This is a genomic window from Salinactinospora qingdaonensis, from assembly GCF_039539445.1.
GTDB lineage: Bacteria > Actinomycetota > Actinomycetes > Streptosporangiales > Streptosporangiaceae > Salinactinospora > Salinactinospora qingdaonensis.
The window spans coordinates 173,015-228,503 of sequence record NZ_BAABDD010000004.1; the positions used below are offsets into that span (position 1 = coordinate 173,015).

A 55,489-nucleotide genomic window follows, 5' to 3' on the forward strand; every position below is an offset into this window, starting at 1 on the left:
GCAATCCCGGGGAGGTTCCCAAGCACAAAACCCCACAAACCGCGCAAAACACACCACCCTGCGGGTCGGTCGGCACCCCAGAAAACGCATCATCCCACGTCAAAAAGCGTGTCCACGGCTTCTCGGAAGCCGTCCCCGTTGAAGCCACCCCACTGTCGGAGTCGCGCCGCCCAGCGATCCTGGTGTCCACGGCTTCTCGGAAGCCGTCCCCGTTGAAGCCGGGAATGAGGGTGTATGACACCCTCCAGTCCCAGTGTGTCCACGGCTTCTCGGAAGCCGTCCCCGTTGAAGCGTCTTTGCGGCGGGGGTAGACGTCCCAGAAGCGGACGTGTCCACGGCTTCTCGGAAGACGTCCCCGTTGAAGCATCGCCGCTGCCTGCGACTCGCTCGGCGTGGACATGGTGTCCACGGCTTCTCGGAAGCCGTCCCCGTTGAAGCAGTGTCTATCAAGGCCGTGCTAAAGCCCATCCAGGACTGTGTCCACGGCTTCTCGGAAGCCGTCCCCGTTGAAGCACTTATCGGAGGTGAGCACGTGGACTTGGACCGGGTGTCCACGGCTTCTCGGAAGCCGTCCCCGTTGAAGCGAGAAGGAGGTGATCAGAGAGGACCATACGACACGTGTCCACGGCTTCTCGGAAGCCGTCCCCGTTGAAGCGCGTGGCACAACGATGCCGCAGCATCTCCCGCCCTCATGTGTCCACGGCTTCTCGGAAGCCGTCCCCGTTGAAGCCTGGCGGATGTCGCCGGCGGCCAGCCCGGTGCCCTCGTGTCCACGGCTTCTCGGAAGCCGTCCCCGTTGAAGCGCCACGACGCGCCCCATGTCCTCGATCAGCGCGCCCGTGTCCACGGCTTCTCGGAAGCCGTCCCCGTTGAAGCTCCGCCCCCCGGATCGCTAGGGTCCCGCCAGATCCCGTGTCCACGGCTTCTCGGAAGCCGTCCCCGTTGAAGCGATCTCGGCGACGAAGTCCTCGAAGGTCTGGCGCCCGTGTCCACGGCTTCTCGGAAGCCGTCCCCGTTGAAGGGACGTGCTGGTCAGCAACAACACGCCCAACCCCACCGTGTCCACGGCTTCTCGGAAGCCGTCCCCGTTGAAGGGACGATTTCGGGGCGGTGCGTACCCGCCGCGACAGGTGTCCACGGCTTCTCGGAAGCCGTCCCCGTTGAAGCGCGCCGTACACGTACAGGACCCGGACCGCGTCGGCGAGTGTCCACGGCTTCTCGGAAGCCGTCCCCGTTGAAAGGGCAGGAGCTGTTCCACGGTGGACTTTCAAACTTTCAAGGCTCCGGATTGGTTTGGTGTGAGGTTGTGGCAAAAGTAGGCCGGAGCCGCATTTTGCGGCTCCGGTTGATTGCTTTTTGGTTGGATTTGATTACCTAGAGTAGTTGATGTTGTCAGGTGTGTCCGCTGTGATGGTTAGGGCTCAGCCTCGGTGTTCCTCGCGGGGTGGCGATGCCGCCGTGGTTGGCGATCGGGTGTCGCCGGCTTGTTCTAGCTGATGGCGTAGAGGTCGGTGGCGGGCTGTTTTTGGCGGGAGAGGATGGCGTCGAAGGCGGCGACAGCGGTGTTGTCGGCGTCGGGCAGGGTGTGCAGGTACTTCTCGGTGGTGGTGATGGAGCCGTGGCCGAGGCGTTCTTTGACGACTTGCAGGTCGGCGCCGCCGGCGAGGATCCACGAGGCGTGGGCGTGGCGCAGGCTCCGGGGTGTGATGCCCGTGGGCAGGCCGGCGCGTTTCCGGGCGGGGTGCCAGATCTGTTTGCGGAACCAGTCGGCGGGGATGTGGCCGTCGGTCTCGACCTGGCGGCGTCGGCGTCGCGGGGCGTCCTTGCCTAGGCGGCGGCGCTCGGCGCGGTAATGGGCGTAGGCGGCCCTGCAGTAGTCGCATCGGCATTTGCCGTTGCAGTAGGCGGTGAGGGTGCCGTGCCTGTAGCGGCGGCCACGCTCGTTGGGGGCGGTCAGCCCGAGATCCTCATGGTCGGGGACCCCTCTCACCGGCGGGGCCTCCTGCGTGGGCATCTCGAAGAGCAGATCCTCCGAGCCGATCCCCCGCGACTGTATGAAGGCTTCAATCCGGGTGACCAAGGGCCGGCCGAGCTTGATGCGACGGTACTCCCCGTCTTTGGGGTATTCCTTGACGAGGAACCTTCCCCCGTCGGGGTGGAACTCCGGTTTCACTTTCACCACGGCGCGGCTGACCGTCAGGATGCAGGTTTTAGTGTCGAGGTCCTTGGGGCGCAGTTCGGTGAGTTCTCCCCAGCGAAGGCCGGACTGGATCTCGGTGTCGACGAGGAGTTTGAAGAGGTCGCCCTCGAATTCTTTGAGGAAATCCAGGTACTGCTCGGGGGTGATGATGGTGAGGGGTTTGGAGCCCACGCGGGGGAGTTTCACTCCTTTGCAGGGGTGGATGAAGATGATCTGGTTGTAGAGCGCGGTGGAGAAGATGGCGCTGAGGACGGTCACCATGCGTTGGATCGTGGATGCGGCGAGTTTTTTCTCTTGGCATTGGCGCACCCACTCTTGAACGTGTCCGGGCAGGATTTCGTTCATTCGCATCCCGCCGAACTCGGGGATGAGATATTTGTGGATCATATAGGTGGTGTTCTGCCGGGTGATGGCTTCGAAAATGTGGTTGGGCAGCCACGTCTTGAGTACGTAGTCGCCGAAACGCTGTCGGCCCCGTTTTGGGCTCGTGATGCGGCCTTCGGCGACTTTGGCTTCGGCGCGCTGCCACGCCTTGTCGGCGTCCTTTTCCGAGGTGAAGGTTCCGGCGGAGCGTTCTCTGCCTTTGATGTCGACGTAGTAGGCCGTGAAGCGTGGCGTGCCGTCGTTGCCCGTGCGTCTGCGCGAGTACCCCATGGGTCAGGCCCGACTCCCTTGACCGTGGTTTGACCGTGACAGCACCCGGAACACGCCGTCATCACACGGCAGGGCGCGGACACCGGTCTCCCTTCCGACCTGGAGTAAGCACGGTCTTCGGGCAAGTGTGACGGCCCGGCTGGACGCGGGAAGTTCCGCTGATAAGGATGAGGCCCCAGGTTCAAATCCTGGTACGCCCACACGTTTTCCCAGCACAGAGCCTGGTTCTCATCCTCGAGGGTCGAGCTCTTGATCGTTTGACCGTGAGGCATCGGCTTGCTCTCGGGCTTAGGTGGACGACGCGCGGGCGCTGACCATCCAGCAGGCCGCGGTGAAATGGACCTGCGTGTCGTGTACGTAGGGCTCGAACGCGGCCCGGACCGTTTCGATGATCCGCGCGCGGGTCCCCTCATCCGTCTCGTCCAGGACCAGGCCGAGCGGGCCGAGCCGGGTGAAGTAGCGCACCAGTTCCCTCTCAGGCAAGGTGCACGCCACGTCGACCGGCCGGATCTCGATCTCGCCCCAACCGCTCTCCCCCAGGATGCGTTCGACCCTGACCGGGTCCGCGAAGGCAAACTGCCCTGGCTCGTCCGGATCGCGGGTGGGGAGATTCGACAGCAACGGCGCCGCGGCGCGTTCGGCCGTCGTCATGAACGGGTTCTCCGCCGCACCGCGCCAAGCGACGAACCTGAGTTCGGCGCCGTCCCGTGCAGCGCGGCGTAGGTTCGCGAAAGCTCGGACGGGGTCGCCGAAGAACATGACGCCGAAGCGCGAGATGATCGTGTCGAAGGTAGCGGGCTCGAACACGTGCTCTTGCGCGTTGGCGTGGATGAAGCGGGCCTGCGCTCCCTCCCGTTCGGCACGCGCGTGGGCGGCGGCGATCATCGGCTCGGAGATGTCGATGCCGACGCAGCGTCCTTCCCCGCCGAGCCGCCGCGCGGCGGCCACCGTTGTGCCGCCCGTACCACAGCCCACATCGAGCACTCGGATTCCGTTTCCGGAAGAGACCGTTTCGACCAGCAGGTCTTCGAAGGGTTTGAACATGTCGTCCAGCACTGCCTGGGCCTCCACCCAGGCGTGTCCGGCGGGGCCGTTCCACCGCGCCCTTTGTTCGTCGTCGGTCTTGCGCGTGATGTCCATGGTCGGCCATCTCCTGTGTTTGCCTTCACTGGGTACAGATGAGACTGTCCTACCTCAAGTCGACTTGAGGTCAAGCTGATGGCAGAGTTGGACATTGGCGAGGTGGCGCGACGCTCTGGCGTTCCCGTCTCGACGCTGCGGTTCTATGAGGAAAAGGGGCTGATCGCCTCGACCGGGCGGCGGGGCCTGCGCCGTCAGTTCGATCCCGGCGTGCTGGAACGGCTGGCGCTGATCGCCCTGGGGCGCACTGCCGGTTTCTCGCTCGACGAGATCGCGCGCATGTTCGCGCCGGACGGACAGCCGCGTATCGACCGGCAGATGCTCGTGGCCAAGGCGGAAGAGTTGGACGCGACGATCCGCAAACTCAGCGTCCTCCGCGAGTCCCTCCGGCACGCTGCCTCTTGTCCCGCACCGAGTCACATGGAGTGCCCCACCTTCCGCCGTATCCTGCGTGCCGCCGAATCCGGTGCCATTGGAGCGTCAAGGAAGACGGGGCCACAGCCGCCGTGAAGACCCGCGCCGAAGTACTCCTCGCCTTCGGCGCGCGCCAGTCTTCCCCGGCAGCGGGCAGGTCGCCCCCGTGGCGGCCCGATAGGCCGCGACCCGGTCGCAACGGTTTCACCGGCCATCGTGGCCACAGCGGCAACTGGGCAATACCCGCCGCTTCAGGCGCCGGCAGGCTCACCCAGTTCGATGAATCCGGCTGTCGGTCATGCCGGCCGTGTCGGCCCTTGGCCGTGCAGCAGGTAGCGCACGGCGATGTCGGCGAGGTGTGCGGTAAAGGTCGCGTCGTCGGTCTCGGCGACGGCGAAGCCGGGACCGTAGGCGACGCGCAGCACGAGGGTCGAAAAGAGGGTGTCGTAGCAGGCGCGGACGGCGGTGTGTGGGTCGGGGTGGGCGATCTCGTCGCGGGCGCGGAGCAGGACGGTGGTGAAGGCGTCGCCGAGGCGGTGCGCGTGCATCGAGCCGCGCCGTTTGACCTCGGGGTGGCTGCCGGAGACGAGGATGACGGCACCGAGGAAACCGGCGTTGCGCAGGAAAACCCGGGCGAGTTCGGCGACCGCCTCGCAGATGAGTTGCTCGCAGGTCAGTTCGGCCCACCGGGGGGAGTCGGCGAGACCGACCTCGTCGGCCATGACGCGGGCCATGCCGTGCTCGTAGACGGCTAGGAACAGGGCGTCTTTGGTGTCGACGCGGGCATAGACGGTCGGCGGCGCGACGTTGGCGCGTTCGCAGACCGCGGCGATGGTGAACGCCTCGTAGCCACCCTCCTCAATGATCGCCACACCGGCGTCGAGAATCCGCGTCCATACCCGGCGGCTGCGCGCCTGCCGCGGCGGGCGGATGTGCAGGTCGGCGTCAGCCGGGGCGTTCTGAGGTGTCATGGCTGTCATTGTCGCGTACCAGCGGTCTCCCGTGAGGTCGCAGGGTTGACAAGTGTGTGACGCAGGCTACATGATCACTTGAAACATTAGTGGACACTAAATTTTTTGGGGAGTTGCCATGGTGATCGTGATCGGCAAGGGCCGCCCGCTGCCCGACAGGCGGGCGGAGTTCCTGCAAGCCGCCCGCGCCATGGCCGATGCGACACGCGCCGACGACGGCTGCGTCTCCTACGGCTTTTTCGGCTCGATCGACGACGACACGGTCATCAGCCTGGAGATCTGGGCCGACCACACCACCCTGAAGGCCCATCTGGAGCATCCGCACACCCGCGACTTCCTGGAGCGCACCGCCCGCATGACCGACGGGACGCCCGAAACGGCCGTTTACGACGCGCGTCGGGCGGACTGACCCTCGTCGGGCGCACCGACGTTGGGCTGGACCGGTCCCTCACCCGATGCGGTCAGCCCGCCGCCTTGTTCACACCACACACCCCAGGAGGACCCCATGGCACCCATCAGACGCGGTCGAGTCGCCGTCATCGGCGCCGGACCGGCCGGGATGGCCACCGCCCTGTCCGTCCACCAGGCCGGCCACGACGTTGTCCTGTTGGAGCGCTACCCGCAGGCCCGCGCGGCCGGCAACATCCTCAACCTGTGGCCGCCGCCCATCAAGGCGCTGGGGCTGATGGGTGTCGACATCGACGACATCGGCTCGCCCTGCTACACCGAGTTCCGCAACCTGGCCGGCCACCGTCGGGTGGCCGTCAACCTGCCTGACGACATCGTCCGCGAGTACGGCGGCGGCTTCGTGGGGCTGTTGCGCCCCGCCCTGTACGAGCGGCTCCTGGACGCCCTTCCACCCGGCGTCCTTCAGGTCAACCGCCGTGTCGACAGCTTCGACCAGGACGAAACAGGGGTGCGCCTGCACCTGGCCGACGGCGACGTCCACGAATGTGACGTCCTGATCGGTGCCGACGGTATCGACTCCATGGTGCGCCGCACCCTGTGGGGCGCTACCCCCAAACGCGAGCACAACCTGCACATCTTCGGCGGGTTCGTCCTCGATTCCGACATCGAAACGGCCCAGCAAGGCCGGTGCATCCTCACCCACAGCCGCACCACCCAGGGGGCTTGGACCTCCATCCGCCACAAGGGCCGCGACGGCTTCCAGTGGTGGGTTCTGACCGCCCACGACGCCAGCCAGGAATTCACCGCCGATCTGCACGCCACCGCCACCGCCCTGGGCAGCGAGTTTCCCTCCCCTTTGCCCGAACTGATCGCCGCCACCGATCCCGCCGACGTCCAACGCTGGCAGTTGCGCGACCGCAAACCCCTGAAGCAGTGGTCCAAGGGCCGCGTCACGATGGCCGGGGACGCTGTCCACCCCACGTCCCCCTACGCCGCCTACGGCGCCGGAATGGCCACCGAAGACGGCTACTTCATCGGCCGCCACCTGGCCGGGGTGGACCTTCGCGACCACGCCGCCGTCCGCCGCGCGCTCCACGCCTACGAGACCCCGCGGAAACCCCACACCGCACGCCAGTCCCAGCAGGCCTTCATCCTCGGCAAGGTTTTCCACCACGCACCGCGGCCCCTCCAAGTCGTCCGCGACCTGATCCTCGACCACACGCCTCTGCTGCAAAAAGTCGTCGGCGAGGCTTCGCCGGGAGAAATCCTCAAGCAACTCACCGAGATCGACGCCGCCGAACAGGCCTTCGCGGCCGCCGGCGGAAGAAAGACAGCCGAGTAAGAACCCGCGCGGCAGAACCCCGTGCGATGGTTCGGCCAGGCCAACCGCTGGTCGCTGGACTCTTGTCGGGCGGTCGTGGCTGTGCCTCGGCGCTGTCGGGGGTGCCGGCGCCTTCCTCGGTGTCGGTTCAGGCGGCGGCGAGTTCGCGGATGGGTTTGGCGAGTTCCTCGGTGAAGAAGTCGAAGAACCCGTCCACGTCGGGGCCGGCGTCGACGAGAGCCAGATGGTCGCAGCCGGTGTCGACGAACTGTCGAACCACCGCGAGGTGGCGGTCGACATCCGGGCCGGCGCCGAAGTTCTCGGCCATGTTCTCTTCGGTGACCAGCGACGTGGCCGCCTCGAAGTTGACCGGGTTGGGAAGTTCGCTCTGCACCTTCCAGCCGGTGAGGGCGAACCGGAACCTCTCCCGTGCTGAGGCCAGCGCAGCTTTCTCAGTGGTGGCCCAGGCCAGCGGAACTTCGGCGTACTGGGGGCCGGCGCCGCCGGCGTGGGTGTAGCTCTTCGTGAGTTCGGGGTTGGGTTCGGTGACGAACAGGCCATCCCCCAGTTCCGCGGCGATGCGGGCGGCGTTGGGGCCGCCGGCGGCGACGAGGATCGCGGGCGGCTCCTCCGGCAGGTCGAATACCCGCGCGTCCTCCAGAGCCAGGTGGCGTCCTCGGTAGGACTGGTAGCCGCCTTGCCATAGCAGCCGGATGATCTCCACCGCTTCGCGCAGCATCTCGTGGCGCAGGCCGATGTCTGGCCAGCCGGCGGCGACGACATGCTCGTTGAGGCGTTCCCCCGAGCCGACGCCGAGGTTGAACCGTCCCTGTGACAGCAAAGCGGTGGTCGCGGCAGCCTGGGCGACGATCGCGGGATGGTAGCGGATCATCGGGCACGTGACACCGGTGGTGAGTTCGATGCGGCTGGTGCGGGCGGCGATGGCGGCCAGGATCGACCACACGAAACCAGAGTGTCCCTGACCGTGGAACCAGGGATGGTAGTGGTCGCTGATCTCCACGAAGTCGAACCCCGCCCCCTCGGCGCGCACTGCTTGGCGCACCAGTTCGGTCGGCGAGAACCCCTCGGCGAATAGCTTGAATCCAATCCTCATACGCCCCCTACTGCCCGCACGCAGCCCGATGACGCGCCGGGTGGGGGTTTCGCCGGCCCCTGTCCGGTGGTCGCTCTTGGTGGCGAGGGCCGCGAAAGCGGAAGATCTGGCCGCCGTGGGGTCTCGGCGGTGCCGGTGGCCAGCGGGGTTTTCGCCCACTACCGGGGGGTAGTCGCGCCCGCGAGCGAGCAAAGAGGGGGTGGGTGTGGCTGTCCGGAGTCGGTGGCGAATCGTGCGTGCCGGGGCGCGAGGGCTGGTGGCAGCCATGGCGATGACCGGGGTGCGTACGGTGACCGCGAATGTGGGGTTGCTGGAGCGCAGCCCACCGGAGGCGATCGTGCACCACCGCGGCCCGGAACGGGTACAGCGGTTGGCCGAGCGGCACCGCACGGCACTGACCGAGCTGGTGCACTGGTGCTACGGCACTGTGGGGGGCGTCGTGTTCGGGACGCTCCCGCCACGGCTACGGGCGCACCCGTGGACCGGTCCCGCCTACGGGCTGGCCGTGTGGTTGACCTTCGAGGCAGGGGTGGCTCCGCTGTTGGGGGTGCGCTCCGCCAGCCAGCCTCGGGTGGCGGCCCGCTTTGTTGTGGCCGCCGACCACGTGCTCTACGGGCTTGTCGTCGCCGGGCGGCTGGCGCCCGACCCGAGCCGGTTGGGCGAGAGCGCCGACGGCGGCCAGGACACCCGCCGCTGACATAGCCGCTCCAGGGGCTCCTCCCAATCGCGGGACGAGCGGGGGCGTGGCCGGTAGTGGCCTCCCCGGGGCATGCGCGCCGCCGTTTCAGTACGCAGGCACCGGTTAGCGGCGCCGTTTCTTGCCTGGCGCGTGCGAGGAGGGGGCTGGCCTGTGGGGGTACGTACGTGGATCGAGTCGTGGCCGGTGTACCGGCAGTGGCGCGACGGGGACCCGAGCGGGCGCGGGGCGGCGGCCAAGTCGCGCCGTAGCGAGGAGTTACGCCCGCGCACCGCGACCGCCGACCGGACCGTCACCTCGGTGTGCCCCTACTGTGCTGTGGGCTGCTCGCAGCGGGTCTATGTCCGTGACGACGAGGTGGTCCAGATCGAGGGCAACCCCGACTCTCCTGTCAACCGGGGGCGGCTGTGCCCCAAGGGCGCGGCCAGCCTCCAGCTCACCACCGGGTCGGCGCGCCGCCACACCGTCCTCTACCGTTCGCCGTATGGGCGCGAGTGGCAGGAGCTCGACCTCGACACCGCGATGGACATGGTGGCCGACCGGGTCGTGGCCACCCGCCGCCAAACGTGGGAGTGGGAGCACGACGGCAGGTACGTCGCCCGCACCATGGGGATCGCCAGCCTGGGCGGGGCGACCCTGGACAACGAGGAGAACTACCTCATCAAGAAGCTGTTGACCGCGCTGGGTGTGGTCCAGGTCGAGAACCAGGCCCGGGTGTGCCATAGCGCCACGGTCGCCGGTCTGGGCACCTCCTTCGGCCGGGGCGGCGCCACGACGTTCATGCAGGATCAGCAGCACTCCGACTGCATCGTCATCGAGGGCTCCAACTACGCCGAGTGCCATCCGGTGGGGTTCCAGTGGGTCATGGCGGCCAAGGCCCGCGGCGCGGTCGTGATCCACGTCGACCCGCGGTTCACTCGCACCAGCGCCCTGTCGGATCTGCACGTGCCTATCCGCGCCGGTAGCGACATCGCTTTCCTCGGTGGGCTCATCAACCACGTTCTCACCGAGGAGAAGTACTTCCGCGACTACGTCTTGGCCTACACCAACGCCGCCACGATCGTCTCCGAGGAGTTCGCCGACACCGAGGACCTCGACGGGCTGTTTTCCGGTTTCGACGAGGAGGGCCGCAGCTATGACGTGACGAGTTGGCAGTACGAGGGGATGCGGGTGCCCGCTGCTTCCGGCAAGCGCGAGCAGCAGTTCGAGGACCGCCGGCGCAGGGTCGCCAAGTCGGCGTGTGCCGAGCAGCATGGCTCGGGCGGCGCCGTGGTGCGAGGCGAGCCCCGCACCGACGAGACGCTGCGCCATCCGCGGTGCGTGTTCCAGCTCCTCAAGCGCCACTTCGCGCGCTACACGCCTGAGGCCGTCGCCGACGTCTGCGGGATTTCCCAGGAGCAGTTCCGTGAGGTCTGCGACCATCTCACCCGTAACTCTGGCCCCGAACGCACCAGCGCGTTCGCCTATGCGGTGGGCTGGACTCAGCACACCGTGGGGGCGCAGTACATCCGCGCCGCCTCGATCTTGCAACTGCTGCTGGGCAATATCGGCCGCCCCGGGGGCGGTATCCAGGCGTTGCGCGGCCACGCCAGCATCCAGGGCTCCAGCGATATCCCCACCCTGTTCAACCTGCTTCCGGGCTACATCCCGATGCCGCACGCCCACGCCCACGAGGGGCTGGCCGACTTCGTGGCCGGTGACGCCGCCGACAAGGGCTACTGGGCGAACATGCGCTCCTACGTGGTTAGCCTGCTCAAAGCGTGGTGGGGGGAGGCGGCGACCGCCGACAACGAGTTCGGGTTCGGCTACCTGCCGCGCCTGACCGGCTCGCACGGCACCTACGACACGGTGATCGAGCAGATCGAGGGCCGCTGCAAGGGCTACTTCCTCATGGGAGAGAACCCCGCGGTGGGGTCGGCCAACGCCAAGGCGCAACGGCTGGGGATGGCCAACCTCGACTGGCTGGTGGTGCGCGACTTCTCCCTGATCGAAAGCGCCACGTGGTGGAAGGACGGCCCCGAGATCGAGTCAGGGGAACTGCGCACCGAGGACATCGCCACGGAGGTGTTCTTCTTCCCCGCCGCGTCGCACACCGAGAAGTCCGGGTGCTTCACCAACACCAACCGGGTGTTGCAGTGGCACGACGCCGCCGTAGCCCCCCGGGGCGACGCCCGCAGCGATCTGTGGTTCATGTACCACCTGGGGCGGCGCATCCGGGAGAAGCTGGCCGGCTCCACCGACCCGATGGACCGCCCTATCCTCGACCTCACCTGGGACTACCCGCTGGAGCACGGCGACGAGCCCAGCGCGGCGGCGGTGCTGGCCGAGATCAACGGCTACGACGGCGACGGCGAGCACCTCTCCTCCTACACCCAACTGCGCGACGACGGCTCGACCTCGTGCGGCTGTTGGATCTACTGCGGCGTCTACGCCGACGGTGTGAACCAGGCGGCGCGGCGCACACCGGGCGGCGAGCAGGACTGGGTGGCCGCCGAGTGGGGGTGGGCGTGGCCGTTGAACCGGCGCGTCCTCTACAACCGGGCCTCCGCCGATCCGGAGGGGCGGCCGTGGAGCGACCGTAAGGCCCTGGTGTGGTGGGATGCCGAGCAAGGCAGGTGGACGGGCCACGATATCCCCGACGTCGAGGCGGACAAGGCTCCCGACTACCGCCCGCCCACGGACGCGGTGGGGGTGGACGCGCTGTCCGGCACGGACGCCTTCATCATGCAGGCCGACGGCAAAGGGTGGCTGTACGCTCCGTCGGGGCTGGTCGACGGCCCGATGCCCACCCACTACGAGCCGCAGGAGTCGCCTTTTGCCAACGCGCTCTACGGCCAGGACCGCAACCCGACCCGGCTCGTCTACCCAGGAGAGTTCAACCGCTACCACCCCGCACCCGACGGCGCGGCCGGCGAAGTCTACCCGTATGTGGTGACGACCTACCGGCTCACCGAGCACTTCACCGCCGGAGGGATGAGCCGCTGGACGCCCTATCTGGCGGAGTTGCAGCCGGAGTTCTTCTGCGAGGTCTCGCCCGAATTGGCGCGGGAGCGGGGGCTACGTCACCAGGGGTGGGCGACGATCATCACGGCCCGCAACGCTGTCGAGGCGCGGGTGATGGTCACCGACCGCATGGTGCCGCTGCGTGTGCAGGGCCGGGTCGTCCACCAGATCGGGCTGCCCTACCACTGGGGACCCAACGGGCACGTGACCGGTGACGCGGCCAACGAGCTGGCCTCGATCTCCCTTGACCCCAATGTGCATATCCAGGAAGTCAAGGCCCTCACCGCCGACATTCGGCCGGGCCGCCGGCCGCGCGGCCCCGCCCGGCCCGCGCTGGTGCACGAGTACCGGCGGCTGGCGGGCATCACCGAGGCAACCGGCACGGAGGTGTGAGCAGTGACCATCGAACGCTCCGGCACCCCGGAGACCGACGAGAGCGATCCGGCCGGTGACACCGGCTACGGTGCCCATCCGCCGCGCATGGGGTTCTTCACCGACACCAGCGTGTGCATCGGATGCAAGGCATGCGAGGTGGCGTGCAAGGAATGGAACGCCATCCCCGAGGATGGCGTGGACCTGTTGGGCATGTCCTATGACAACAGCGGCGGGTTGGGTGCCAACACATGGCGCCACGTGTCCTTCGTGGAGCAGCGCATGCCGCTGGGGGAGCAGGAGACCGGTGTCGCGCGCCCGCCCTCGCCCGACGGGCCGGCCGGCACACCGGCGCCGACCGTCGATTTGGGCATGCCCGGGTTCGAACGTCCGGGCGACCTGACCGGCGAGGCCGAGCGCGGCGAGTTCCGCTGGCTGATGTCCTCGGACGTGTGCAAGCACTGCACGCACGCCGCGTGTCTGGACGTGTGCCCCACCGGGGCGCTGTTTCGCACCGAGTACGGCACGGTCGTGGTGCAGGAGGACATCTGCAACGGGTGCGGCTACTGCGTTCCCGCCTGTCCCTACGGCGTGATCGACAAGCGCGAGGACGACGGCCGGGTCTGGAAGTGCACGCTGTGCTATGACCGCATCGGCGACGGGGTGGAGCCGGCGTGCGCCAAGGCGTGTCCGACCGATTCCATCCAGTACGGCGAGCTTGACGAGCTCCGCGAGCGCGCCGACCGGCGCCTGTCGCAGTTGCACGATGCGGGGGTGGGGACGGCTCGGCTCTACGGCGCCGACCCCGGCGACGGGGTGGGCGGCAACGGCGCGTTCTTCCTGCTGCTGGACGAGCCGGAGGTCTACGGGCTGCCTCCGGACCCGGTCGTGACGACACGGGAGCTGCCCGACATGTGGAAGCACGCCGGCGTCGCCGCGTTCACGCTACTCGCCGGCCTGGCGGCGACGTTTGTGGGGAGGCGGCGTTGAGCACCTCGGAGGTGACCAAGGAGGGTGTGCGCGGGCAGCGGCCCGACCGGGAGGCGGTGACCGGCTCGGCGGCTACGCACCGCCGCGGTCGTGGGCGCGGTGGGGACAGGCCCGTCGTGCCTCGGGCCGAGTTCCGCTCCTACTATGGCCGGCCGATCCTCAACCAGATCCCGTGGTCGGCTCGCGACATCGGCGGCTACCTGTTCCTGGGCGGATTGGCCGGCGCTTCCTCGGTGCTGGCTGGGGGCGCCGAGCTGACCGGGCGTCCGGCGTTGGCGCGGGCTATGAAGGTCACCGCGCTCGGCGCGGTGTCGGGGTCGGTCGCCGCGCTGATCCACGATCTCGGGCGGCCCGAGCGGTTCCTCAACATGCTGCGCGTGGTGAAGCCGACATCGCCGATGAGTGTGGGCTCGTGGCTGCTGGCCACCTATGGCCCGATGGCCGGTGCGGCGGCGGCCTGCGACGTCACCGGCCGGCTGCGGCCGGTGGGCCGAGCGGCCACGGTCGGCGCTGGGGTGGTCGGTCCGGCGGTGGCGGCCTACACGGCGCCGCTGGTGTGCGATACGGCGGTTCCGGCCTGGCACGACGGGTATCGGGAGATGCCGTTCGTCTTCGTGGGGTCGGGGGCTGCCGCGGCGGCGGGGATGGGGATGATCGCGGCGCCGGTGCGGCAGGCGGCGCCGGCGCGGCGCGCGGCGGTGCTCGGTGCGGGGTTGGAGGTGGCGGCGGCCGAGCGGATGCGGGCGCGGATGGGGATGCTCGCCGAGCCCTATGAGCGGGGGCGTGGTGGCCGGCTGCTTCGGGCGGCGACGGCGCTGAGTCTCGGCGGGGCCGCGGCGGGCGCGCTGGTGGGGCAGCGCAGTAGGGCGGTGGCCGCAGTGGCAGGGGTGGCGCTGCTGGCCGGGTCGGCGTGTACCCGATTCGCGATCTTCCAGGCGGGGGTGGACTCCGCGCGCGACCCCACGTACACGGTGGTTCCCCAGCGGCAACGCCTTGAGGTGGGCGCGGCCGAGCAATGAGGGGCCGCGCAGTGCTCCTAGCCACTGCGCGCGGCGGCGTAGCGGTGCCGGTGGGACCGCGTGGGGGCCGCGGCAGCGGCTCCCCTGTGGTGGCGGACCGTGAGTGGAGCGGTCCTTTATGTGTCGGGTTCGGGGGTAGCGGTGTCAACGCGCCAGTGCAGGCGCATTTGGAGCCGAGAGAACCGCCAGCCCTGCGGGGTGCGTACGGCCTCGAACCGGTACTGCTCTCCGAGAGCGAATTCGGGGGCGGCGGTCGTGGCGTGCCGGGTGAAGACGGCGACCAGTTGGGCGGTGACCGTGGCGTGGTCGCCGGCGAGGTCGATGAGGTGGTTGGTGGTCAGGTGCTGCGTGCGGTCGAACTCGGCGTGGTTGCGGCGGGCTCGCTCGGTCAGTTGGTCGACGCCGTGGAGCTGGCCGGAGGGGAAGTCGCCGATGACGTCTTCGGTGAAGATGGTGCGCGATTCGTCGAACCGTTTCTCGTCGAGCCACCGGCCTTGCCGGGTGAGGAGGTCGATGAGGTCCGCGCGGTCGGCGAGGCGCTGCACGCGCTCGTGGGAGGTCTCGTGGGAGGTGGTGCTGGTCAAGGCTGCTCCAGGGGGCGGTGGTCACCGGGGGCGCACTGCGCCGATTTTGTTGGCGTTGCCAACGTTGGTACTGCCAACAATATGAGATCGTGGGTGTCACCAACAACCTTCTAGACTGGCTGTTATGGCTTCCGCCTTTGAGGACACTCCGGCCCGGCTGCGCGCCCTCCCCAGCCGGCTGCTCACCCAGGTCGCCACCCACGCCCAGCGGCTCGTCACCCAGGGCCTCGCCGGCGCTGACGCCCGCCGGTACCACTACGCGCTGCTGGCCACGTTGGAGGAGTTCGGGCCGGCCAGCCAGGCGGTGCTAGGGCGCCGATGCGGCATGGACCGCAGCGACGTCGTGGCCACGGTCAACGAGCTCGCCCAGCGGGAGATGGTCCGGCGGACCCCCGACCCCGAGGACCGGCGCCGCAACGTCGTCACCATTACCGAGGCGGGTATCCAGGCTCTCCACCAGCTCGACGAGCTGTTGGAGAGCCTTCAAGACGAACTGCTCGCTCCGCTGTCCACCGAGGAGCGCGACCAGCTCGTCCTGCTCCTCGCCCGGCTGTTGGAGCACCATAGCCGTGCCCCCTGACGAGGGCTGCCGCAGCGGCGTGGCTTGGCGGTGAGGAGGCGGTAACCGCTGGGCGGCCGGTTGGGGCCACGCCTTCAGCGGTCAGTCCGGAGTCCCTCAGCCGAGGCCGTCCGTGCCGACCAGTACGCACACCCTCGCCGTGGGGTGGGGGCGGTTACCGGTACGCAACCGTTGCTCCCGCGCGCAGAGGCGCCTGAAATCGGCTGCTCCGCACGCCGGTGACACGAACCTGGCGTGGTGGTTCGTTTACCCACGGCGAGTGAGCCATGTAACATACCCCATCTGGGAGCGCTCCCATATCGCGTCTACTCTCCCCGCATGGATGCGAACCATCCCCCACAAAGATACGGAGCACCACAGTGAGACCCCTTCCCCGCCCTCGAAAAAGCCAGGCCAGTGCCATGACAGCGGCGCTGGCCACCGGACTGCTGCTGGCCGCGGCCCCCACTGCCGCCGCCGGGCCGCTCCAGCAGCCCGGCGCGCTTGACCGCTCGGGCTGCTCGGCCGACTACGAGGCCACCGCCGTATGGGCGAGCGGCTTCAGCGCCCAGATCACCATCTCCTGCGCCGGTGGAGGCTCGCTGGAGGACTGGACCGTCGAGTGGGACTTCCCCGGCGACCAGCAGCTCACCCACAACTGGAACAGCGAGTGTTCCCAGTCCGGCCCCCATGTGACCTGCACTCCGCTGGGGGACTTCAACGGCACGATCCCGCCCGGCGGCTCGGTCTCCTTCGGCTTCACCGCCACTGGTTCCGCGCCTGACGACCTCGTCCTGTACTGACGGCCGGCACCAGTCGTCTGTACCGCCATCCGATTCGTCCCCGCCCAGGCGTTCGCCCATCCCCGTGAAGGAGACCCGTCCTTGCGTTTCGTCAGCTCCTCCCGCCGCCCCCGGCGGGCGGTGACGACCATGCTCGCTGCCGCCGCCGCGATCCTGGCCGTGCCCACCCCCGCCATGGCCGCCCACCCCGATATCCAGCAGCCGTTCCGCGCCGGCCATGCCGACAGTTGTCTGCGCAGTGTCACCGAGGGCACGCTGACCTGGCGCGCCACCCACCCGCCCGAGCAGCCCGTCGTGGAGGTCGACGGCACGCTCGCTCTCACCAACCCCGGCGCCTGCCAATTCTTCGTCGCCCCAACGGCCGTGGCCTCGTTCACCGCCTACCGTCAAGAGCGCGTCATCGACACCGAGAGCCGCGCCACGACCGGCGCGGACTCGTTCTCGTTCACCCTCACCCCCGATGCCTGGTCCGACTGGTCGGCATCGATCGACCGCGTGGTCGTCCAGGTGTGCCACGGTTCGGTCGTCTCCGCTCCGAGCGACTTCGGCCCGGCGTCCAACTCTGCCGCCAACTGTGGTGAACCGGTGACCTACACCCGCTAGCCTTCGGGCCACCCCGCGCCGACCGGCTTCGCCGCTGATGGCCCCGGCGCCTCGTCCGGGGCCATCAGCGCCAGGGGCGCGAGGCTATACCGGCGTGGCACGCAGGTGGAGGTGGTCGTGCTCTGGGATGTCCGTGGGGAGGTCGGTGAGGGGCGGAGGTTCCCGGCGGTGGGTGAAGACGTCACGCAGCCAGAGGGTTTGCTCGGTCTCCCACGTCCACAGGGTGCTCGTCCACCCCTGCCGGGTGAGATGAACGTGGTAAGCGCTCAGTAAGCCGGCGAATGTCAGGTGCACGCCGTCCCAGTCGCGGGCCATGGCCGACCAGTCGGGCACAGCGTTCAAGGCCACGCCTTCCGGCAGGTCGTGGGGAGGCGTGCTTTCGGGAGTGGGAAGCGCACGCACAGGGCGTGCCACTCTTCGGTGCCGGTGATCTCGTAGACACGGGCCGTGGGGGCTACCGTCAGGCGTTGTCGCGGCAGTGGGACGTCGGGGGCCCAATCGCCGGTCTGGTTCGCCAGCGCCGCGTACTGCCCGTTGTCTTCGGGGTGGTCGCCGAACACGCTGGAGGTAACGAGCCAGTTCAGCGGGCGTTGCGCGTAGCGCTCCCACCCCGTGTGGGCGCGGTGGGGAGCCGTCCTGGTTGCTGTCGTTCCACAGTTGGTCGGCTCGTGGTACCGGCGCACCACCAATCGCTCTCCTCGGTGTCGAACACGGCAGCGGCGAGCATGCTGACCGCCGGCGCGCGGGCCTCGGCGACAATCTCCCGCCGAGCCTGGGGCAGATAGCCGGTCCACGGGTAGAGCGCGTCGGCCGCCTTGGCGGCGAGGTCGAGCGCGACGCGGGGGCGGCACAGGTGGTCCGCGGAGATATCGCTGCGTGCGGCCGGCAGGAAGAAGGCGCACGCCGGCGGTGCGTCGAGGAACTGCTGTGCGGTCGCCACGGTGACCTCCGAAGCAGCGGATGTCCCGATCGCCGGTGGTACGCGGCCGGGGGTGTGGCGGGGCGTCGAGAAGTGGGTTCCCTTGGCCGCACCGGCATGTTCGGCCCTGGGCGGCCGGAGCCTGCCAAGAGCCGTGCGCGCTGGTAGGCGCGGCGAAGACAGGAGGGGAGCCGGTCGCGTGCGTGGTCGATATAGCTGGCTACGTAGCGTATCGAGGAGACTCTCCGTGTTCAGATGTTATCTCCCTTTTCTCTGTTTTGATGCTGCTGTTGCCCGTGGTGTCTCGCCGACTCCCGCCCGATGGCCTCCTGCTTCCACGCCCCAGGCAGCAGCGAGCTCCTCCCCTGGTCAGGCGTTTCGATGTCGGCGCTATCGGGCGAGTCGTGCGAGTGGGGTGTGTCGGTTCCGGAGGTTCATAGGGAGAAACCCCGGCTCAGCGGTGGTAACAATCGAAGCCGCGCATGGAGTGCCGGATCGCGAATAGCCGCCCACGTTACTTTCAGTCATTATCACTGCGAGTTACTATGTTGAACTCATAGTGATTTCGGATGCGTATCGATGGGATTCGTGACCCGAAGGAGCACGTGTGGTGGGGGTTCGATCGCTCTCGCGAGAACGGCTGACGGCCTGCGGGGCCGGCAGCCGACCGTCCGTGTGCGGAGGCGCTCGGGCCGCCGTCCGCGCCAGCGCCAACGGGAGGCCCGGCGGCGTGAGCTGTTCCTGCCGACACGAGCCCGGCCGGTATGTGGTCGCCCTACTCGGGGGCAGCCGCAGCGGCCGATACCGCACCGGGCAGCACCGCCGCGTGTTCTGGTTACCGCGCCCCGTGCCAGCGGCACGGGCCGACTGCTCCCGACTGCCCTTGTCCCGCCGGCCCGCCACCGGTCAGGCGCCACGTGTGCGTCCCACGACGATCCCCGGTCCTTACCTGCCCGCGGGCACGCCTGCCCCGCGCCGGCTGTGGGCCGGCACGGTGACCGCTCCTCGCCCGCGGCGCCCCGGAGGTGGGCACGCGGGCACGATCGGGCTGGCCTACCGCGCGGACTCCACGGGGCACGGCTTCTCGACCCCGCTATGGCTCAAGGAGGCTCCGGCACCCACCCAGTAGCTCGCACAGCTTCTGCCGGCGTGCCGCTACGGACGCGCCGCCATGGACGGAAAAACGGGGGTTCGTGTTGCTGAAGACGGATTTCGACACGACGGACGAGCGAGCCGTCGACGACGAGATCGAGGTCATGCCCCAGGTACGGCCGCTGCGCCCGCGCCGCCGCCCCTGGCTGCTGGTGGTGGGGGTGGTCGTGACGGCTGCCTCGGCAGCGTTGGCCGCGACGCTGTACCTGGCCGTCGACGAGCGCACCGAGGCGCTGGCCCTGGCCCGAGACGTCGGCTACGGCCGGGAGTTGCGCGGCGATGACCTGGTCACCGTACGGGTAGCCCTCGACGCGCAGGTCGCCTCGGTCGCGGCCGAGGACCTGTCGAAGGTCGTCGGCCAGCGTGCCGCCACCGGACTGACCAAGGGGCAGTTGCTGACGCCGGAGAGTATCCGCGCTGACCGGCCGCCCAACGAGGACACCCAACTGGTGGCGGTGCCGTTGCCCCCCAGCGCCGTTCCCGCCCAGGGGTTGCAGTCGGGAGACGAGGTGGATCTCGTCTCGACCCCCGGCAAGGGCGCGAAGCCGCCCGAAGATGCGCCGCCCACGGTCTCGGGGACGGTGACCCGGGTCGGCGAACCCGACGAGTCCGGGACTCGGGTCGTCGATGTCGAGGTGGACCAATCCGACGGCGCGGCGCTGGCGGCACGAGCGGCCACCGGCAACATCGCCGTGGTCGTCAACCCCGCCGGAGGAAAGGACTGACAGTGCTGGTCTGCATGGTGACGGCCAAGGGCGCGCCCGGCGCGACCACCGCCGCGCTGGCGATGGCGATGACCTGGCCCCACCCGGTGCTGATGGTCGAGGGCGACCCGGCAGGAGGCGACCTGCGCTCCGGGTTCTTGCAGGGCGCCGACGCGGGACGGCGCAACCTGTTGCAGTTGGCCAAGACAGCCCGGTACGGCCTCACGGCGGTCGACATCGCCCGGCAGTGCCTGTCGCTCGACGCCACCGAGGCCACCCGTCTCGTGCTGCCCGGCCTGCCCGAACCGTTCTTGGGCGCGAGCCTGGACACGCTGTGGTCACCGCTGTTGGAGGCCGCCTCACGGTTTTGGGTCCGCGATCCGATCTGGACCAAGCGGGTGGATCTGCTCGTCGACTGCGGGCGGCTGGACCACCCGCACCTGCCCTGGCGACTAATCGAGGTCGCTGACCTGGTTGTCCTGGTGTTTCGCGCGACGCTGCCCTCGATCACGGCGGCGCGGTCGCGCGCCGAGCACCTGCGCTCCCGTCTGGAGGAGGCCACGGGCCACTCCGATGCGCTGGTCGGCTTGATGATCGAGGGGTCCTACCGCCCCTGGGAGGTGCGCGAGACCGGGATGGACGTGGTGGCCACGCTGCCCCACGACCCGATAGCGGCCCGTGTGCTCACCGAGCGTGCCTCCGCGCCCCGCGGGTTCCCACGCGGCCGGTTCATGCGTGCCGCCCGCACTGCGGCCGTGGCCCTGCGGGGCCGTGGCCCCGAGCCCGCCACCCACTCCGGCGACGATGCCGCGGGGGAGGCGGTGACCATTGATGCCCACCGTAGAGGGGAGGCACCGGCCCATGTCGGTCGTTGAGTTGCGCACCCGGCTTCACACTCCGGCCAGTACCAAAGATGAGGCGGTTGACTGGGAGGACGTGCGCCGACTGCGCGCGCTGGTGGTGGAGCGCCTGACGGGCGAGGTGGGCGAGCGCCACGTCGACGAGGAGTACCGGCGCCAACTCGGCCGCGCCCTCGTTGCCCAGGCGGTGCAGGAGTGGAGCCACCACCGCGTCGACTCCGGTGCGCCTGTGCCCACGCTCGTCCAGGAGCAACGGTTACGTTCGGCGCTGTGGGACTCGCTGTTCGGGCTGGGCCGGCTCCAGCCTCTGTTAGGCGAGGACGTCGAGAACATCGAGATCAACGGCCACGACGAGGTGTGGCTGCGTACCTCCCGTGGTGAACTGCGGCGCGCGGCCCCGGTGGCCGACAGCGACGAGGAACTCATCGCGGAACTGCGGTTCCTGGCCTGCCAAGCCGGCCGGTCCCTGTCCGCAGCCAGCCCCAGTCTGCATCTGGAGTTGGCCGACGGCAGCCGGCTGGTGGCGATGATCGAGACCACCCGGCGCCCCCACGTGGTCATCCGCCGCCACCAACTGCACCGGATGAGCTTGGAAGATCTGGCCGACCGCGGCATGGTTTCGGAGGGGCTGCGCCAGGTGCTGGCCGCCGCGGTGCGGGCCGGAAAGAACATCCTCGTCACCGGGCCGCAGAACAGCGGCAAGACTACGCTGCTGCGGGCGCTGGCCGGCGAGATCCCCTCCCACCAGCGTTTCGCCTCTGTCGAGCGGGAGTACGAACTCCATCTGGACCGCATCGGCCAGCATCCGCACATGGTGGCCATGCAGGCGCGCGAGGGCGGGGCCGAATTGGGGTCCGACGGCCGGCCCGCCGGGGAGATCGGCCTGGACCAGATTATCCGCGACAGCCTGTGGCTGAACCTGAGCCGCATCATCGTCGGCGAGGTGCGCGGCCCCGAGGTGCTGCCGATGCTCGATGCTATGACCACCGGTGAGGGTGGCTCCATGGCCACGCTGCACGCCCACTCCGCGCGCGGGGCCGTCGAGCGCCTGGTCGCGCTGTGCGGGCGCTACGGTCTCGCCGCTGAGGTCGCCTACCGGATGATCGCTGAGGCCGTCGATCTAGTCGTGCACATCCAACTCGTCGACGACAGTTGGCGCGAGGGCGGCGGCGAGCGCCACCGCTTCGTACGCGAAGTCATCGCCGTCGCCCCTGGTGAGAACGGGAAGCCGGCCATCACCGACATGTATGCGCCCGCCGCTGACGGCCGCGCCGCGGCCACCGGGACCCCCACGCCGTTGGAGGACGCCCTGGCGCGGGCCGGCCTGCACCCGCGGTGGCTGCGCCCCGGAGACGAGCAGTGGCACGCGACCACCCGTACCGTTCCGGGGGTCTCGTCGTGAGCCCGCCGTTGCCCGTCACGCTCCTCGCCGCCGTGCCCGCCGCGCTCGCCGGCATCGGCATCGCCGGCGGCGCCGCGATGGTCGTCGTCGGCTGCCGGCCGGCTCCCGCGCCGCAACCTCGCGTGCGCCAGCGGGGCCGCCGCCGGCCAGGGTTGGTGCAGGCCGGCCTGGCGGCAGCGGCCGGGATACTGGCCTGGCTGGCCATCGGTTGGCTCGGCGTGGCCATCGTGGTGCCTCTCGTCGTGGCCGCGCTGGCGCTGCTGTTCGACGGATCGGCCACGGCCCGCGAGCGCGTCGCCCATCTGGAAGCCACCGAAGAATGGGTGCGGTTCCTGGCCGATCGGCTGCTGGCCGGTATGACCCTGGAACAGGCACTGACCGCCTCAGCCGACAACGCGCCCGCCGCTCTCGCGCCGCAGGTACGGCAGTTGGCCGCGCGGCTGTTGCAGGGGCACCGGCCCCCCGCTGCGCTGCGCTCCTTCGCCGGTGAGGCGGCCGGGTTCGCCGGCGATCAGGTGTCCGCCCACCTGTTGTTGGCCTACCGTAACCGCGCTCCCGGGGCCGCCCACGCGCTTGGCCAACTGGCCGACTGGCTGGCCGAAGACGTGGCCAACCTGCGCGCGATCGACGCCGAGCGGGCACGGCTGCGACTCACCGCTCGTGCCCTGACTCTCGTCGCCGCCGTGGCCTTCGCGCTGCTTGCCGCCGCTGACGGCTACGTCGCGCCCTACAGTGGCCCCGCCGGTCAGGTCGCGCTGGCCACCACCCTGGCCGCGGTGGCCATGGCCCTGCTGTGGCTGCGCCACGTCACCACGGCCCCGCCCGAGCCTCGGCTCCTTGGCCCATCCGCCCCGTCTGCCAGTGCGAGGTCGCCGCGATGAACCTGCCGTTACTGATCGCCGCCGGAGTCGGGGGAGGCGTCGGCCTCACCTGTGTCATCGCAGCGCTCGCGCCGGCTCGCCCCGATCTGCGCGCCCTGCTCGCGCCCGCGCCGGCGGACCCGCCGCGTCCGCGCACGCCGCTGGGACGCGCCGCCCAAGCGCTGCGGGTCGACCCTGACCGGGCGGCGGCCTTGGCCCGGCTCCCCCGCCACGACCTCGAACTGATCGGTCGCACCCCAGCCACCCATGGCCTGCACAAGCTCGCGTGGACCGTCGCCGCCGCATTGGTGCCCGGAGCCGTGTTCGCGCTGCTCACCCCCGTGGGAATCGCTCCGTCGCCCGCCGTGACGGCGGCGACGGTGGGCGCTGCCGTCGTCGTCGGCTTCGCCCTGCCCGACATCGACGCCCGAGTGAGAATCCGCCGGGCCCGCACCCAGCTCCGGCACGCTCTGCGCGCCTACCTGGTCCTGGTGGCCTTGGAGTGCCGCGCCGGGGTCACCGCCCAGCAGGCCCTTGTTCAGGCGGCCCGCGTCAGCCAAACCTGGATGTTCGCCCGGCTGCACGCGGCGGTGGAGCGTGCCCAGTTGCAACGCCGCCCCGCATGGGAGGGACTGCGCGAGCTCGCCCCCCGGGTCGGCATCCCCGAACTGGCCGACTGTGCCGAGCTCATGGCCGGCGCCGCCGATGGGGTCACCGTGGCCGACACGCTGTTGACCCGGGCCCGAGGGCTCCGCGACCAGCCGCTTGCCCAACGGCGCGGCCGTGTTGGCGTGGCCGGCGGTGCTATGGCCATCCCCGTAGCCGCCTTGGGGGCGTGCCTCGTGGCGCTGTTGAGCTGTCCTCTCGTAGTCCGGCTGCTTGCCGGTTGAACCCCCCCGACGAAGGAGGTGTCACCATGCCTGGCCCGGTGCTGTTCGCTCCGCCGGCCGCGCGCCGCGCGGTGCTTGCGGTACCTGCTGGGGGTGGCAGGCCATGTTTTCCACAGGCTTGTGGAAAAACTGTGTCGACACGTGCCGCGAGACCGGCACGAGAACGGGAGTAGTCCGGATATGACGCTTCGGTTGCATGGTCGTTCCCACGGTGGCCGCGATCCGCGCCCCCGCGCCGGCGCGGCCCTGACTGCCCTAGTCGCACTCCTGCTCGCCACCCCGGTGGTGTTGGGATGGTGCACCGTCGCACTCCTGCCGCCGGGCGGGCCCATCTGGAGCCCCGCGCTCGCCGCCCTGGCTCACCCCGGCGATGGCACCGTGTTCCTCGCCGCGGCGCTGGCTGCGAGTTGGCTGGCCTGGGGGGCACTCACCGGCTGCATCGCCGTCGAAGTTCTCGCCCAACTGCGCCAGCGCCCCACCCCGCGCCTCCGTGGGCTGGGCTGGGGCCAGCACGCCGCGGCCACGCTCGTCTCCACCGCTATGGCGCCTCACAGCGTCGACCTCATCCTGCTGCCACCCATGCCCGTCCCCGAGTTCGCTCTCGCGTCCGCGGTCTCGGGAACCGACGCGGCCGACCAAAACGTGCGGCCCGCTGCCGGGGCGGAGGAGCCACTCCCCCGTCGGCGCACCTACACCACACAGCGTCACGACACCTACTTCAGCATCGCCCGCGACCAATTGGGCGACCGCGACCGCTACCGCGAGCTCATCGACTGCAACACCGGCCGCCGGATGCCCGACGGCACCGTCCTCACCGGCGACGAGTTCCTAGAGCCCGGCTGGGAGTTGCTCCTGCCCGACCCGTTCAGCGAGTACAGCGAGTACGCTGCGCACCTTGCGGCGCCTGTTGCCGAGCCCGCGCCCCAGGCCGCTGCGCCTCAGCTCGTCGGCGCTGCCGCAGCCGGCCGCGACCGGGCCCCGGGCGTCGCCACCGACCTCACCGCCCACGACCGCCAGCCGGCTGTTCCCCAGCCTCGACGGGGGCAAGCCCCCACGGTTATGACAGCGGCCCCGCCCCGCCCTGGCGGCGGCTCGCCTGAGCCGGCCTCGACACCGGAGCCCACCGGCGTCGCCGCTGCCGCCACCGTTGATGATCTCGGCGCCGGCCCCGCAGCGGAGCAGCCCGGCGCGGGAGCCGCTGGACCCGCCGTTTCCGCTGAGCCGGCCGCGCCCGACGCGGCCGGAGACGATGACAGTGAGTCCCGTTTCGACCTGCTTGATCGTGCGCTTCGCTCCATGGCCGCCCAGGCGGCCGACACGGGCGCGGAAACGCCACGACTGCTGGGGGCGCGCCTCACCGAGCGCGGATGTGAACTGCTGCTGGCCGCGGCGACCGAGGAGGGGATCGCCCCGTTCCGGTCGACCGGCCACTACGCGTGGCTGCTCGACCGCGATAACGCGGCGCTGCTGGCCGCACCCGAGGCGGCCACGATCCCCGCGCCGTACCCGGCCCTGGTGACAGTGGGATGCGACACCACCGGCGCCCACGTGCTCGTCGACCTCACCGAGGCCGGCGCGCTCAACCTCACCGGAACCTCAGGGCACGCCCGCGACGTGCTCACCGCCATGGCGCTGGAACTGACCACCTCGGAGTGGGGCGACCGGCTCACCGTCACCACCGTCGGCTTCGGCGCGGAGGTGCCCACACTGGAACCCACCGGCCGGTTACGCCACAGCGCCACCCTGCGCGACTGCCTCGACCAGCTCAGTGTCGCCGCCCGCGCGTCGCAGCGGCACCACCGGCACGCCGCCACCGGCGCGCAAGAGCAGGCGCCACACCTCATCCTCTCCGCTCACCCCTTCGGCGAGGGCGACATGCTGCGACTGCGGGAAGCCATGCTCGCCGCCCCAGACGTGCCGCTGGCCATCGTGGCCCGCGCCGAGGAGCACCAGCACCGCTTCCCCACTGACTGGACACTCGACACCACCCCCGGCGCGAAGGTTCACCTGCCTGCGCTGGGGCGCACCGTTACACTTGGGCGACTCACCGCCGACCGGCACGCGCACGTCGCCGCCGTCCTGGCCGGCCTCACCCAGCCTTCCAGTGCTCCCGCGCGCGAGCGGGAAGACGAGCCGTGGGAACGGGGAGCGGAAGCGACGCCGCGAGGCGGCTCCCGCACAGATGAGGCGCTCACCGAACTCCTGGCGGTGCCCGCCCAGGCGGGGCGCGAGTGGCCGGAAAGCGGCCACCGCGCCACGGCGACCAGTGCCACCGCCCCAGCGCCGCGCCCCGGTGCCGTGTCGTCCGAACCGGCACCGTCCACCGCGGCGGCGCCAGGCGACCCCGCCGCTGGGCCACGCATCCGCGTTCTCGGGCCGGTCGATATCACCGGCGTTGACACCCGGGAACTTGAGGCCGGCAAACGCCGCGGCCTCGTCGAGTTGGCGTGCCTGCTCAAGCTTGCCCCGGGGCAGACTCCCGACGACCTCTCCCGCGCTATGGGAGGAGCCAACGGCCCCTGGTCGGCCTCCACCCGCTCGGCCAGTCTCAGCCGGTTGCGCTCCTGGTTGGGGCGGGACGCCGAGGGCAACGCCTACTTCCCTAAACGCGGCAGTGACGGCACGTATGCGCTGGCCGGGACCGTGGGATGTGACTGGTACGACTTCCAGGCGTTGGCTCGCTTCGGGATGGATGACGACACTCCGGAGGGCACCGCCGCCCTCCGGCAGGCGCTCGATCTGGTCCGCGGTGAGCCTTTCACCAGTGCCTCCCCGGATCGTTACGCCTGGGCCGGGCCGCTCAGACCCACGATCCTTGGCGCCATCGCCGAGGTAGCCCACACTTTGGCCGCACGCCAGATGGCCGCGGGCGAGATGGCCGCCGCCCGCGATGTACTCACCACGATCCTGCGCATCGACCCGGCCAACGAGCTTCTCTACCGCGACCTGTTCCGCGTCGAGCACCGGGCCGGTGCCCCGGAGGCCGTCAACCGCGCAGCGCAGCGCCTCGTCAGCGCCCTTGACCAGGCTGGCCGGGAGATGAGCGCCGAAACCCGCGCCTTGCTCAACCAACTCGACGAGTGATCCGCCGTCCTTGACGCCGGCGGGGGCTGGTGCCGCCCATGCAGGTCGGCTCGTCCCCCGCACTCTTCTCGTCGTTTCCGGTGGGCGAGGTCACCCGGGGCGCGGCCGGTTCGGTGGGTTTCTGTGACAGCACGTCTGGGCACTCTCTGTCTTGGTAATACTACAGAGAGTGATTGGAGTGTCATGGTCCGTCGGATCACCGCCGCGCTCGCCGCTACCGGTATCGCCGCGACCCTCTCGGTGGCGATGGCGACTCCCGCTGCCGCCGAAAGGTTCATCTCCGCGGAGGACTGCTACATCAGTGGCGGGTGGGTCGTGCTGGACCTGAGCAGCCCCTCGCTCACCTCTTGCAGCGGAGGCGAGTACGACGGTTTCTGGGTCGTCTACAAGATCTGACGCCCCCGTCTTCGCATGTGCCCCCGGCAACCAGTTGCCGGGGGCACAATGCGGCTGCGTCACGGGGCGGCCCTGCCGGCCGCCCGCGCCGGCGCGCTCGGGGTCCGGTCCCTTCTCCCGGCCGTGGTCGGTGGGCCGGGAGCGATCACGGGAACACTGGTCGGGAGAGGGCTGCCTCGCCTAGAAGTCGAAGACCCTGCCGGAGATGACGGCGGCGTCACAGTCGTTGCTGTAGGTGCGCTCGAAGTCGGTGGACTGGTTGAACCAGTGGCCCTGCGCAGTCACGGTCACCGGGGCCCACACGTCGTAGCACGGCACCCCCTGCTGCTGGGGCAGGTTCTCGAAGTCGCCCCAAACGTTGGTGAGAGTGGAGCAGGCCTCGTCGGCGCTGGGGTGGGTGCCGTCGGTGGGGTAGCACTCCAACGTGACCTGCGACAGGACCGGACCGCTGGTGCCCTCGCCCTCGTACATGGTGAAGGTGTGGACCGCGAAGGGGCCCCATGCCGGCTCGGCGGCGGCCGGTGCGGCGGCTCCCACAACCGCCGTGAGGGTGAGCGCGCCGAGTGTGGCCATCGTCGTCGTTGTTCGCATGCCGAGTCCTTTCGCGCAGTGGGGGATGTGCGAACTGTGCTCCCGTTGAGTGCCCCTCCCGCCGGGTGTGATGGCCTCGCAGCGCCACGGTCACGGGGAGCAGGCTGGGCACCATGAGAAGCGCGCTTATTGTAAGCCCCATGGCTGTCGTCGTGAACTGAAGACGGACGGCCAGGTGCGGACACCCCGCGGATCAACCGGGAGCCAGCGGTGCGCCGCACCGATCCCTTGGCCGTTGCCGGGGGCAAGGAACCTCAGCCGGAGCGGTCCGCACCACCGTGCCACCGGGAGGGAACCGCCCTCGCCGGCGTCGTGGGCGGATCTCGGTCACCGGCTAAGGCGCGCGAGGTTCTCCGTTTTTCGGATGGCTGGGCTGGGGCTGTAGAGGGTGTTCGTCGTTGGCTCATGCCTCGATCGCTGTGCGATCTCGACCGCCCGAGGGGTGACAGCGGAGGCGCTCACTGCCGGCTCTCGCCGCCTTTCCGAAAAACAGAACCTAGTCCAGCAGGCCCGCCACGCTGGCGAGATACTCCTTGACCTGCGTGCGGTTGAAGCCGCGCAGCACGACGTCGAATCGGGTCTGCTGCACCTCGGCGGAGGTGACCGGCTGCTCCGGCGGTGCCGCGCCCTGGCGCGCCTCAAGGGTGGCGATGATCCGCTCGACCAGAGGTACGACCTGGTCGCGGGCGTAGCCGCGCATGGCCACGTCGAACTCGGGTGCGGTCACGTCCATACGGTGCTGGCCTCCTATCGCCGCAACCCCTGTGGTTATGGGGATTCGTGGGCTTCGGGCGCACTCTACCCGCTGTCGGCGGGGGCGGCGCAGTGAAGGCTGGGGGCACGCTTTCGGCTTCCCCCACTGCGCCGGCGGCCAGTTGGTGATGGCCCAGGCCGGAATCCTCGGCTTTTAGGTCGAGGAGTACGTCAAAGCGTCGCGACCACCTCGGCGAGGCGGTCCATGGTCTCCCGGGAGCCCTCCTCCATACCGCTTTGGACCATGCCGTCACGGTCCTCGACCGACTGGAAGACCGACGTGCCCACATACCTGGTTTTCCCGTCGACCTCTTCAAAGGTGGCCGTCTCCAGCGCCACGTGTCTCGGCATCCCCTCGAACTCGAAGGTCTGCACGATCCGTTGGGGAGCCGCGACCTCGTGGTAGACCCCGTGGAACCCGTAGTCGTTGCCCTCGGCGTCGCGGTTGATGAAGCGCCACGCGCCTCCTGAGTGCACCTCTGCCCGGTCGACGACGGTCGAGTAACGCCGCGGCCCCCACCAGTTGGGGATGAGCTTGGGGTCGGTGAATGCTTGGAACACTACGTCGGGGGAGGCGTCGAAGACGCGCTTGACGACGATGTCCTGCCGGCCCGGTTCGATGACGAACTCAGTCTCGTTCATGGTCCTGCTCCTTGTGTTCTTCGCGGATGCGTTGGATTTCCCGGTCAAGTCGGTCGAACTGGTCGCGTCGGATCTCCCGGTAACGCTCGATCCACTCGGACGCGCTGTCCAACGGCGCCGTCTCCAACCGGCAGGGGCGCCATTGGGCGTCGCGGCCCCGCGTGATCAGCCCGGCCCGTTCGAGCACCTTCAGGTGTTTGGAGATCGCCTGGAGGCTGATGGAGAACGGTTCCGCCAGTTCGTTGACCGTCGCCTCGCCTTGGGCCAGCCGGACCAGGATCGCCCGGCGTGTCGGGTCGGCCAGCGCGGTGAAGGTGGCGCTGAGCTGATCCTCGGCCATCTTTTATACAACCCTTCGGTTTATAAACCTGTAGGTTGATAGTGCGGTATGCGCATGTGGGGTGTCAAGCGCACCGTTCTCCCCGCGGCGAGGCGGCCGGTCTCCGGCCATGCCCGCGGTGCCCTCCCCCGCTGGGGCGGCCCGATCCCGCGCTCGTCGACGTCGAGGGCCGGCGCCCCGTCGCAGTCGCCCCGTCCGCCCGGGAGCCGTTCACTTCCCTGAAGGCGCCGCCGGCCCTGTGCGGGGTTACGAGGGGTGGTCTCCCGCGGGGAAGACCGCCCCCTCATAGAGTGTGATATGCCTCATAGGAAGCTGCGATTCTCTGTGATCCCCCTGGTCACATCTTCACCGTTCGCCGCATTGCAGCCGATGCGGCCGTGTTGACCAGGCGGATGCGGCGGCGGGTCGTTACCCTTGGCCTGTAGTACCCAGCACGTCGTTTCGCTCCGGTTTCCGTCGGCGGGAGGGGCCCTATGGGCAACACTCCAGACATCATCCCCACGCTTCGCTACCAGGACGCCCGGGCGGCCATCACCTGGCTGGAGGAGGTACTCGGCTTCCGCCGGGTTCTGGTGGTCGACGGTTCCGACGGCCCCGAGGGCAGCGTCGCCCACGCCCAACTCGCCTTGGGCAACGGGCTCGTCATGCTCGCCTCGGTCCCCACTGAAGACGAGGACCGCATCGACCTCGGCTCCGGCCCCTCGGCGATCTACCTCGTCATCGACGACGTGGCGGCGGCGTGGAAACGCGCCAGCAGCTTCGACGTCGAGGTGGTACGCGAGTTCCGCAGCGAGGACTACGGCGGCGAAGGCTTCTCGATCCGTGACCCCGAGGGCAACGTCTGGAGCGTGGGCTCCTACCGTCCCAGCACCGAGGGCTAGGCTCGCTCCTCGTCCTCGCGGGGTGGCCGTGACGGCGTCCCACCCGAACCTTGAGCCCTGGCTGAGTCCCCATGAGCGAAGCTTTCCGTGCCCTGGCCGCCGCTGCCCCGGAGGCCCTAGCCGTCGTTGACGACACCGGCTCACTGAGCCGCGCCCAAGCCGACCAGCGCGTCGAGGCGCTCGCGGCGCGGCTGCGCGCTCACGGGGCCGGCCCGGGCGACCGGATCGCCTGGTCGATGCCGAACCGGGCCGAGGTGGTGCTGCTCGCCTTGGCCGCCCAGCGTGTGGGCGCGGTAGTGGTGGCCTTGAGCTACCGCTCCTCGCGGGCCGAACTGTCCCGGATGCTGGCGTTTGCCCAGCCCGCCGTGGCCGTCGTCGACGCCACCACGCACGAGGCCGTGGCCGGCGCCGCCGACAGCGTCGCCCTCCTCGACGTCGATGCGGCCGAAGCCACCGAGACCGGCGGCGACCCGCCCCCCAGCGAGGAGCGCACCGCACCGCCCGCACCGGCGGGAGCCGCCACGGGCCGGCTGGGCGCGGGAGCCTCCATGCTGTTCACCTCCGGAACCACCGGCTCACCCAAAGCCGCGCTGCGCACCAGCGGTGACGCCGCGCTCTCCACGGCCATCGCCGACGCTTTCGGCTTCCACAGCGCCACCCGTTACCTCTCCTCCGGCCCTCTCTACCACTCCGGACCGTGGACTTGCGCTCTCATGGTGTTGGCCCGGGGTGGGGCGGTGGTGCTGCGGCCCAGCTTCGACCCGGTCGGGTGGCTCGCCGCGGCTCGCCGGCACGGGGTGACGGCCTCGTTTTGCACCCCGACGCTACTGCGGCGCCTCGTCGAAGCCGTCGAGTCCGGAGCGCCCGCCCCCGAGACGCTGGAGACCGTCGTGGTTTCCGGTGAGCCTTTCCGGCCGGAGCTGAAGCGGCGGGCGGTGGCCGCGCTGGGTCACGTACTGCTGGATTGCTACGGCAGCACCGAACTCGGTCCGATGACCGCCATGCCGCCGGCGTCGCTGCTGGAGCGGCCGACCTCGTGTGGCCGGCCCTTCCCCGGTGTCGAGGTGGCCGCGTTCGAGGGCCAGGAGCGGCTCGGCCCCGGTCACGTGGGGCTGTTGCGGGGCCGCACCCCCTTGGCGTTCGCGGGCTACCTGCGCGACGGCGCCGACGCCCCCGACGACTCGGGCCAGGGGTGGGCCACCGTCGGTGACCTCGGATTCGTCGACGACGATGGCTATGTCCACCTCATCGACCGCTCCGACGACATGATCATCAGCGGCGGCGTCAACATCTTCCCCGCCGACGTCGAGGCGGTGCTCTCCCAGCACCCTGAGATCCGCCAGTGCGCCGTGGTCGGCGCGCCCGACCCCGAATGGGGGCAGGCGGTGTGCGCGTTCGTCGTCGGGGATCGTCCGCTGGAGGTCGCCGAGGTGCGCGCGTGGCTGCGGGGCCGGATCTCCGACGACAAGCGGCCCCGCCGCGTGGTCAACGTCAGCGAACTGCCCACCACCGGCACCGAGAAGATCGCCCGTGCCCAGCTACGGGAGCGACTGGCCGACTCCGGAGCCCGCCACGACGAGGTTAGCTCGGGAGCAGGCGAGCCGGCATCTTCCTGATGCCGTTCATGAAGTTCGACTCCAGCCGCTCCGGGGGCGCGCTCAGGCGCAGCCGGCCCAGGTCGGGGCGGAGCAGGTCGAGCAGCTCCGCCGCCTCCAGCCGGGCCAGGTGCGAGCCCAGACAGAAGTGGGCTCCGTGGCCGAAGGCCAGGTGCGGGTTGGGGTCGCGTCCCAGGTCGAGCTGGTCGGGTGCCTCGAAGACCTCCGGGTCGCGGTTGGCCGAGATGTAGTAGAGCACGACTTTGTCACCGGTCGCGATCGGCTGGCCGTCCAGGACCGTGTCGCGCACGGCGGTGCGGCGGAACTGCATGATCGGCGTGACCCAGCGCAGCAGCTCGTCGACGGCGCGCGGCAGTAGCTGCGGGTCGGCGACGAGCCGGTCGCGCTGGTCGGGGTGTTCGGCCAGCGCGTGCAGCCCGCCCGAGATCAGGTGCCGAGTGGTCTCGTTACCGGCCACCACGAGCAGAATCCACAAGTTGCAAAATTCCAGTTCGGTGAGTTTCCTACCGTCGATCTCCACCGAGACCAACCGGCTGACCAGATCCTCTCCCGGACGGCGGCGCTTTTCCTCGGCGGCGGCCGAGGCGTAGGCGAACGCCTCCTGGAACGTGCGTTTGAACGTATCGACGTCCCCGCCGCCGTAGACCGGGTCGTCGAAGCCGACGAGGTTGTTGCTCCACTCGAACAGCAGGGAGCGGTCGGCGCGCGGCATCCCGAGCAGGTCCGCCAGGACCAGCAGGGGAAGTTCGGCGGCCATGTCGCGGACGACGTCGAACTCCTCGTCGTCTTTGAGACGCCCCACGATCGCGGCGGCGTGAGCGCGCACCGAGTCGCGCAGCCGGCCGACCGCGCGCGGGGTGAACACCGCCGTCACCAGGCGGCGGGTGCGGGCGTGCTGGGGGGCGTCCATGTTGACCAGCAGTTGGCGGGTGCGGATCAGGTCGGCGCGCGAGACGGGGTCGTTCAGGAAAGCCCCGCGCTCGCCCGAGGAAAAGGTCTCGGTGTCGCGTGACGCCTCCAGGACAGCGGCGTGCCTGGTCACCGCCCAGTAGCCGGTGCCGCGGCGCACGACGCTGCCTCGCGGGCCGTGGCGTTCCAGGTCGGCTTCAGCGACCCACGAGACCGGTTCCCGGCTGCGCAGCCGCGCGAACTCGTCGTGGGGCACACCGGCACCGAAGACGGCCGGGTCGGAGAGCATCGTGGTGTTGGCTGTCATGAGATCCCACCGTTTCGCTGCGCAGGGGAGAGGGAGGGGAAGAGCGGACGGAGCTCCCGTCTCCGCAGTTTGCCCATCTCGTCGCGGGGGAGGTGGTCGACCACCTCGTAGGCTCGGGGCACCTTGAAGCCCGCCAGCCGGCTCCGGCAGAAGGCGTCGAGAGCCTCGGCCGGATCGGTGCCCTCGGGGGTTTCCGGGGTGAGCCGCACCGCGGCCACCACGCGCTCCCCGAACTCCTCGTCGGGCACGCCCAGCACGGCCGCGTCACCGACCGCGGGGTGATCAAGGAGCACCTCCTCGACCTCGGCCGGGTAGACGTTTACCCCGCCCGAGACGATGGTGTCGGCGGAGCGACCGCTGAGGAACAGGTAGCCGTCGGCGTCCAGCCAGCCCAGGTCGCCGTAGGTGAAGGTCCCGGGGCCGAGGTGGGCCTGCCGGGTCTTCTCGGGGTCGTTGTAGTAGCTGAAGTCGCCCTTGGGGGAGCGCCGGATGAAGACACGTCCCGGCTGGCCGGGGGGCAGCGGGTCGCCGTCGTCGTCGACGATGAGGATGTCGGTGCGCGGCAGGGGACGCCCCACGCTCCCCGGTTTGCGCAGCCATGTCTTGGAGTCGATCAGCGTGACCACGCCGGCTTCGGTGGCGGCGTAGTACTCCAGTAGCACCGGCCCCCACCACTCGATCATGCGGCGCTTGACCTCCACCGGGCAGCTCCCGCCGCCGTGCCAGACGCGGGTGAGGCTGGCGCCGGAGAATCCGGCGCGGGTTTCCTCCGGCAGCCGTAGCAGCCGCACGAACTGGGTCGGCACCATGTGGGTAGTGTTGACGCCCTCGGAGTCGATCAGCCGCAGCGTCGTCTCCGGGTCGAACTTGTGCCGCATGACCAGGTGCGCGCCGCGCAGCAGCGGAAACAGCGAGAAGAACAGTTGGGCCGAGTGGTACCAGGGGCCGGCGAGCAGGCTCGCCCCACCCTCGGGCAGGCCGAGGCGGTTGCCCAGGGCCGGCAGCGTCTCACGGACCCGGCTGAGCGGTCCACCGCTGGTCAGCACGCCGTTGATGACGCCGCGGGGGGTGCCGGTCGTACCCGAGGTGTAGAGCATCAGCGCACCCGAGACCTGGTCGGTGGGCTCTTCGCTCAAGGCGCCGGCCAGCAGTGGCTCGGTGGCCCGGAAACCGCTGTGGGGCCGCTCGCCCAACACGAGCCGTAGCGCGGGCGGGGTGGTGAACTCCTCGATCCCGGCGGCCACCGCGGCGCGTTCGGGGTCGACGACCAGGCCGCGGGCGCCGGAGTCGCGGACCAGGTGGGCCATCTCGGCCGCGGTGAAGTGCCAGTTGACCGGTACCAGGGTCACGCCCGCGTGCACGCAGGCGAGGGCGACCTCGAAGGTCTCGTTAGTGTTGCCCGCGGCCACACACAGCCGGTCGCCCGCCGTCAGCCCGCTGGCCCGTAGCGTGTGCACCCAGCGGTTCACGCGCGCGTCGAGGGCGCCGATGGTCGCTGTGCCACGGTCGTCGGTCAGGGCGGGCAGGCTCAGGTCGGTCGCTGCGCGTTCCCGGAGTAGTTCGGCCATTGGGCGGATCGGGCTCCTTGAGGGTCGGGCGCCGCCGTAGCTCGGGCCGAGCGGAGGCGCAGGGCCGGCGCAGAGCCGGTTTCGGCTGCCGCGCGCCCCGGGCCGGGCTTTTAGTCCAGCAGGTCCGGCTCGCGGCGGGTGATGTCGGCGTAGAGCGGTTTGAAGTTGAAGCGGCCGATCTCCGGGCTTCCCATAGTCTCGGCGGTGGCCCGGGCGGCGACCGGGTCGACGGGCTTGGGGTCGCCGGCCGCCTCGGCGAGGAGCTGTACCTGGCAGGAGCGGTCCATCGCCAGGAACCACCACGCGGCCTCGGCCACGGAGCCGCCGACGGTGAGCAGCCCGTGGTTGCGCAGGATGACCGCCTTGTGTTCGCCCAGCGCCGCGGCGATCCTGGTCCCCTCGCCGGGGTCGAGCACCACGCCGGTGAAGTCGTCGAAGACCACGTGGTCCTCGTAGAAGGCGCAGGCGTCCTGGGTGATGGGGTCGAGGAGACGTCCCAGAGCCGCCCAGGCGCGCCCATGGGTGGAGTGCGTGTGGGCGGCTGCGACGACATCGGGCCGGGCGGCGTGGATACGGGAGTGGATGACGAACCCGGCCGGGTTCACCCGCCCCTCGCCCGCGACGACCTCGCCGTTCTCGTCAACCAGGAGTAGGTCGCTGACGCGGACGTGGCTGAAGTGCTGACCGAAGGCGTTGACCCAGAAGTGGTCGGGATGCAGCGGGTCGCGGGCGGTCACGTGGCCGCCCGCGCCCTCGTCGAAACCGGCGCGGGCGAACAGGCGACAGGTCGCCGCAAGCTGCCGCTGCCGGTACAGTCGCTCTTCTTCTGGCTCGCGGCGGCGCCGGTCCGTGCTCGCGGCCATCAGCCACACCCGCCGGCCGTGTCGGTGTCAAAGGCCCCGACCCGTTCGCGGACGGCCTCGGGGATGCCGGCCAGCGGGTCGGTCTCCTCCGTGGCGTCGGGGTGGGGGGCCGCGTCGGGCGTGGTGTCGGTTTCGGAGGGTGTGCTCATCGGGGAACCTCGCTTTCGTCACGGAGCGGGAGGTAGGCGTCGAGAAAGTCGTCAAGGCGGTCCAGACCCCAGAATCGGTGCCGGCCGACGCGCATGTAGGGGATGCCGAAGATGTCGTCGCGCCACGCCTCGAACAGGCAGTCGACAGCCTCGGCACGGATCTCGTCGTCGTCGACCGCGCCGGCGAGCAGGTCGGGGTCGGCGCCGGCCTCCTTGGCCGCGGCCCGGATCGCCTCGGTTTGGCAGATGTCCTCACCGCGGTGCCATCGGGCCCGGATCAGCGCGTCGTAGAAGGGTTCGGCCAGCCCGCACCGCTGCGCCCGCAGCCAGGCCAGGTGGGGGAGCTCCCACCAGGGGTCGATGTCGACGGGCCACACCATCGGGAAGCCGTGGCGTTGGGCGAGCCGTTTGGTGTCCTGAAGGATGTAGAGGTGCTTGGCCTTGCTCATCTGCGTGTAGTGGAACTGCCCGCCCCGCTCTTCGAGGCCGCGGGAGGTCCGCTCGTCGGGGTCCCAGAAGGGGATGAACCGGATCGCCTCCATGGCGTCGGGAACGCGGCGCCGTAGCAGCTCCACGGTCATCCAACTGAAGGGGCTGCGGAAAGAGAAGTGGATGCGTGGTGGTCGTCTCATCATCGCCTCCCGCCGGTGAGGGCGGCGACGGTGGCCTCGTCCAGCTCGGCCAGGCCGCCCGCGCCGCTGCCTCGACTGATCGCGTAGCCGTGCAGGATGCTGGCGGTGGCGGTGTGCGTCAGTCGGCCCTCGCGCGCGACGTAGCAGTCCATCCGCGCCTCCCAGGTGAGGTTCTTCAGCACGTCGGTCACCGTGAAGGTGGTGTGGACCTCCTCCTCCATGTGCACGTCGGCCAGCATCCGCACCCGGGCGCGCGACACGACCGGAATCCAGCCGCGTTCGGCCAGCATCCGGCCCACGGATATACCCCGCTCGGCGAGGAACCGGTCGACGACCTCCTCCAGCGCGGCGACGTAGGAGGAGTGCTGCAACCGGTCGGAGTAGTGGCACAGCGGGTAGCGCGCGCGCCAGGTCCAGCCGAAAACCCCCGAGCCGGGGGGTGCCAGCAGCCGCATCGGATCGTCGTCTGCGGCGTCGAGGGCCGGCGGCGCTGTCGCGGCGTCGGCGGCGGTCACCGCGGGGACCACCACCGAGGTGGCCGTGCCCAGATCGGGCAGGAGCGCCGTCACGTCGGCGGGGGCGGCGGGAGGTACGGGCGCGCCGTGCTCCTCGACCAGGGCCACCGTGACCTTGCCCCGCATCGTGACGGTCCGGGTGCCGGCGCGCTCGACCGTCAGGGTGACCGCGAACCGGCCGGGTTTGGTCAGGCGCGCCTCGCCGGTGACCTCGTCGTCGACCTCCAACACAGCGGGCAGCAGGCCCGAGGAGTCGACGATCGACAGCCCCAGCCCGAACTCGTGGTAGAGCCGTTGCGGTCCGGCGCCGCGCTCCCGGAACCAGCCCAGGACCGTTTCCTCGGCCATGGCCAGGAACTGGCGGAACCCGACCCAGGTACGGATGTTGGCGCCGTCGTAGCGTGGGCGGACCGTGACCGCGCTCACTCGCTGGTCGGCAGTCGTCGTGGACATCATGCGCTCCGTTCCCTGTGCTCGGCACCGTCCCGCTCGTGGTGGAGCGTGTCCAGGAACCCGGTGATCCGGGTGGCCACCTCGTCGGCGTGCCGGATGTGGCAGAAGTGGTCCCACTCCTCGTGCAGTACGACGTCGGCTGCCGGCATCTCCTCGGTCAGGACCGCGCCGCGCCGCCTGCCCAGCCCCGGGTCCCGGGCGCCCGCCAGCACCAGGGTGGGCGGGCGCACGTCGGCAAGGCGGAGCTCGCCGCTGCCGACGAACTGGTCGAAGACGGCCAGGAACCCGCTGGGTCCCACCCGCTCGACGGTCTTGCGGATCATCGACTCCAGCACGTCCTCCTCGATGACGCGCCCGCGTCTGCTTAGCCGCGCCACCACGCCGTCGTGCATCTGCTGGTTGAAGTTGTCGCGGGACTGTTCAAACAATTTCCAGGTCACCGGGACACTCGGCGGGCGGTAGAAGGGCGCGATCAGCACCACTGCCATGGGTTGGGAGGCTGAGGGGCGGGTCGCCAACAGCTCCAGCACGGCGTTGGCGCCGAAGGAGTGGGCGATCACCACCTGGGGCGGTTGCGCCAGTGTCCCCAGCCCCCGGTCGACCCAGTCGCTCGGGGTGGTCGCACGCCGCCACGTGTAGTCGCAGCCGCTGCGCCAGGGCAGGTCGAGCGCGCGGAACCGGGCGTTTTTGAGTGTCTCGCGGCGGCGTAGCTCGCGTACCAGCGACCGCCAACTGCGCCAGTCGTCCTCCAGGCCGTGCACCAGCGCCACCGTGGGCCCCGCGTCCGGGTCCGCGCTCGGGTCGGGGCCGAACGGGTAAGCGGTGGGGAAGGTGTCACACATGCGCCTCACCCGCCACACGCACGCGTGCAAACCGCCACCCGTCGACGTCGTCGCCACAGGTGACAGCGGCCGAAGCGGTGCCTCCGCCCGCCAGCAGGCTCGCGGCCAAGGCCGTGTAGACCACACCGGCGGCGCCGTATCCGTCTCCTTCGAGCTCCTTGGGGCCGACCACGCGCGGGGGGAGCGGCCAGTCGGGGGGACACGGGCCGAAGACCGCCACCGGTGGCGCGCCCTCGGCAGTGGTGACCGGCGCGGTGGCGAGTGGCTCCACTACGGGGGTGCCGGCCGCCGGGGAACCGCCCCGTTCCAGGATCAGGCAGGCCGCGCCCTCCCGGAGAGGGAATCCGGCGGCTGCGGCCGGTGTCGAGTGGTGGACCGCGCGCGCGACCTCGTCGCCCGGCTCCACGCCGACCACGACCACCCGGTCAGCCCGGTCGGTCCGGAGCAGCCGGATCGCCGCGGCGACCGCGTCCAGCCCCGAGACGGCTCCGGAGCACAGCATCAGGTTGGGGCCGCCGAAGCGAAACCACAGGGCGACGCTGGAGGCCACCACGTTACTAGAGGCGTTCGGGGCCGCCAGCGGGCTCACGTCGCGTCCGCTCGTGGCGGCCACGGTGGCCATCACCGACCGGACCGTGGCGGTGTTTCCCAGGTTGGAGCTGGCCACGACCGCAGTACGGGGGTCAGGGGGACCATCGGGTCGGGGGGCGCGGGGTGGGCGGTCCAGCGCCCGATGCACCGCGCAGAGAGCCAGCCGGGTGGCCGCCTCCTTGTAGAGCAGCCCTTTGCGGCCGAGGATCTCGCGCGCGTCGTCCGCCGTGCAGCCGGCCACCGGCTCCAGGTCCCCCACGGCTTCGGGGACCGGGCCGACGAGGTGGACGCTCCACCCTGTCACGGTGGCCACCGCTGGCGGGGCGGAGGGGACGCTCGCCGGCTCGCCTCTCATACGGCCTCCAGCAGGGTCACGGTGTTCACGCCGCCGAAGCCGAAGGCGTCGATCTGGGCCAGCCGCATCGGTGCGGTAGGCGTGGAGTCGACGGCGAAGCGCAGCCCTTCCCCCTCGGGCAGCGGGTGGCGCAGCCCGACCACGGGAGGGACGCGCCCGTGGCGCAGTGCCCGGATCGCCACGTCCAGATTGTGCAGGGCAGAAGCGCCGGAGGTGTGGCCGATCGCCCCCTTCAGCGCGGTCACCAGCGGGCCGGGGCCGTCGCCGACCACGTTCTCCAGCAGTACGCGGGCTTCGGCGGGGTCGTTGAGCGCGGTGCCGGTGCCGTGGGCGACGACGAGGTCGACGTCGCGGCCCGTGCGGTCCCCACGGCGCAGCGCGTCGGTGACGGCGCGGCCGAGTCCTTCCGTCGAGGGGGCGGTCTCGTGGTGGGCGTCGCAGGAGACGCCCGTGGCCAGTACACGGGCCAGCGGTCGTTCGGTGGCGCCTTCCGCGACGAGCACGACCGCCGCCGCGCCCTCGCCCAGCAGCACCCCGCCGCGGTCGGCGTCGAAGGGCCGCACCGCCTCGGTGGGCTCTTCCGCGACCCGCCCGATCATGGTCAGCATCGAGCCGCTCATCTCGTCGGTGGCGCCTACGACGACCGCGTCGGCCTCTCCCAGATCGAGCATGTCCTGGGCCATGGCCAGCGCGTGACCGCCGGCGCTACAGGCGTTGGACACGGTCACCACCTCGGTGAGGGCCGGTTCGGCCGCGCGCGCCGCCGAACCGAAGTGCAGCAGGTGGGTCGGGAAGTCGGCCGGTGGTTCCTCCCAGCGCTCCAGCGTGCGCAGCTCGCGCAGGCCGGTGCCGATCACGGCGGCGATCCGGTGGGTTTGGGGGGTGATCTCGGCCTCGTCCAGGGCTTGGCGTACGCACTGCGTCAGCCATGCTCCGGCGCGAAAGCACGAGTCGTCGTCGGCGATGTGGTAGCCCCGCGACACCGAGAGCCGCTCGGCGTCGGTGCGGCGCAGTGGCCCCAGGCCGCTGCGCCCGTCGAGGAGCGCGTCGAACGTCTCGGCGCCGGTGCCGAGGCAGGTCACCACTGCGCTACCCGCCAGTAGCGCCGTCACGGCGCCACCTCCTCACCACGGCCGCGGCGACCCCGCCGTCGGCGTCGCACCCGGTGATCACCGCGCACCGCCCGTCGCCCTCGGAACCCCCCTGGAGACCGAGCACAGCCGCGAGTTGCAGGGCGCCCGTGGCGGCCTGCAACTCGCCGAGTACGTCTTTGACCCGCAGCACTCGGGCGGGCTCGTCTCCCAGAGCGGTCGTGGCCGCCGCCGTCTCCCGGCGCTCGTTGCCGACCTCGCCGGTGACGAGCAGGTCGACCTCGCTCGCGTCCACCTGGGCCGCGGCCAGTCCGCGCCGCACGCATCCCCCTAGCCCGGTCTCGACGGCGCCGTCGGGGGCGTAGCCGTGGACCACGGACAGCACCTCGGCGTGGGGGAGGGGGTCGGTCCCCACGGCGGCGTTGCTCACCACGAAGAGAGCGGCGCCCTCTCCGACGGCGAGCGTGTCCGCATCTGGGTGGCTCAGCCGCATCGACCAGGCCGTCTGGTCGGTCAGTTCCTCGGTGGCCCCCACCAGCAGCGTGTCGGCGTAGCCACGCCGCAGCGCATTCTGGGCATAGCGCAGCGCCTGTAGGAACGCCAGCCGGCCCCCGGCCAGGGTCGTGTTGATCCCTTTGAGGCCGTAGCGGATCGCGGTCTGGCCGGCCGCGCAGTTCATCACCGTGTTGGGGAACAGAGCGGGGTTGACCAGGTAGGGACGATCCTGCACCAGGGTCTCGCGGCTGTAGTCCATGGTGGAGCGCAGGCTTCCCTGGGTGGTGCCCAGCACGACTCCCACGCGGTCCCGGCAGGAGTCGTCGACGACGACGCCCCCGTGCTCCAGGGCCTGGTCACAGGCGACCAGCGCCAGGGCGGTGGCGCGGTCCAGGAAGCCGGTGCCTTTGCGGCCCAGCCGCTGGCGCACGTCCAAGCCGGTCACCGGGATCGATTCGAGACCGGGGGGCTGGTCGCCCTCGGTGCCCAAGCCGGCGGGGGTGCCCTTGGGGGGTGCCTCCACCGAGGACGTCGGCGGCGTCGGCTCCGGGCCGGCCAGCAGTGCCGCCAGGGGGTCGGTCCCCGGGCCGGCCGCGCTGAGCACGCCCCAGCCGCTGATCGCCAAAACGGTCATGTCACGGCTCCCAGCAGGATGATCGCGTTGTTGCCGCCGAACGCGAACCCGTTGTTCTGGGCCACGTTGACCGTGGTGGAGCGAGCGGTGTTGGGCACCGGGTCGATCCCGCTCATGTCGGGGTCGGGCGTGGACCAGTTCATGGTCGGCGGGAGGAACCCTTCGGTGATCGCCAGCGTCGAGGCGACGGCGCCGAAGCCGCTGGCGGCGCCCATGGTGTGGCCCAGCATGGACTTGATCGAGCTCATAGGGGGTGGGGTGTCGCCGAACACCTGGAGCACGGCCTGCGCTTCCATGAGGTCGTTGGCGGGTGTGCCGGTGCCGTGCGCGCTGATGTAGTCCACGTCGGCGGGTGTGATCCCGGCGTTGGTGTGGGCGCGCACCATGCAGGCGGCGATCGAGTCGGCGTCGGGCGAGACCATGTGGTTGGCGTCGCAGTTGAGCCCGTAGCCCAGCATCTCGGCGTGGGGCCGGACGCCGCGGGCCAAGGCGTGTTCCATCGACTCCAGTACCAGGGCCACACCCCCCTCGCCGGTCAGGATGCCGGATCGGTCCTGGTCGAAAGGCGAGCACACCCGTTCGGTGAGCGCGCCCAGCCGGTAGAACCCGGCATGGGCCCACCGGCACACGGCGTCTGCGCCGCCCGCGACCATCACGTCGGCTTCGCCGGTGGCGATGAGGTCGTAGGCGTAGCCCAGGGCGTAGTTGCTGGCCGAGCACGCGGTAGCCACCGTCATGGACTCGCCGGCGAAACCCAGTTCGGCGCTGACGGAGTTGGCCAGCCGCGAGGCCGGAACCTGCCGGAGCAACCCGGCCGACATCCCCGGTAGACCCGCGTTGACCTGCTCGGCGGTCAGGGCTTCCACGACCTGGGACTCGCCGCTGGTGGTGCCCATGACGGTTCCGGCGCGTTCCGGCGCGACGTCACCGTCGGCCAGGTTCGCGTCCTCGACGGCGAGCCTGGCGGCTGAGGCGGCGAATTGGCTGGCCCGCCCCCACTCGTGGGGGCGCAGCCGCCGCAGCAGCTTCTCCGGGACGAAGTCGGGGACCTCGCCGCCGTGGACGTGCGGGAATCCGGTGGTGTCGAAGCTGGCGATGGGCGAGATCCCCGAGCGACCGCTGCGCAGCCCTTCCCGGAACTCGTCGACGCCGATGCCGATGCTGGAGACCGTGCCGAGGCCGGTGACCACCACGCGCTGCATCAGTCCTGCCAGCCCGCGTAGCCGGCTACCACCTTGTAGACGGCTTCGAGGTTTTGCATCTCCGGCAGTTCCGACTGCGGGATCTCGACGCCGTACTTCTTCTCCAACTGGGCCAGGATCTCGATGGCGCGCAGCGAGTCGGCTTCGTACTCTTCGACGAAGTCACCGGTGTCGCTGATCTCCTCCGGTTCGAGTTCGAGGATCTCGGCGATCATCTCGCGCAGTTCTTCGAGGTGCTGGGACGCAGATGTCATGCGCTGTCTCCTTGCCTAGGGTGCCGGACGTGGTTGGCTGGGGGTTGGGGCCGCCAGCGCCGAGTGGGGGCGGCGGACCGCGATCAGGGAGCCGAAGGTGGCGATGACCCGGTCGCCCACGCGGGTCTGTCCGCTGGCAAAGGCGTTGTCGCCGATGACGTGCTCTAGTCGCACCTCGTGGTGCAGCGTGTCGCCGGGGTAGGCGCGCCCCACGAAACGGCAGTCGCGGGCTCCGGCGAACATGAGGACTCCGTCCTCGTTCTCGCCGTCGCTGTCGCTGGTCAGCCACAGCACGGCCGCGGCCTGGCCGAACGACTCCAACAGCAGGCAGTGCGGGTAGCCGAAGCTCTTCGGTGAGGCGCTGTCGGGAAGGTCGCGGTAGCAGGGCTCGCTGCCCGTGATCGCCTTGTGCCCCACGACCCGCCGGCCGGGCTCGACCACGCTGGCCCGGTCCAGTAGCAGGATCGGGTGGCGCTGCGGCAGGAGTGCGCGTAGCTCGGCGTGTTCAATCATCGGCCGCCTCCCGCGTGAAATCGGCCGAGATGCGGGCGGCCGGCCGGTCGTCGGCGGCCAGCAGCCGCGCGCTCACCCGGCGGGTGCCCGTGGGGTCGGGGGCGTCGAGAGTGGCCTCGATCCGGAGCGTGTCCCCGGGAAGCAGGGGGGAGGTGAAGCGGACCGAGCGCAGCGCGGTCAGCTCGAACCCGTGCTCGTCCCGCTCGCTCAGGGCCGTCAGGACCGCCTGCCGCAGGCTCTCCACGGCGAAGATCCCGGGGTAGACGGGTTCGCCGGGGAAGTGGCCGGCCATGTAGGGGTCGGTGGCGGTGATCTCCTTGGTGGCGCGCACCGTCAGGTGTCCGTGGGCCTCGGTGTGGGCCACGTCGTCGACGGCGCGCAGCGGGGCGGCGCCCATGCGCGGGTCCGCGGAGGCGGTGTCGGGCTGGTGGGTCACAGCACCATTCCCCCGTCCACGCCGAAGACCTGGCCGGTGATGAACCCGGCCCGCTCCGAGACGAGGAAGGAGACGAGCTCGGCCACGTCCTCGGTGGTGCCGAACCGGCGCAGCGGGATCTGTTGCAGCGCGGTGTCGCGCTGGCGCTCGTTCAGTGCCGCGGTCATGTCGGTCTCGATGAAGCCCGGCGCGACGGCGTTGACCCGGATGCCGCGCGGACCCACCTCCTTGGCCAGCGACTTCACCAGACCGATGACGCCGGCTTTGCTCGCCGCGTAGTTGGACTGGCCCGCGTTGCCGTACACGCCGGCCGTCGACGACATCGCCACGAGGGAGCCGCTGCGGCGCTTCAGGAAACGGAAGGCCATCGCTCGCATGACGTTCCACGTTCCGGTGAGGTTGGTGTCGACCACGGATTGCCAGTCGTCCTGCGACATCATCACCATGGCGTTGTCGCGGGTGATGCCGGAATTGGTGACGGCCGTCGAAATCGGCCCCAGTTCCCGTTCCGCGTTGGCGATGAAATCGTTGACCATTGAACTATCTGCGACGTCGCAGTGGTCGAAGTGGACGCGCACTCCCAATTCCCGCACGTCAGCGGCGACCTTTTCGGCGTCAATGGCGGAAGAGTGGTAGCATCCCACGATCTCGTAGCCCTCGGCGGCCAACTTGAGTGCCACCGTTCGGCCGATTCCGCGGGAGAATCCTGTTATCAGAGCACGCCGCTCCTCCGACACCCCACGCCTCCACAGAAGTCCGTCAAAAGAGTTAACAAAGATGTCACGCGAATGAACAGCCGATTGAGGGGGATGGCGTACGGCATCCCTGCTGTGTTCATACCGGAATTTGCGACAAGTCAGACAAGTATCGCCAGACTAGTTCGTCATATTTGGTTCCGTCAAGGATTATCCCTGCCCGGGTATTTCCCTTCTTAGGAAAGTATTCCGGAGCTTCGTAGGATTTTCCTACGCTGTGTATCGACACCGATTTCGTCGAGTAATTCTTCAGTGTGTTGGCCGGCGTCGGGTGCTCCGCTGCGCACCGCCGTGGGGGTGCGAGAGAACTTGACCGCCGGCCCGGTGAGCGGCGCCCGAGTCCCGTTGGACAGTTCCGTTTCCTGTAGCATTCCGCGCTCGTGCACCGAAGGGTCGGCCGCCACCTCGGCGAAGGAGCGCACGGGGGAGACGATCAGCCCCGCCTCACCCAGTTGAGCCACCACGTCGGCGACGTCGTGCTTCAGGCACCACTCGGCCACCAGGGCGTCGATCTCCTCCCGGTTGTCCAGCCGCTCGCGGTTGGTGGCAAACCCCGGCGCCTCGGCCAGTTCGGGCCGCCCCATCAGCCGTATCAGGGTGCGCCACTGACGATCCTGGGCGATGACCAGGTAGACCCCGCCGTCGGCGCAGGTGTAGTGGCCGGTGGGCGCCAGGAACTCGGTGCGGTTGCCCAGCCGCCGCAGCGGCACGCCCGTGGCGGCCAGCGTCAGCAGCCCCGAACTCTGGAACAGCAGCGCGTCCATCATGGCGGCGTCGACGTGCTGGCCCTCCCCGGTCTGGTCGCGGTGGCGCAGCGCGGCCAGCGCGCCGATGGCGGCGTGCAGCCCGGCCACGTCGTCGGCGAGGAATGTGGGAGAGCGCACAGGGTCCCCCTCCGGGTCGCCGTTGAGGGACATCCATCCCGAAGCGGCCTGGACCACCGGATCGTAGCCTCCACGCCGGTACTCGGAGCCCCACTGGCCCCACCCCGACACGGAAACCAACACCAGGTCGGGCCGGACCTGCCGGCACTGCTGGTAGCCCAGGTTCCACCTCTCCAGCGTGCCGGGGCGAAAGTTCTCCACCATCACGTCGGCGGTGGCCAGCAGCTCCAGGAACACTTCCCTGCTTTCGGGCGCCCGCAGGTCCAGCCCGATGCTGCGCTTGTTGCGGTTCACCGTCTCGTGGAACCAGGAACGGCCGGTTCCCGGGATGTTCGGTGGCAGCCGGTCGGCCCGGTTGCCGGGCATCTCCACCCGGATCACATCGGCGCCGAGGTCGGCCAGGACACAGGTGGCCATGGGCCCCGACCACACGGTCGTGACGTCGAGGACCCGCACACCCGATAGCGGCCCCCGCAGGTCGGAGCGTGCCTCGCGGAAGAACTCCGAACGGCGCTCGTCGCCGTCATCGTCCACGGCGCTCACAGGCAGGCCCCCCTTCCTCACACTCGTTGCAGCAGGGACGCGGTGCCAAGGGCGCCGCCGCAGCACATCGAGATCAGCGCGGTCTCACCATCGCTGCGCTCCAGTTCGTGCAGCGCGCTGGTGATGAGGCGGGCGCCGGTGGCCCCCACCGGATGGCCGAGGGCGATGGCTCCTCCGTTGACGTTGAGCCGGTCCATGTCGGCTTTGTAGGTGCGGGCCCACGTCATCGGGACGGCGGCGAACGCCTCGTTGACCTCGTAGCGGTCGATGTCGCCGATCTCCATCCCGGAGCGTCGCAGGAGCTTCGCGGTGGCCTCGACCGGCCCGTCCAGCAGGTAGTAGGGGTCCGAGCCGGTGACCACCTGGTGCAGGAGGCGCGCCCGAGGGCGTAGGCCCAGCTCAGCGGCCCGCTCCTGCGACATCCACAGCACGGCGCACGCCCCGTCGGAGACCTGGGAGGTGGTGCCGGGAGTGTGGACGCCGTCCGCCACGTTGGGCCGCAGACCGGCCAGGTCGGCCTGCGTGGTCTCGCGTAGCCCCTCATCGCGCTCGACGGTGTGCCACTGCCCCGTCTCCTGGCCGTCCGCGTCGAGCACGGGGGCCTCGATCGGGGCGACCTCACGGTCGAAGCGCCCCTCGGCCCAGGCACGGGTCGCCCGCTGTTGCGAGAGCACCCCGAAGGCGTCGACTTCCTCCCTGGTCATCTGCTCCCGCAGGGCGATCCGTTCGGCGCCGCCGAACTGCGCCTTGGGCGGGTCGTCCCAGACGTAGTCCTTGGTCTTGTAGTGGCCCGGCCCGTTGTACAGGTTCGCGCCGAGCGGGACCCGACTCATCGCCTCGACGCCGCAAGCGATCCCCACCTCGATCCCGCCGGCGGCGATGAGGCCGGCCACGAGGTGGTTGGCCTGCTGCGCCGACCCGCACGAGACGTCGACGGTGGAGCAGCCCACGCGATAGTCGAGCCCAGTGTTGAGCCAGGCGTTGCGGGTCACGTTCAGGCTCTGCTCCCCCACCTGGGTGACGCAGCCGCCGATAATCTCATCGATCTGACCGGGCTCGACACCGGCGCGCCGGATCACCTCGACGAGCACGTGGCGCAGCAGTGCCACCCCCTTGAGACCGGCCAGGGACCGGCCGCGCTTGCCCAGCGGGGTGCGCACCGCCTCGACGATGACGGGTTGCGTCATGGCGGTCACGCGCTCACGAGCCGGACGTCGAGGTTCTCCAGCCCCCGGAAGGTGCTGCTGGTGCGCCACTTGAGCGTGTCCTCGTTCACCTCGATTTCGGAGAAGCGCTCCAGCATCCGCCCGAAGGCCAGTTGCCCTTCGGCCCGGGCCAGTTGGGCGCCGAGGCAGTGGTGGGGACCCCACGCGAAGGACAGCGGCACCTCGGGAGTGCGGTCGCCGGAGAAGCGTGCGATGTCGAGGGTCTCGGGGTTCTCATAGCGGGCCGGGTCCCGGTTGGCGGCGCCGATGAGGGTGATGACGTGCTCGCCCTTCTTGATGGGGCTGCCGTCGGAGAAGGTGGAGTCCTCGAACGCGGCGCGCCCGAGCACGTGGACGGGGGAGTCGTAGCGCAGCAGCTCCTCCACGGCCGAGCCGAGCAGCGACATGTCGTTACGCAGCCGCGTCATCTGGTCGGGGTGGCGGTGCAGAGCCAGAGTGCCCAGGCCGATCAGGTCGGTCATGGTCTGGAACCCGGCGCCGAAGAGCAGGACCACGACCGAGATCAGCTCCGGAACCGACAGGCGGTCGCCGTTCAGCTCGATTTGGCCCAGTGCGGAGATCAGGTCGTCGCGCGGGTCCTCGCGGCGTTGGGCCACCAGCTCGGTGAAGTACTCCTCCATCTCGGCCAGGGCAGCGTCGGAACTCTTCAGCACCTCGGGGCTGGCGAACATCTCCAGCCCCGCCGATGCGGCCCGGGTCTGGGTACGCAGCATCTCCCAGTCCTCGCGGGGCACACCGACCAGCTCGCCGATGACCATGACCGGCAGCCGGAAGGCGAATGTGCCGATCAGGTCGACCTCACCCTCGGCTCCGACCTCCTCTTGGACGTCGTCGAGCAGCTCGTCGACGAAGCCTTGCAGGCGCGGGCGCAGCGCCTCGACCCGCCGGGGGGTGAAGGCTCGGCTCACCAAGCTACGCAGTCGGGTGTGCGGCTCGCCGTCGAGGAAGAGTAGGGTGCGCGGCCGGTCGACCCCGCGATCGTCGCCCAGGCGCGGGCGTTGGGCCGACTTGTCCAGTGACGGGTTGCGCAGCATGTGGCGACACTCGTCGTAGGTAGTCAGCACATGGCCCGCGCCGGTCGGATGGTCGAGCAGGTAACGGGGCGCTGACTCCCGCAGCGCACGGTAATGCCCGTAGGGGTCCGATACGGTCGCCGGCGCTTTGGTCAGTAGCTCGATGACGATCGACGTCGGATCGGTCGGTACGGGGTCATTGATTTTGGCTGTCGCATCTGATGGCACGGCCGCCCCATTCATAAGCCGGAGCACTCACTCGCAGGTCCGCAGGAGAATAGCACCGATCATCCGCAAGTCGCTATATTTGACCAGATTAGCCGCCTAGAATCTTAATTACGACATTTCACGCAACGTTCATGTCCTGCTCAGGTGAGTACTGGTAAGGGGCTTTTCCGCAGCTCCGATTACGCGTGCCGATCTTTTCGCTACTCGGGTATGCCAGGCGTGTGGTAGTACGCGATCGCAAGTACGGCCCCCTTCTCCGTTGCCCACGCCGCTGCTGCTCCATTGGTTCGTCTGTAGGCCGCGGCGGCGCCCCCGGTAGGGTGAGTCCGACCGAGAGGACAAGGCTCACGTCGACGAACACCCTGGCCGGCGCCCGGGCGCGGGCGGTGTTTCAGAGGGCGCGAACACGCGGCGGGCTCGCGCGAACGGCACGGCCCCTCTCCTTCCTTACCCCGCCATCAGCGCGCCCCGACCCCCGCGAGCACCGCGGTCGCAGGCACCTCCCCGCCGGCTCCGCTGCCTCCTGGAATCGACATATCACCAGTTCAGCGCAGTTGAAGTCCGTATCCCTCCAGCAGGGGAGCTTGACTCACGCCCGGGGCGACGTCTCGCCTTCCCCAGGGGGCGGCGGGGCGCAGCCGCGAAGAAGCGTGGGGGAGAGACGCCCGCCCCGGGGAGGAGCAGCCCTCAGGCGATCGGCCGCCCCAGGGCGATGCACGGTGCCCGTGGCCGCGGTCCCGCTCCCTTGGCGCGACGCCCAGATGAACAGGGAGGCACCCACGCTTCTCGTCCGATTTATGAAAGCAGCGGGAGCGGCAACCTCGCTCCCACGCGGCGGCAAAACGGTGCGTAAGCCCAGCTCCGCCGGAAAACCCGTGCGCTTTTGGAGCCGCCCGCTTACGGATTACTCGGTTCCACCGGCAGGTATAAGCCGGATAAGCCGTCTCCCGAGCCCTTGCCCTGCGTGTGGGATTCCTCGATACTCGGACCCATGCCCCGACAGGCTCGCCGTTCCCTCCCCTCTTTCAACCCCTTAGATCCGGTTGTTCTGGACGACCCTTATCCGACCTACGCCGATATGCGGCAACGGGGTCGTCTGTGCAGGGTCGGGCCGGCCGCATGGGGTGTCACCCGCCACGCCGACGTCGCCTCGCTGGTGCGTGACCCGAGGCTGGGCAGCCAGTTTCCCGAGGAATACCATCGCGCCTCCGCGGGCGACGGGCCTGCCGGCGACTTCTTCGGCAAGATCATCCTCTACCGTGACCCGCCCTCGCACACCCGGCTGCGCAAACTCATCGGCAAGGCGTTCAGTCCCGCTCTGGTGCGCTCCCTGCGCCCCGATATCGCCGGCCTGGTCGACGAGCTGCTGGCGCCCGCCCGGGAGCAGGGGCACTTCGACGCCGTGACCGACCTGGCCTTCCCGCTACCGGTGATGGTGGTGTGCCGGCTCATGGGGATCTCCCCCGACGAACGCGACGAGATCCGCCCTCGCGCGGTGGACCTGGGCAAAGCGTTCGCCGCCATCGTTCCAGACGACGCCCGCGCCGAGGCCGACGCCGCGGTGGTGTGGCTACGCTCCTACCTGAGCGAGCTGCTGGAGCAGCGCAGGCGCTCACCCGGCGACGACCTGCTCTCGCGCATGCTCGCGGCCGAGGACGGCGGCCGTACCCTCAGCCACGAGGAGATCGTCGACAACGCCGTCTTCGCCTTCTTCGCCGGGTTCGAGACCACGATGAACCTCATCGCCACCGGCTGCGCGGCCCTGCTGCGCTTCCCCGACCAGATGGCCCGGCTGCGTGCCGACCGTGGTCTGACCGCCACCGCCGTCGAGGAGTTCCTGCGCTTCGACGCCCCCATCCAGGGCACCGCACGCCTGGTCCACGAGCCCATCGACATCGACGGCCACACCCTGCGGGCCGGTCGTGTGGTGGTGCTGCTGCTGGGGTCGGCCAACCACGACGAAGCGGTCTTCGCCGACCCCGACCGGCTCGACATCGGCCGCTCCCCCAACCCCCACCTCAGTTTCGGCGGCGGGGCGCACCTGTGCATGGGGGCCGCCCTCGCCCGAGTCGAGGGCGAGGTGGTCTTCAACCGGCTGCTCGACCTCTTCTCCGAGGTGGAGGCCGCCGGCCCCGCGCGTCGCCGGGAGAAGACGACCTTCCGCGCCTACGAGAGCGTGCCGGTGGCCGTCGCGACCGCCTGAACCCCCTGGAGACCGGCTGAATGAGTACCGCGCCCGACCACGCCACCGCCGGCCGACGGCGGTCTTCCCCGCGCCCGGGGTTCGACCCGCTCGACCCCGAGATAATGCGCGACCCCTACCCCACCTACGAGCGGCTGCGCGCCGCCGGCCCCCTGTGCCGTGTGGGGCCCGCCAGTTGGGGGGTGACCCGCCACGCCGACGTGGCGGCGCTGCTGCGCGACCCCCGGCTGAGTAACTCCCTGCCCGAGAACGATCCGCAGTTCGCCACCCAGGACGGGGTGGCGAGCACGGTGTTCGACCGGATCATCCCCACCCAGGACCCGGACGGCCATGGCCTGCTACACGAGCTGATGGTGCGGGCGTTCAGCCCCGGTGTCGCTCGCGCGACCCGTCCCTACATCGACGGGCTGCTCGACGCCGTGATGGAGCGAGCGCGCGCCTCCGGCCGCCTCGACGCTGTGGCCGACCTGGCATTCCCGGTGGCAGCCTCGGTCGTGTGCAAGCTCATCGGCATGCCGCCCGAGACCCATCGCGACATCTGGCCCCGGGTGCCCGGGCTCAGCAAAGCGTTCACCCCCTTCCTGCCCGAGGCCGACCGCTCCGGGGCCGACGCCGCGCTCGTGTGGCTGCGCTCCACCGTGGCCGACCTGCTGGAGCAGCGCCGCGCCCAGCCGGAATCGGACCTGCTGTCGAGCATGCTGGCCGAGGTCGCCAAGGACGGCAGCGGACTGACCGTCGAGGCCGTCATCGACAACCTCGCCTTCCTGTGCTTCACCGGCTTCGAGACCACGATGAACATGGTCGCCACCGGCTGCGCCGCCCTGGCCCGCGAACCCGAACACCTCGCCCGGCTGCGTGCCGACCCGCAGTTGGTGCCCACCGCCGTCGAAGAGTTCATCCGCTTCGACGCCCCCATCCAGTACACCGCCCGACTGGCCAGCGAGCCCATCCAGGTCGGCGAGCGCACGATCCGCCCGGGACGCCCGGTCTTCCTGCTGCTGGGCTGCGCCAACCACGACGAAGCGGTCTTCGCCGAACCCGACCGGATCGACATCGGCCGCTCCCCCAACCCCCACGTCGGCTTCGGCGGCGGCGTGCGGGGCTGCTTCGGTGTGGCCCTGGCCCGGGTGGAGGGAGCGGCCGTGTTCTCCCGGCTGGCCGCGGAGTTCACCGACATCCAGCCCGCGGGCGAGTTCGAGCGGCTGCCCAGCGCGCTGTTCCGCACCTACCGATCGGTGCCGATGGCGGTCAGATGAGGGGGCATGTCCGGGTGGCGACCGGGCCGCCCGGGCGGGGGAGTGACCAACCTAAGGGGGATACGCTGCGATGAGCGCGGTCGACTACGTCATCGTCGGTGCCGGGACGGCGGGGGCCATCCTGGCGGCACGGCTGTCGGAGGACCCCGACCGGCAGGTGCTGTTGCTGGAGGCCGGCCCCGACTATCCCGACCCCGCCACCATGCCGGCTTACCTGCGCGACGGCACCGTACCGCCTGTGGACGACCCCCATGACTGGGGGCTGACGGTGACCGTGACCGGTGACCGTGAGGGACCCCTGGGGCGAGGCCGAGTCGTGGGCGGCTCCTCGCAGACCAACGACCGTGGCGCGCTGCGCGCCCCCGCCGCCGACTTCGCCGAATGGGCCGGTCTGGGCCTGCCCGCCTGGGACTGGTCGCACGTCTTGCCCTCCTACCGGCGGCTGGAGACCGACGTCGAATTCGGCACCGACCCGGTCCACGGCGACCGGGGCCCTGTCCCCATCACCCGCTGGGACCGCTCCGAGCTGCTGCCCGCTATGACGGGGCTGCTCGACGCCACGGTCGCAGCCGGTCACCCCGAGTGCCCCGACCTCAACGCCCCCGACGCCACCGGCATCGCCATCTACCCGCAGAACCGGCGCGGCAGCGAGCGGATGTCCACCGCCACGACCCACCTGGCTCCGGCCCGCTCGCGCCCCAACCTCACCGTGCGCGGCGACGTGCGCGTGGATCGGATCGTCATCGAGGGCGAACAGGCCGTAGGCGTCGAGGCCGGCGGCGAGGTGATCCGCGCCGGCGAGGTGATCCTGGCCGCGGGCGCCCCCTACAGTCCCGCGTTGCTGCTGCGCTCGGGGGTGGGGCCAGCCGACGAGCTGCCCCGGTCCGGCGTGGCCTGCCGAGTCGACCTGCCCGGTGTGGGCCGCCACCTCATCGACCAGCCCGGCGCCGTCATCCCCGTCGTCGCCACCGAGGCGGCCGGCTCGCCGGAGTGGCCGCGTACCCAGATTGTGGGCCGGCTGCCCGCCATTCCCGGCTTCGCCGCCGACCACGCCTCCTACCTGTGCCTGTTCTCCGGGATGCGTATTCCCCAGCTCAGCGCGATGGCCGGCGCTGACCGGCTGACCCTGGTGATGGTGGGCGACATGCGGCCGGCCTCGCGTGGCGCGATGTGGCTGCCCAGCGCCGACCCCTCCCAACAGCCGGTCGTCGACCTGCGCTTCTACTCGGAGCCGGGCGATCTGGAGCGGATGCGCGCCGCCTACCGCCACGCCTGGGAGATCGTCCAACACCCCTCCTTCACCGCCACCGTCGACCGGTTCGCCGCCGTCGACGACGCGCTTGTCGGAGACGACGAGCAGCTCGACGGCCTGCTGCGCGCCATCACCAACAGCCGTTGGAACCTGTTGGGCGGGGCCACCATGGGCCCGCCTGACAGCCCGCAGGCCGTCGTCGACGAACGGTGCCGGGTCCGCGGCGTTTCCGGGCTCCGGGTCGCCGACGCCTCCGTGGTGCCGGTGCCCCTTCGGGCGCCCGCGGCGCTCACCTGCATGATGATCGGCGAACACGTCGCGTCGATGATCACCGAGGACCACTGACCCCCACCCGCGGCCCCACCGCGGACGACACCGGGAAACCGGGAACACGCGCGTCACCTCCCCACGGCGCGCGGACCAAGGAGAGAGGACGGCACATGGGCATCCTGGGCACATCGGTTCGGCGCTCCGAGGACCTCGAACTCCTCACCGCCGGTGGTCGCTACGCCGACGACGTCGCACCGCCGGGGGCCGCCCACGTCGCGATCGTGCGCTCCACGACCGCTCACGGCAGGCTGACCGGTATCGACACCGCGGCGGCGCGCGCCGTGCCCGGCGTGCTGGAGGTGTGCACCGCCGCCGACACCGACCTGCCCGTACTGCCGGCCGACCCACCGGTGCTCAACCAGGAGATGTCCCAGCCCGTCCTCGCCGGCGAGGTGGTCCGCTACGTCGGCGAGCCGATCGCGGCCGTCATCGCCGAGACCCGCGAGGCCGCTGTGGACGCCGCCGCCGCGGTCCACGTCGACATCGAGCCGCTGCCCGCGCTGGTCGATCCCGAAGCGGCCCTGGCCGACGAGACACTGCTCCACCCCTCGGCTGAGACCAACGTGGCCCTCAAGCTCACCTTTGCCCGGCCGCTGCGCGGCGAGGTGATGGCGGGCTGTGAGGTCACCGTGGCGCTGCGCAGCCGCAGCCAGCGCGTGGTCGCCGCCCCTATGGAGGTGCGGGCCGCCTCAGCCCGCTGGGACGGCGGACGGCTGACCTACTACGCCGGCACGCAGGCCGCCCACGTCTGGCGGGAGCAGATGGCGAACTGCCTGGGGCTGGAGGAGTCCGAGGTGCACGTGGTGACCCCCGATGTCGGCGGCGCGTTCGGGTCCAAGGCCTACCCCGCCCGCGAGGACGTGCTGCTGGCCTGCCTCGCCCGCCGGGTCGACCGGCCGCTGCGGTGGCTGGAGACCCGCTCGGAGAACATGGTCGCCCTGGGGCACGGCCGTGGCCAGTTGCACGACATCGAGCTGGGCGGCACCCGCGACGGCCGGATTCAGGCGTACCGCCTCTCCGTCGTCCAGGACGCCGGAGCCTACCCGCGCATCGGCGCCGTGCTGCCCTTCTTCACCCGCACCATGCTGACCGGCCCCTACCGCATCGAGCGCGCCAGGTTCACCTCCTCCAGCGTGGTCACCACGACCACCCCCACCCTCGCCTACCGGGGCGCCGGCCAGCCCGAGGCCGTCGGCGCGCTGGAGCGGGCAGTCGACCGCTACGCTGCCGAGATCGGCATGGACCCCGCCGAGGTGCGCCGGATCAACCTCATCCCGGCCGACGCCCAGCCCTATCGGACCCTCACCCGCTCCACCTACGACGGTGGCGACTACACGGCGGCTCTGGATCTGGCGCTGCGCACCGCCGGCTACGACCAGCTCCGCGCCGAGCAGCGCGAGCGCCGCTCCAGCGGCACGCCCTTGCAGACAGGGATCGGGCTGTCGACGTTCGTCGAGGCCACGGGGGTGGACGCGCGCTCGGAGTTCGCCGCCATCGAGATCGACACCGACGGCGGCGCTCTCGTGCTCACCGGCACCTCGCCGCACGGGCAGGGCCATAAGACGACGTGGGCCATGCTGGTCGCCGACCGGTTGGGTATCCCCGTCGAGCGGGTCGAGGTGGTCCACGGTGACACCGACCGTATCCCCTCAGGCGGGGGGACCGGCGGGTCGCGTTCGTTGCAGACCGGTGGGATAGCGGTGCACCAGGCCGCCGGTCTGCTGGCCGACAGGGCGACCGCGTTGGCCGCGGAGCACCTCGGCGGCGCCGTCGAGGATGTCGTCCTCGACACCGAGGCGGGCCACTTCCACCTGGAGGGGGCGTCCGAGCAGGCATTGAGCTGGGCCGACCTCGCCGCAGCGGTCGAGCCGGGGCAGTTGCGCGTCGAGCACACCTTTGAACCGAGTGGGCCGACCTACCCCTACGGCACGCATCTGGCCGTGGTCGATGTCGATGTCGAGACGGGCGCGGTGCGGCTGCGGCGGCTCGTCGCGGTCGACGACGCGGGCCGTGTCGTCAACCCGCTCCTCGTCGAGGGACAGATCCAC

The 55,489-nt window shown here is 70.3% G+C and carries 53 protein-coding genes and 1 CRISPR repeat array (1 of these 54 only partly in view); of the genes, 24 read left to right on the top strand and 29 right to left on the bottom strand.

Annotated features, from left to right (window positions below):
• Positions 1 to 108 precede the first annotated feature (108 nt).
• Positions 109 to 1,241: a CRISPR direct-repeat array (repeat unit 37 nt; unit sequence GTGTCCACGGCTTCTCGGAAGCCGTCCCCGTTGAAGC).
• 248 nt (positions 1,242 to 1,489) lie between these two features.
• Together ABD848_RS06190 and ABD848_RS06195 are read right to left on the bottom strand one after the other, a co-directional pair.
• On the bottom strand, positions 1,490 to 2,854 hold the full coding sequence (locus tag ABD848_RS06190; protein ID WP_344968266.1) for a tyrosine-type recombinase/integrase: 1,365 nt from the start codon (positions 2,852 to 2,854) through the stop codon (positions 1,490 to 1,492).
• A 288-nt stretch (positions 2,855 to 3,142) separates the two neighbouring features.
• Complete coding sequence (locus tag ABD848_RS06195) at positions 3,143 to 3,994, bottom strand: class I SAM-dependent methyltransferase (RefSeq protein WP_344968268.1); 852 nt, start codon at positions 3,992 to 3,994, stop codon at positions 3,143 to 3,145.
• A gap of 78 nt (positions 3,995 to 4,072) precedes the next feature.
• Between ABD848_RS06195 and ABD848_RS06200 the strand changes: the two genes are divergently transcribed.
• On the top strand, positions 4,073 to 4,504 hold the full coding sequence (locus ABD848_RS06200) for a helix-turn-helix domain-containing protein (RefSeq protein WP_344968270.1): 432 nt from the start codon (positions 4,073 to 4,075) through the stop codon (positions 4,502 to 4,504).
• Between the two features lie 200 nt (positions 4,505 to 4,704).
• Here the strand turns inward: ABD848_RS06200 and ABD848_RS06205 are convergent, their stop codons facing one another.
• Positions 4,705 to 5,379: a TetR/AcrR family transcriptional regulator gene (locus ABD848_RS06205; protein ID WP_344968272.1), complete on the bottom strand. Its 675-nt coding sequence runs from the start codon at positions 5,377 to 5,379 to the stop codon at positions 4,705 to 4,707.
• A 118-nt stretch (positions 5,380 to 5,497) separates the two neighbouring features.
• On the opposite strand from ABD848_RS06205, the gene ABD848_RS06210 reads away from it, so the two are divergent.
• The gene (locus tag ABD848_RS06210) at positions 5,498 to 5,788 is read left to right on the top strand and encodes a putative quinol monooxygenase (protein ID WP_344968275.1); all 291 of its coding nucleotides are present in this window, start codon (positions 5,498 to 5,500) and stop codon (positions 5,786 to 5,788) included.
• 96 nt (positions 5,789 to 5,884) lie between these two features.
• Positions 5,885 to 7,129: an FAD-dependent oxidoreductase gene (locus ABD848_RS06215; RefSeq protein ID WP_344968277.1), complete on the top strand. Its 1,245-nt coding sequence runs from the start codon at positions 5,885 to 5,887 to the stop codon at positions 7,127 to 7,129.
• Positions 7,130 to 7,256: 127 nt separating this feature from the next.
• On the opposite strand, the gene ABD848_RS06220 is transcribed toward ABD848_RS06215, so the two are convergent.
• Entirely contained in the window at positions 7,257 to 8,222 is a 966-nt protein-coding gene (locus tag ABD848_RS06220) for a TIGR03557 family F420-dependent LLM class oxidoreductase (RefSeq protein WP_344968279.1), read from the bottom strand.
• Positions 8,223 to 8,427: 205 nt separating this feature from the next.
• Between ABD848_RS06220 and ABD848_RS06225 the strand changes: the two genes are divergently transcribed.
• From ABD848_RS06225 to nrfD, 4 genes are all read left to right on the top strand, one after another.
• Entirely contained in the window at positions 8,428 to 8,919 is a 492-nt protein-coding gene (locus ABD848_RS06225; RefSeq protein ID WP_344968281.1) for a hypothetical protein, read from the top strand.
• A gap of 153 nt (positions 8,920 to 9,072) precedes the next feature.
• A complete protein-coding gene (gene fdh, locus ABD848_RS06230) occupies positions 9,073 to 12,315 on the top strand; it encodes a formate dehydrogenase (RefSeq protein WP_344968283.1) in 3,243 nt (1,080 codons plus the stop codon).
• 87 nt (positions 12,316 to 12,402) lie between these two features.
• A complete protein-coding gene (locus ABD848_RS06235; RefSeq protein WP_344968520.1) occupies positions 12,403 to 13,284 on the top strand; it encodes a 4Fe-4S dicluster domain-containing protein in 882 nt (293 codons plus the stop codon).
• Positions 13,281 to 14,303 (top strand): NrfD/PsrC family molybdoenzyme membrane anchor subunit, encoded by a 1,023-nt coding sequence (gene nrfD / locus ABD848_RS06240; RefSeq protein ID WP_344968285.1) that lies wholly within the window; start codon positions 13,281 to 13,283, stop codon positions 14,301 to 14,303. Before ABD848_RS06235 ends, nrfD begins: the two co-directional genes overlap by 4 nt.
• 116 nt (positions 14,304 to 14,419) lie before the next feature.
• Here nrfD and ABD848_RS06245 read toward each other — a convergent pair whose 3' ends face one another.
• Positions 14,420 to 14,887, bottom strand: a complete 468-nt coding sequence (locus tag ABD848_RS06245; RefSeq protein WP_344968288.1) for a nuclear transport factor 2 family protein — start codon at positions 14,885 to 14,887, stop codon at positions 14,420 to 14,422.
• Between the two features lie 124 nt (positions 14,888 to 15,011).
• Between ABD848_RS06245 and ABD848_RS06250 the strand changes: the two genes are divergently transcribed.
• From ABD848_RS06250 to ABD848_RS06260, 3 genes are all read left to right on the top strand, one after another.
• Entirely contained in the window at positions 15,012 to 15,467 is a 456-nt protein-coding gene (locus tag ABD848_RS06250) for a MarR family winged helix-turn-helix transcriptional regulator (RefSeq protein WP_344968290.1), read from the top strand.
• 401 nt (positions 15,468 to 15,868) lie between these two features.
• Positions 15,869 to 16,249 carry a cellulose binding domain-containing protein gene (locus ABD848_RS06255; RefSeq protein WP_344968292.1) on the top strand — a complete coding sequence of 127 codons (381 nt, stop codon included), beginning with the start codon at positions 15,869 to 15,871 and terminating at the stop codon, positions 16,247 to 16,249.
• An 81-nt stretch (positions 16,250 to 16,330) separates the two neighbouring features.
• Positions 16,331 to 16,852: a hypothetical protein gene (locus ABD848_RS06260; protein WP_344968294.1), complete on the top strand. Its 522-nt coding sequence runs from the start codon at positions 16,331 to 16,333 to the stop codon at positions 16,850 to 16,852.
• Between the two features lie 84 nt (positions 16,853 to 16,936).
• Here the strand turns inward: ABD848_RS06260 and ABD848_RS06265 are convergent, their stop codons facing one another.
• Positions 16,937 to 17,254: a hypothetical protein gene (locus ABD848_RS06265; RefSeq protein WP_344968296.1), complete on the bottom strand. Its 318-nt coding sequence runs from the start codon at positions 17,252 to 17,254 to the stop codon at positions 16,937 to 16,939.
• Positions 17,255 to 17,432: 178 nt separating this feature from the next.
• Complete coding sequence (locus ABD848_RS06270; protein WP_344968298.1) at positions 17,433 to 17,792, bottom strand: hypothetical protein; 360 nt, start codon at positions 17,790 to 17,792, stop codon at positions 17,433 to 17,435.
• A gap of 898 nt (positions 17,793 to 18,690) precedes the next feature.
• Here ABD848_RS06270 and ABD848_RS06275 point away from each other — a divergent pair.
• From ABD848_RS06275 to ABD848_RS06310, 8 genes are all read left to right on the top strand, one after another.
• Positions 18,691 to 18,900 (top strand): hypothetical protein, encoded by a 210-nt coding sequence (locus ABD848_RS06275; protein ID WP_344968300.1) that lies wholly within the window; start codon positions 18,691 to 18,693, stop codon positions 18,898 to 18,900.
• A 67-nt stretch (positions 18,901 to 18,967) separates the two neighbouring features.
• Complete coding sequence (locus ABD848_RS06280; protein WP_344968302.1) at positions 18,968 to 19,648, top strand: SAF domain-containing protein; 681 nt, start codon at positions 18,968 to 18,970, stop codon at positions 19,646 to 19,648.
• 2 nt (positions 19,649 to 19,650) lie between these two features.
• The gene (locus tag ABD848_RS06285; protein ID WP_344968304.1) at positions 19,651 to 20,502 is read left to right on the top strand and encodes a hypothetical protein; all 852 of its coding nucleotides are present in this window, start codon (positions 19,651 to 19,653) and stop codon (positions 20,500 to 20,502) included.
• Positions 20,489 to 21,889: a CpaF family protein gene (locus tag ABD848_RS06290; RefSeq protein ID WP_344968306.1), complete on the top strand. Its 1,401-nt coding sequence runs from the start codon at positions 20,489 to 20,491 to the stop codon at positions 21,887 to 21,889. The genes ABD848_RS06285 and ABD848_RS06290 overlap by 14 nt, the downstream gene beginning before the upstream one ends.
• The gene (locus ABD848_RS06295) at positions 21,886 to 22,770 is read left to right on the top strand and encodes a type II secretion system F family protein (RefSeq protein WP_344968308.1); all 885 of its coding nucleotides are present in this window, start codon (positions 21,886 to 21,888) and stop codon (positions 22,768 to 22,770) included. The genes ABD848_RS06290 and ABD848_RS06295 overlap by 4 nt, the downstream gene beginning before the upstream one ends.
• The gene (locus ABD848_RS06300; protein WP_344968310.1) at positions 22,767 to 23,639 is read left to right on the top strand and encodes a hypothetical protein; all 873 of its coding nucleotides are present in this window, start codon (positions 22,767 to 22,769) and stop codon (positions 23,637 to 23,639) included. Before ABD848_RS06295 ends, ABD848_RS06300 begins: the two co-directional genes overlap by 4 nt.
• A gap of 180 nt (positions 23,640 to 23,819) precedes the next feature.
• Positions 23,820 to 26,723 (top strand): BTAD domain-containing putative transcriptional regulator, encoded by a 2,904-nt coding sequence (locus tag ABD848_RS06305; protein ID WP_344968312.1) that lies wholly within the window; start codon positions 23,820 to 23,822, stop codon positions 26,721 to 26,723.
• 183 nt (positions 26,724 to 26,906) lie between these two features.
• The gene (locus tag ABD848_RS06310; RefSeq protein WP_344968314.1) at positions 26,907 to 27,119 is read left to right on the top strand and encodes a hypothetical protein; all 213 of its coding nucleotides are present in this window, start codon (positions 26,907 to 26,909) and stop codon (positions 27,117 to 27,119) included.
• Positions 27,120 to 27,299: 180 nt separating this feature from the next.
• On the opposite strand, the gene ABD848_RS06315 is transcribed toward ABD848_RS06310, so the two are convergent.
• From ABD848_RS06315 to ABD848_RS06330, 4 genes are all read right to left on the bottom strand, one after another.
• Positions 27,300 to 27,710, bottom strand: coding sequence for an SSI family serine proteinase inhibitor (locus tag ABD848_RS06315; protein ID WP_344968316.1), 411 nt, complete (start codon positions 27,708 to 27,710; stop codon positions 27,300 to 27,302).
• Positions 27,711 to 28,206: 496 nt separating this feature from the next.
• Positions 28,207 to 28,443 carry a DivIVA domain-containing protein gene (locus tag ABD848_RS06320; protein ID WP_344968318.1) on the bottom strand — a complete coding sequence of 79 codons (237 nt, stop codon included), beginning with the start codon at positions 28,441 to 28,443 and terminating at the stop codon, positions 28,207 to 28,209.
• Positions 28,444 to 28,634: 191 nt separating this feature from the next.
• Positions 28,635 to 29,105, bottom strand: a complete 471-nt coding sequence (locus ABD848_RS06325) for an SRPBCC family protein (protein ID WP_344968321.1) — start codon at positions 29,103 to 29,105, stop codon at positions 28,635 to 28,637.
• Complete coding sequence (locus tag ABD848_RS06330; RefSeq protein ID WP_344968323.1) at positions 29,092 to 29,445, bottom strand: ArsR/SmtB family transcription factor; 354 nt, start codon at positions 29,443 to 29,445, stop codon at positions 29,092 to 29,094. Before ABD848_RS06330 ends, ABD848_RS06325 begins: the two co-directional genes overlap by 14 nt.
• Positions 29,446 to 29,918: 473 nt before the next feature.
• Between ABD848_RS06330 and ABD848_RS06335 the strand changes: the two genes are divergently transcribed.
• Positions 29,919 to 30,326, top strand: coding sequence for a VOC family protein (locus ABD848_RS06335; RefSeq protein ID WP_344968325.1), 408 nt, complete (start codon positions 29,919 to 29,921; stop codon positions 30,324 to 30,326).
• Between the two features lie 71 nt (positions 30,327 to 30,397).
• On the top strand, positions 30,398 to 31,942 hold the full coding sequence (locus ABD848_RS06340) for a class I adenylate-forming enzyme family protein (RefSeq protein WP_344968327.1): 1,545 nt from the start codon (positions 30,398 to 30,400) through the stop codon (positions 31,940 to 31,942).
• On the opposite strand, the gene ABD848_RS06345 is transcribed toward ABD848_RS06340, so the two are convergent.
• The 18 genes from ABD848_RS06345 to ABD848_RS06430 all read right to left on the bottom strand — a co-directional run bounded on the left by ABD848_RS06345 (position 31,908) and on the right by ABD848_RS06430 (position 48,400).
• Positions 31,908 to 33,158 carry a cytochrome P450 gene (locus ABD848_RS06345; protein WP_344968329.1) on the bottom strand — a complete coding sequence of 417 codons (1,251 nt, stop codon included), beginning with the start codon at positions 33,156 to 33,158 and terminating at the stop codon, positions 31,908 to 31,910. The genes ABD848_RS06340 and ABD848_RS06345 overlap by 35 nt on opposite strands.
• On the bottom strand, positions 33,155 to 34,726 hold the full coding sequence (locus ABD848_RS06350) for an AMP-binding protein (protein WP_344968332.1): 1,572 nt from the start codon (positions 34,724 to 34,726) through the stop codon (positions 33,155 to 33,157). The genes ABD848_RS06345 and ABD848_RS06350 overlap by 4 nt, the downstream gene beginning before the upstream one ends.
• A gap of 110 nt (positions 34,727 to 34,836) precedes the next feature.
• Positions 34,837 to 35,589 (bottom strand): class II aldolase/adducin family protein, encoded by a 753-nt coding sequence (locus ABD848_RS06355; protein ID WP_344968334.1) that lies wholly within the window; start codon positions 35,587 to 35,589, stop codon positions 34,837 to 34,839.
• Positions 35,589 to 35,738 (bottom strand): hypothetical protein, encoded by a 150-nt coding sequence (locus ABD848_RS06360; RefSeq protein WP_344968336.1) that lies wholly within the window; start codon positions 35,736 to 35,738, stop codon positions 35,589 to 35,591. Before ABD848_RS06360 ends, ABD848_RS06355 begins: the two co-directional genes overlap by 1 nt.
• Complete coding sequence (locus tag ABD848_RS06365; protein ID WP_344968338.1) at positions 35,735 to 36,370, bottom strand: 2-hydroxychromene-2-carboxylate isomerase; 636 nt, start codon at positions 36,368 to 36,370, stop codon at positions 35,735 to 35,737. Before ABD848_RS06365 ends, ABD848_RS06360 begins: the two co-directional genes overlap by 4 nt.
• Entirely contained in the window at positions 36,370 to 37,338 is a 969-nt protein-coding gene (locus tag ABD848_RS06370) for a thioesterase family protein (protein WP_344968340.1), read from the bottom strand. Before ABD848_RS06370 ends, ABD848_RS06365 begins: the two co-directional genes overlap by 1 nt.
• Entirely contained in the window at positions 37,338 to 38,180 is an 843-nt protein-coding gene (locus ABD848_RS06375; protein WP_344968342.1) for an alpha/beta fold hydrolase, read from the bottom strand. The genes ABD848_RS06370 and ABD848_RS06375 overlap by 1 nt, the downstream gene beginning before the upstream one ends.
• A complete protein-coding gene (locus tag ABD848_RS06380; RefSeq protein WP_344968344.1) occupies positions 38,173 to 39,126 on the bottom strand; it encodes a beta-ketoacyl synthase N-terminal-like domain-containing protein in 954 nt (317 codons plus the stop codon). The genes ABD848_RS06375 and ABD848_RS06380 overlap by 8 nt, the downstream gene beginning before the upstream one ends.
• Positions 39,123 to 40,238, bottom strand: a complete 1,116-nt coding sequence (locus ABD848_RS06385) for a beta-ketoacyl synthase N-terminal-like domain-containing protein (protein WP_344968346.1) — start codon at positions 40,236 to 40,238, stop codon at positions 39,123 to 39,125. Before ABD848_RS06385 ends, ABD848_RS06380 begins: the two co-directional genes overlap by 4 nt.
• Positions 40,216 to 41,346 (bottom strand): beta-ketoacyl synthase N-terminal-like domain-containing protein, encoded by a 1,131-nt coding sequence (locus ABD848_RS06390; protein WP_344968348.1) that lies wholly within the window; start codon positions 41,344 to 41,346, stop codon positions 40,216 to 40,218. The genes ABD848_RS06385 and ABD848_RS06390 overlap by 23 nt, the downstream gene beginning before the upstream one ends.
• Positions 41,343 to 42,548 carry a beta-ketoacyl-[acyl-carrier-protein] synthase family protein gene (locus ABD848_RS06395; RefSeq protein ID WP_344968350.1) on the bottom strand — a complete coding sequence of 402 codons (1,206 nt, stop codon included), beginning with the start codon at positions 42,546 to 42,548 and terminating at the stop codon, positions 41,343 to 41,345. Before ABD848_RS06395 ends, ABD848_RS06390 begins: the two co-directional genes overlap by 4 nt.
• Positions 42,548 to 42,802, bottom strand: coding sequence for an acyl carrier protein (locus ABD848_RS06400; RefSeq protein WP_344968353.1), 255 nt, complete (start codon positions 42,800 to 42,802; stop codon positions 42,548 to 42,550). The genes ABD848_RS06395 and ABD848_RS06400 overlap by 1 nt, the downstream gene beginning before the upstream one ends.
• A 15-nt stretch (positions 42,803 to 42,817) precedes the next feature.
• Positions 42,818 to 43,315, bottom strand: coding sequence for a 3-hydroxyacyl-ACP dehydratase FabZ family protein (locus tag ABD848_RS06405; protein WP_344968355.1), 498 nt, complete (start codon positions 43,313 to 43,315; stop codon positions 42,818 to 42,820).
• On the bottom strand, positions 43,308 to 43,751 hold the full coding sequence (locus ABD848_RS06410; protein ID WP_344968357.1) for a hotdog family protein: 444 nt from the start codon (positions 43,749 to 43,751) through the stop codon (positions 43,308 to 43,310). Before ABD848_RS06410 ends, ABD848_RS06405 begins: the two co-directional genes overlap by 8 nt.
• A complete protein-coding gene (gene fabG / locus ABD848_RS06415) occupies positions 43,748 to 44,488 on the bottom strand; it encodes a 3-oxoacyl-[acyl-carrier-protein] reductase (RefSeq protein ID WP_344968359.1) in 741 nt (246 codons plus the stop codon). The genes ABD848_RS06410 and fabG overlap by 4 nt, the downstream gene beginning before the upstream one ends.
• A 194-nt stretch (positions 44,489 to 44,682) precedes the next feature.
• Positions 44,683 to 45,933: a CaiB/BaiF CoA transferase family protein gene (locus tag ABD848_RS06420; protein WP_344968362.1), complete on the bottom strand. Its 1,251-nt coding sequence runs from the start codon at positions 45,931 to 45,933 to the stop codon at positions 44,683 to 44,685.
• 17 nt (positions 45,934 to 45,950) lie between these two features.
• Positions 45,951 to 47,120, bottom strand: a complete 1,170-nt coding sequence (locus ABD848_RS06425; RefSeq protein ID WP_344968365.1) for a steroid 3-ketoacyl-CoA thiolase — start codon at positions 47,118 to 47,120, stop codon at positions 45,951 to 45,953.
• Positions 47,121 to 47,125: 5 nt separating this feature from the next.
• Complete coding sequence (locus ABD848_RS06430; RefSeq protein ID WP_344968367.1) at positions 47,126 to 48,400, bottom strand: cytochrome P450; 1,275 nt, start codon at positions 48,398 to 48,400, stop codon at positions 47,126 to 47,128.
• A gap of 991 nt (positions 48,401 to 49,391) precedes the next feature.
• Between ABD848_RS06430 and ABD848_RS06435 the strand changes: the two genes are divergently transcribed.
• The 4 genes from ABD848_RS06435 to ABD848_RS06450 all read left to right on the top strand — a co-directional run.
• Entirely contained in the window at positions 49,392 to 50,603 is a 1,212-nt protein-coding gene (locus tag ABD848_RS06435; RefSeq protein WP_344968369.1) for a cytochrome P450, read from the top strand.
• 20 nt (positions 50,604 to 50,623) lie between these two features.
• Complete coding sequence (locus tag ABD848_RS06440) at positions 50,624 to 51,859, top strand: cytochrome P450 (protein WP_344968371.1); 1,236 nt, start codon at positions 50,624 to 50,626, stop codon at positions 51,857 to 51,859.
• Between the two features lie 70 nt (positions 51,860 to 51,929).
• The gene (locus tag ABD848_RS06445) at positions 51,930 to 53,456 is read left to right on the top strand and encodes a GMC family oxidoreductase (protein ID WP_344968373.1); all 1,527 of its coding nucleotides are present in this window, start codon (positions 51,930 to 51,932) and stop codon (positions 53,454 to 53,456) included.
• Positions 53,457 to 53,551: 95 nt separating this feature from the next.
• Positions 53,552 to 55,489, top strand: the 5' portion of a protein-coding gene (locus tag ABD848_RS06450; protein WP_344968375.1) for a xanthine dehydrogenase family protein molybdopterin-binding subunit. The gene runs 357 nt beyond the window's last position; the window shows 1,938 of its 2,295 coding nt (coding positions 1-1,938); it begins with the start codon at positions 53,552 to 53,554; the stop codon falls past the right edge of the window.

What these genes read in the sequence shown, in the direction of transcription:
- ABD848_RS06235 (WP_344968520.1), top strand. Translation starts at nt 12,403, where the DNA reads ATGGGGTTCTTCACCGACACCAGCGTGTGCATCGGATGCAAGGCATGC.
- ABD848_RS06205 (WP_344968272.1), bottom strand. Translation starts at nt 5,379, where the DNA reads ATGACACCTCAGAACGCCCCGGCTGACGCCGACCTGCACATCCGCCCG.
- ABD848_RS06195 (WP_344968268.1), bottom strand. Translation starts at nt 3,994, where the DNA reads ATGGACATCACGCGCAAGACCGACGACGAACAAAGGGCGCGGTGGAAC.
- ABD848_RS06220 (WP_344968279.1), bottom strand. Translation starts at nt 8,222, where the DNA reads ATGAGGATTGGATTCAAGCTATTCGCCGAGGGGTTCTCGCCGACCGAA.
- ABD848_RS06315 (WP_344968316.1), bottom strand. Translation starts at nt 27,710, where the DNA reads ATGCGAACAACGACGACGATGGCCACACTCGGCGCGCTCACCCTCACG.
- ABD848_RS06350 (WP_344968332.1), bottom strand. Translation starts at nt 34,726, where the DNA reads ATGGCCGAACTACTCCGGGAACGCGCAGCGACCGACCTGAGCCTGCCC.
- ABD848_RS06390 (WP_344968348.1), bottom strand. Translation starts at nt 41,346, where the DNA reads ATGACCGTTTTGGCGATCAGCGGCTGGGGCGTGCTCAGCGCGGCCGGC.
- ABD848_RS06330 (WP_344968323.1), bottom strand. Translation starts at nt 29,445, where the DNA reads ATGGCCGAGGATCAGCTCAGCGCCACCTTCACCGCGCTGGCCGACCCG.
- ABD848_RS06400 (WP_344968353.1), bottom strand. Translation starts at nt 42,802, where the DNA reads ATGACATCTGCGTCCCAGCACCTCGAAGAACTGCGCGAGATGATCGCC.
- ABD848_RS06215 (WP_344968277.1), top strand. Translation starts at nt 5,885, where the DNA reads ATGGCACCCATCAGACGCGGTCGAGTCGCCGTCATCGGCGCCGGACCG.
- ABD848_RS06340 (WP_344968327.1), top strand. Translation starts at nt 30,398, where the DNA reads ATGAGCGAAGCTTTCCGTGCCCTGGCCGCCGCTGCCCCGGAGGCCCTA.
- ABD848_RS06210 (WP_344968275.1), top strand. Translation starts at nt 5,498, where the DNA reads ATGGTGATCGTGATCGGCAAGGGCCGCCCGCTGCCCGACAGGCGGGCG.
- ABD848_RS06190 (WP_344968266.1), bottom strand. Translation starts at nt 2,854, where the DNA reads ATGGGGTACTCGCGCAGACGCACGGGCAACGACGGCACGCCACGCTTC.
- ABD848_RS06375 (WP_344968342.1), bottom strand. Translation starts at nt 38,180, where the DNA reads ATGTGTGACACCTTCCCCACCGCTTACCCGTTCGGCCCCGACCCGAGC.
- ABD848_RS06440 (WP_344968371.1), top strand. Translation starts at nt 50,624, where the DNA reads ATGAGTACCGCGCCCGACCACGCCACCGCCGGCCGACGGCGGTCTTCC.
- ABD848_RS06310 (WP_344968314.1), top strand. Translation starts at nt 26,907, where the DNA reads ATGGTCCGTCGGATCACCGCCGCGCTCGCCGCTACCGGTATCGCCGCG.
- ABD848_RS06435 (WP_344968369.1), top strand. Translation starts at nt 49,392, where the DNA reads ATGCCCCGACAGGCTCGCCGTTCCCTCCCCTCTTTCAACCCCTTAGAT.
- ABD848_RS06305 (WP_344968312.1), top strand. Translation starts at nt 23,820, where the DNA reads ATGACGCTTCGGTTGCATGGTCGTTCCCACGGTGGCCGCGATCCGCGC.
- ABD848_RS06200 (WP_344968270.1), top strand. Translation starts at nt 4,073, where the DNA reads ATGGCAGAGTTGGACATTGGCGAGGTGGCGCGACGCTCTGGCGTTCCC.
- ABD848_RS06365 (WP_344968338.1), bottom strand. Translation starts at nt 36,370, where the DNA reads ATGAGACGACCACCACGCATCCACTTCTCTTTCCGCAGCCCCTTCAGT.
- ABD848_RS06360 (WP_344968336.1), bottom strand. Translation starts at nt 35,738, where the DNA reads ATGAGCACACCCTCCGAAACCGACACCACGCCCGACGCGGCCCCCCAC.
- ABD848_RS06250 (WP_344968290.1), top strand. Translation starts at nt 15,012, where the DNA reads ATGGCTTCCGCCTTTGAGGACACTCCGGCCCGGCTGCGCGCCCTCCCC.
- ABD848_RS06335 (WP_344968325.1), top strand. Translation starts at nt 29,919, where the DNA reads ATGGGCAACACTCCAGACATCATCCCCACGCTTCGCTACCAGGACGCC.
- ABD848_RS06290 (WP_344968306.1), top strand. Translation starts at nt 20,489, where the DNA reads ATGTCGGTCGTTGAGTTGCGCACCCGGCTTCACACTCCGGCCAGTACC.
- ABD848_RS06325 (WP_344968321.1), bottom strand. Translation starts at nt 29,105, where the DNA reads ATGAACGAGACTGAGTTCGTCATCGAACCGGGCCGGCAGGACATCGTC.
- ABD848_RS06405 (WP_344968355.1), bottom strand. Translation starts at nt 43,315, where the DNA reads ATGATTGAACACGCCGAGCTACGCGCACTCCTGCCGCAGCGCCACCCG.
- ABD848_RS06425 (WP_344968365.1), bottom strand. Translation starts at nt 47,120, where the DNA reads ATGACGCAACCCGTCATCGTCGAGGCGGTGCGCACCCCGCTGGGCAAG.
- ABD848_RS06395 (WP_344968350.1), bottom strand. Translation starts at nt 42,548, where the DNA reads ATGCAGCGCGTGGTGGTCACCGGCCTCGGCACGGTCTCCAGCATCGGC.
- ABD848_RS06300 (WP_344968310.1), top strand. Translation starts at nt 22,767, where the DNA reads ATGAACCTGCCGTTACTGATCGCCGCCGGAGTCGGGGGAGGCGTCGGC.
- ABD848_RS06370 (WP_344968340.1), bottom strand. Translation starts at nt 37,338, where the DNA reads ATGTCCACGACGACTGCCGACCAGCGAGTGAGCGCGGTCACGGTCCGC.
- ABD848_RS06345 (WP_344968329.1), bottom strand. Translation starts at nt 33,158, where the DNA reads ATGACAGCCAACACCACGATGCTCTCCGACCCGGCCGTCTTCGGTGCC.
- ABD848_RS06380 (WP_344968344.1), bottom strand. Translation starts at nt 39,126, where the DNA reads ATGAGAGGCGAGCCGGCGAGCGTCCCCTCCGCCCCGCCAGCGGTGGCC.
- ABD848_RS06255 (WP_344968292.1), top strand. Translation starts at nt 15,869, where the DNA reads ATGACAGCGGCGCTGGCCACCGGACTGCTGCTGGCCGCGGCCCCCACT.
- ABD848_RS06445 (WP_344968373.1), top strand. Translation starts at nt 51,930, where the DNA reads ATGAGCGCGGTCGACTACGTCATCGTCGGTGCCGGGACGGCGGGGGCC.
- ABD848_RS06355 (WP_344968334.1), bottom strand. Translation starts at nt 35,589, where the DNA reads ATGGCCGCGAGCACGGACCGGCGCCGCCGCGAGCCAGAAGAAGAGCGA.
- ABD848_RS06320 (WP_344968318.1), bottom strand. Translation starts at nt 28,443, where the DNA reads ATGGACGTGACCGCACCCGAGTTCGACGTGGCCATGCGCGGCTACGCC.